Source organism: Burkholderia sp. RF2-non_BP3 (genome assembly GCF_001522185.1).
Lineage (GTDB): Bacteria > Pseudomonadota > Gammaproteobacteria > Burkholderiales > Burkholderiaceae > Burkholderia > Burkholderia diffusa.
On sequence record NZ_LOSU01000028.1, the window covers coordinates 739,258 to 796,928 of the forward strand.

At 67.2% G+C, this 57,671-nt stretch carries 48 protein-coding genes and 1 pseudogene (1 of these 49 running past the window's edge); 21 read left to right on the top strand and 28 right to left on the bottom strand.

Annotated features, from left to right (window positions below; genetic code table 11):
• Positions 1–121: 121 nt before the first annotated feature.
• Together WS45_RS13745 and WS45_RS13750 are read left to right on the top strand one after the other, a co-directional pair.
• The gene (locus tag WS45_RS13745) at positions 122–2,089 is read left to right on the top strand and encodes a hybrid sensor histidine kinase/response regulator (RefSeq protein WP_059700356.1); all 1,968 of its coding nucleotides are present in this window, start codon (positions 122–124) and stop codon (positions 2,087–2,089) included.
• Positions 2,090–2,189: 100 nt separating this feature from the next.
• A complete protein-coding gene (locus WS45_RS13750; protein ID WP_059700595.1) occupies positions 2,190–2,819 on the top strand; it encodes a DUF4142 domain-containing protein in 630 nt (209 codons plus the stop codon).
• Between the two features lie 7 nt (positions 2,820–2,826).
• On the opposite strand, the gene WS45_RS13755 is transcribed toward WS45_RS13750, so the two are convergent.
• The 3 genes from WS45_RS13755 to WS45_RS13765 all read right to left on the bottom strand — a co-directional run bounded on the left by WS45_RS13755 (position 2,827) and on the right by WS45_RS13765 (position 4,414).
• A complete protein-coding gene (locus WS45_RS13755; RefSeq protein ID WP_059525415.1) occupies positions 2,827–3,327 on the bottom strand; it encodes a PRC-barrel domain-containing protein in 501 nt (166 codons plus the stop codon).
• 66 nt (positions 3,328–3,393) lie between these two features.
• Entirely contained in the window at positions 3,394–3,825 is a 432-nt protein-coding gene (locus WS45_RS13760; RefSeq protein WP_059525418.1) for a CBS domain-containing protein, read from the bottom strand.
• Positions 3,826–4,165: 340 nt separating this feature from the next.
• Positions 4,166–4,414 carry a hypothetical protein gene (locus WS45_RS13765; RefSeq protein ID WP_059700358.1) on the bottom strand — a complete coding sequence of 83 codons (249 nt, stop codon included), beginning with the start codon at positions 4,412–4,414 and terminating at the stop codon, positions 4,166–4,168.
• 141 nt (positions 4,415–4,555) lie between these two features.
• Between WS45_RS13765 and WS45_RS13770 the strand changes: the two genes are divergently transcribed.
• From WS45_RS13770 to WS45_RS13790, 5 genes are all read left to right on the top strand, one after another.
• A complete protein-coding gene (locus WS45_RS13770) occupies positions 4,556–4,855 on the top strand; it encodes a hypothetical protein (protein WP_059525422.1) in 300 nt (99 codons plus the stop codon).
• Between the two features lie 300 nt (positions 4,856–5,155).
• On the top strand, positions 5,156–5,467 hold the full coding sequence (locus WS45_RS13775) for a hypothetical protein (RefSeq protein ID WP_044843100.1): 312 nt from the start codon (positions 5,156–5,158) through the stop codon (positions 5,465–5,467).
• Between the two features lie 206 nt (positions 5,468–5,673).
• Positions 5,674–6,552 (top strand): MipA/OmpV family protein, encoded by an 879-nt coding sequence (locus WS45_RS13780; protein WP_059690225.1) that lies wholly within the window; start codon positions 5,674–5,676, stop codon positions 6,550–6,552.
• A 100-nt stretch (positions 6,553–6,652) separates the two neighbouring features.
• Positions 6,653–8,347, top strand: coding sequence for a VRR-NUC domain-containing protein (locus WS45_RS13785; RefSeq protein WP_059700362.1), 1,695 nt, complete (start codon positions 6,653–6,655; stop codon positions 8,345–8,347).
• Complete coding sequence (locus tag WS45_RS13790; protein WP_059700364.1) at positions 8,344–10,644, top strand: ATP-dependent DNA helicase; 2,301 nt, start codon at positions 8,344–8,346, stop codon at positions 10,642–10,644. The genes WS45_RS13785 and WS45_RS13790 overlap by 4 nt, the downstream gene beginning before the upstream one ends.
• A gap of 39 nt (positions 10,645–10,683) precedes the next feature.
• Here WS45_RS13790 and WS45_RS13795 read toward each other — a convergent pair whose 3' ends face one another.
• The 3 genes from WS45_RS13795 to shiA form a co-directional block, all read right to left on the bottom strand.
• Entirely contained in the window at positions 10,684–11,454 is a 771-nt protein-coding gene (locus WS45_RS13795) for an IclR family transcriptional regulator domain-containing protein (protein ID WP_059525428.1), read from the bottom strand.
• Between the two features lie 248 nt (positions 11,455–11,702).
• A complete protein-coding gene (locus tag WS45_RS13800) occupies positions 11,703–13,004 on the bottom strand; it encodes a UDP-N-acetylglucosamine 1-carboxyvinyltransferase (RefSeq protein WP_059525430.1) in 1,302 nt (433 codons plus the stop codon).
• Positions 13,005–13,214: 210 nt separating this feature from the next.
• Entirely contained in the window at positions 13,215–14,522 is a 1,308-nt protein-coding gene (gene shiA / locus WS45_RS13805; RefSeq protein ID WP_059700366.1) for a shikimate transporter, read from the bottom strand.
• A 357-nt stretch (positions 14,523–14,879) separates the two neighbouring features.
• Here shiA and WS45_RS13810 point away from each other — a divergent pair, with 357 nt between their 5' ends.
• Positions 14,880–16,007 (top strand): 4-hydroxyphenylpyruvate dioxygenase family protein, encoded by a 1,128-nt coding sequence (locus WS45_RS13810; protein WP_059525434.1) that lies wholly within the window; start codon positions 14,880–14,882, stop codon positions 16,005–16,007.
• Positions 16,008–16,053: 46 nt separating this feature from the next.
• On the opposite strand, the gene WS45_RS13815 is transcribed toward WS45_RS13810, so the two are convergent.
• The 5 genes from WS45_RS13815 to WS45_RS13835 form a co-directional block, all read right to left on the bottom strand.
• Entirely contained in the window at positions 16,054–17,289 is a 1,236-nt protein-coding gene (locus WS45_RS13815; RefSeq protein WP_059700368.1) for an NADH:flavin oxidoreductase, read from the bottom strand.
• Between the two features lie 104 nt (positions 17,290–17,393).
• On the bottom strand, positions 17,394–18,728 hold the full coding sequence (locus WS45_RS13820) for a type II toxin-antitoxin system HipA family toxin (protein WP_059700370.1): 1,335 nt from the start codon (positions 18,726–18,728) through the stop codon (positions 17,394–17,396).
• Positions 18,729–18,730: 2 nt separating this feature from the next.
• On the bottom strand, positions 18,731–19,153 hold the full coding sequence (locus WS45_RS13825; RefSeq protein WP_059700372.1) for a helix-turn-helix domain-containing protein: 423 nt from the start codon (positions 19,151–19,153) through the stop codon (positions 18,731–18,733).
• 165 nt (positions 19,154–19,318) lie between these two features.
• Positions 19,319–20,443, bottom strand: coding sequence for a bifunctional 3,4-dihydroxy-2-butanone-4-phosphate synthase/GTP cyclohydrolase II (gene ribBA / locus WS45_RS13830; RefSeq protein WP_059700374.1), 1,125 nt, complete (start codon positions 20,441–20,443; stop codon positions 19,319–19,321).
• A complete protein-coding gene (locus tag WS45_RS13835; protein ID WP_059700376.1) occupies positions 20,440–21,378 on the bottom strand; it encodes an alpha/beta hydrolase in 939 nt (312 codons plus the stop codon). Before WS45_RS13835 ends, ribBA begins: the two co-directional genes overlap by 4 nt.
• 281 nt (positions 21,379–21,659) lie before the next feature.
• Between WS45_RS13835 and WS45_RS13840 the strand changes: the two genes are divergently transcribed.
• Positions 21,660–22,850, top strand: coding sequence for a helix-turn-helix transcriptional regulator (locus tag WS45_RS13840; protein ID WP_059525725.1), 1,191 nt, complete (start codon positions 21,660–21,662; stop codon positions 22,848–22,850).
• A gap of 35 nt (positions 22,851–22,885) precedes the next feature.
• Here the strand turns inward: WS45_RS13840 and WS45_RS34950 are convergent.
• From WS45_RS34950 to WS45_RS33450, 8 genes and pseudogenes are all read right to left on the bottom strand, one after another.
• Positions 22,886–23,025 (bottom strand): annotated as a pseudogene (locus WS45_RS34950) (cation transporter); the annotation flags it as partial.
• A gap of 26 nt (positions 23,026–23,051) precedes the next feature.
• The gene (locus WS45_RS13845; protein ID WP_059525443.1) at positions 23,052–23,921 is read right to left on the bottom strand and encodes a 4Fe-4S dicluster domain-containing protein; all 870 of its coding nucleotides are present in this window, start codon (positions 23,919–23,921) and stop codon (positions 23,052–23,054) included.
• Positions 23,922–23,931: 10 nt separating this feature from the next.
• Positions 23,932–26,910, bottom strand: a complete 2,979-nt coding sequence (locus WS45_RS13850) for a molybdopterin-dependent oxidoreductase (RefSeq protein WP_059700378.1) — start codon at positions 26,908–26,910, stop codon at positions 23,932–23,934.
• A gap of 54 nt (positions 26,911–26,964) precedes the next feature.
• Entirely contained in the window at positions 26,965–27,702 is a 738-nt protein-coding gene (locus WS45_RS13855; RefSeq protein WP_059700596.1) for an OmpW/AlkL family protein, read from the bottom strand.
• 115 nt (positions 27,703–27,817) lie between these two features.
• Positions 27,818–29,812 (bottom strand): acyl-CoA synthetase, encoded by a 1,995-nt coding sequence (locus tag WS45_RS13860; protein WP_059700380.1) that lies wholly within the window; start codon positions 29,810–29,812, stop codon positions 27,818–27,820.
• Entirely contained in the window at positions 29,809–30,765 is a 957-nt protein-coding gene (locus tag WS45_RS13865; RefSeq protein ID WP_059700382.1) for a fumarylacetoacetate hydrolase family protein, read from the bottom strand. The genes WS45_RS13860 and WS45_RS13865 overlap by 4 nt, the downstream gene beginning before the upstream one ends.
• A gap of 36 nt (positions 30,766–30,801) precedes the next feature.
• Positions 30,802–31,872: a VOC family protein gene (locus WS45_RS13870; protein WP_059700384.1), complete on the bottom strand. Its 1,071-nt coding sequence runs from the start codon at positions 31,870–31,872 to the stop codon at positions 30,802–30,804.
• Positions 31,873–31,884: 12 nt separating this feature from the next.
• The gene (locus WS45_RS33450; protein ID WP_257140396.1) at positions 31,885–32,271 is read right to left on the bottom strand and encodes a hypothetical protein; all 387 of its coding nucleotides are present in this window, start codon (positions 32,269–32,271) and stop codon (positions 31,885–31,887) included.
• Positions 32,272–32,407: 136 nt separating this feature from the next.
• Between WS45_RS33450 and WS45_RS13880 the strand changes: the two genes are divergently transcribed.
• Positions 32,408–33,157, top strand: coding sequence for a TetR/AcrR family transcriptional regulator (locus WS45_RS13880; protein ID WP_059525455.1), 750 nt, complete (start codon positions 32,408–32,410; stop codon positions 33,155–33,157).
• A gap of 144 nt (positions 33,158–33,301) precedes the next feature.
• Here the strand turns inward: WS45_RS13880 and WS45_RS13885 are convergent, their stop codons facing one another.
• From WS45_RS13885 to WS45_RS13915, 7 genes are all read right to left on the bottom strand, one after another.
• Positions 33,302–33,820, bottom strand: a complete 519-nt coding sequence (locus WS45_RS13885; RefSeq protein WP_059700388.1) for a TetR/AcrR family transcriptional regulator — start codon at positions 33,818–33,820, stop codon at positions 33,302–33,304.
• A 34-nt stretch (positions 33,821–33,854) separates the two neighbouring features.
• Positions 33,855–34,460 carry a PqiC family protein gene (locus WS45_RS13890; RefSeq protein WP_257140397.1) on the bottom strand — a complete coding sequence of 202 codons (606 nt, stop codon included), beginning with the start codon at positions 34,458–34,460 and terminating at the stop codon, positions 33,855–33,857.
• Between the two features lie 26 nt (positions 34,461–34,486).
• Positions 34,487–36,082 (bottom strand): PqiB family protein, encoded by a 1,596-nt coding sequence (locus tag WS45_RS13895; RefSeq protein WP_059700390.1) that lies wholly within the window; start codon positions 36,080–36,082, stop codon positions 34,487–34,489.
• Positions 36,083–36,127: 45 nt separating this feature from the next.
• Entirely contained in the window at positions 36,128–37,456 is a 1,329-nt protein-coding gene (locus WS45_RS13900) for a paraquat-inducible protein A (protein WP_059700391.1), read from the bottom strand.
• A 127-nt stretch (positions 37,457–37,583) separates the two neighbouring features.
• Positions 37,584–39,050 (bottom strand): efflux transporter outer membrane subunit, encoded by a 1,467-nt coding sequence (locus tag WS45_RS13905; RefSeq protein WP_059700597.1) that lies wholly within the window; start codon positions 39,048–39,050, stop codon positions 37,584–37,586.
• On the bottom strand, positions 39,050–42,214 hold the full coding sequence (locus tag WS45_RS13910) for an efflux RND transporter permease subunit (protein ID WP_059700394.1): 3,165 nt from the start codon (positions 42,212–42,214) through the stop codon (positions 39,050–39,052). The genes WS45_RS13905 and WS45_RS13910 overlap by 1 nt, the downstream gene beginning before the upstream one ends.
• Positions 42,211–43,377, bottom strand: a complete 1,167-nt coding sequence (locus WS45_RS13915; RefSeq protein ID WP_059700396.1) for an efflux RND transporter periplasmic adaptor subunit — start codon at positions 43,375–43,377, stop codon at positions 42,211–42,213. The genes WS45_RS13910 and WS45_RS13915 overlap by 4 nt, the downstream gene beginning before the upstream one ends.
• Before the next feature lie 370 nt (positions 43,378–43,747).
• Between WS45_RS13915 and WS45_RS13920 the strand changes: the two genes are divergently transcribed.
• The 9 genes from WS45_RS13920 to WS45_RS13960 all read left to right on the top strand — a co-directional run bounded on the left by WS45_RS13920 (position 43,748) and on the right by WS45_RS13960 (position 54,066).
• A complete protein-coding gene (locus tag WS45_RS13920) occupies positions 43,748–44,518 on the top strand; it encodes a TetR/AcrR family transcriptional regulator (RefSeq protein ID WP_257140411.1) in 771 nt (256 codons plus the stop codon).
• A 380-nt stretch (positions 44,519–44,898) separates the two neighbouring features.
• Entirely contained in the window at positions 44,899–45,909 is a 1,011-nt protein-coding gene (locus tag WS45_RS13925; RefSeq protein WP_059700397.1) for a DNA-binding protein, read from the top strand.
• Between the two features lie 123 nt (positions 45,910–46,032).
• Positions 46,033–46,653, top strand: a complete 621-nt coding sequence (locus WS45_RS13930; RefSeq protein WP_059525468.1) for a TetR/AcrR family transcriptional regulator — start codon at positions 46,033–46,035, stop codon at positions 46,651–46,653.
• 203 nt (positions 46,654–46,856) lie between these two features.
• Entirely contained in the window at positions 46,857–47,915 is a 1,059-nt protein-coding gene (locus WS45_RS13935; protein ID WP_059700399.1) for an NADP-dependent oxidoreductase, read from the top strand.
• Positions 47,916–48,008: 93 nt separating this feature from the next.
• Complete coding sequence (locus tag WS45_RS13940) at positions 48,009–48,308, top strand: putative quinol monooxygenase (RefSeq protein WP_059700401.1); 300 nt, start codon at positions 48,009–48,011, stop codon at positions 48,306–48,308.
• Positions 48,309–48,444: 136 nt separating this feature from the next.
• Positions 48,445–48,900 carry a (2Fe-2S)-binding protein gene (locus WS45_RS13945; protein ID WP_059700403.1) on the top strand — a complete coding sequence of 152 codons (456 nt, stop codon included), beginning with the start codon at positions 48,445–48,447 and terminating at the stop codon, positions 48,898–48,900.
• Position 48,901: 1 nt separating this feature from the next.
• Positions 48,902–51,124, top strand: a complete 2,223-nt coding sequence (locus WS45_RS13950) for a xanthine dehydrogenase family protein molybdopterin-binding subunit (RefSeq protein WP_059700404.1) — start codon at positions 48,902–48,904, stop codon at positions 51,122–51,124.
• A gap of 15 nt (positions 51,125–51,139) precedes the next feature.
• Complete coding sequence (locus WS45_RS13955; RefSeq protein ID WP_059700406.1) at positions 51,140–52,459, top strand: c-type cytochrome; 1,320 nt, start codon at positions 51,140–51,142, stop codon at positions 52,457–52,459.
• Between the two features lie 161 nt (positions 52,460–52,620).
• Positions 52,621–54,066 carry an NAD-dependent succinate-semialdehyde dehydrogenase gene (locus tag WS45_RS13960; RefSeq protein ID WP_059690083.1) on the top strand — a complete coding sequence of 482 codons (1,446 nt, stop codon included), beginning with the start codon at positions 52,621–52,623 and terminating at the stop codon, positions 54,064–54,066.
• A 169-nt stretch (positions 54,067–54,235) separates the two neighbouring features.
• On the opposite strand, the gene tagH is transcribed toward WS45_RS13960, so the two are convergent.
• Both tagH and WS45_RS13970 read right to left on the bottom strand, forming a co-directional pair.
• Positions 54,236–55,648 carry a type VI secretion system-associated FHA domain protein TagH gene (gene tagH, locus WS45_RS13965; RefSeq protein WP_059700408.1) on the bottom strand — a complete coding sequence of 471 codons (1,413 nt, stop codon included), beginning with the start codon at positions 55,646–55,648 and terminating at the stop codon, positions 54,236–54,238.
• A gap of 47 nt (positions 55,649–55,695) precedes the next feature.
• Positions 55,696–56,082, bottom strand: a complete 387-nt coding sequence (locus tag WS45_RS13970; protein ID WP_059525484.1) for a TssQ family T6SS-associated lipoprotein — start codon at positions 56,080–56,082, stop codon at positions 55,696–55,698.
• A 631-nt stretch (positions 56,083–56,713) separates the two neighbouring features.
• On the opposite strand from WS45_RS13970, the gene tssJ reads away from it, so the two are divergent.
• Positions 56,714–57,229: a type VI secretion system lipoprotein TssJ gene (tssJ, locus tag WS45_RS13975; RefSeq protein WP_059525486.1), complete on the top strand. Its 516-nt coding sequence runs from the start codon at positions 56,714–56,716 to the stop codon at positions 57,227–57,229.
• Positions 57,226–57,671: the start of a type VI secretion system baseplate subunit TssK gene (gene tssK / locus WS45_RS13980; RefSeq protein WP_059525489.1), read on the top strand. It continues 937 nt past the right edge of the window; 446 of the gene's 1,383 nt are visible here — the first part of the coding sequence; its start codon is at positions 57,226–57,228; its stop codon lies off the right edge, out of view. The genes tssJ and tssK overlap by 4 nt, the downstream gene beginning before the upstream one ends.

The following is a 57,671-nucleotide window of genomic DNA, read 5'->3' on the forward strand; positions in this document are numbered from 1 at the left end:
ACCTTGCCGCGAAGTCGCCGGGCGCGATGCGGCAGGTACGCGCATTGCGGCGTTCATAGGCTCGCCCGGTCCGCTCGGCGGCATGCCTTCGAGCGACGGTCGCAGGCGATGCAGGGAAACGATGAGAACTTTTACCCGCGAGCTGTTTCGGCAAGGCGCATGGGTCGCGCTGGCCGTCGGGCTGGCGTCCGCGCTGCAGGCGTGGGCGATTCACGTCGTCGGCATGCGCGAACCGTTTGCACCGCTGCCTTTGTACGTCGGTGTCGCGGCTGCGGCCTGGCTGACTTCGTTCGGCGGCGGTCTGGCGGCGACCGCCGCGAGCGCGGTCGTGATCGGCGCGTTGTGGTGGCGCGACATGTCGCTGCCTGCGCTGCTCATGCGGGCCGGCGTCTTCGCCGCGATCGGCTTCGTCGAGTGCATGCTCGTGCTGGCCGTCAAGCCGTTGCTCGCGAGCGACCGGCTGCGCGGGGCCGACGATGCCGAAGGAGATGATGCACGCACGCCGAGCCGCGAACCGGCGCCCGCGCCGCGCGCACTCGACGACATCCTGCTGCGCCGCGTGGTCGAAGCATCGCCCGACGCGATCGTCGGCGTCGACGCCGCACGGCGGATCACGAGCTGGAACCCGGCGGCGCGGCGCCTCTTCGGCATGGAGGTCGCGGCGGTGATCGGACGCGACGTCACGACGCTGATCGCGCCGCGCTGGCTGCGGCTGCATCCCGTTCCCGCATCGTTCGCGAACGCGCGCGCGCCCGCCGGCCCGCTCGACGTTCTGTGCGTGCGGCACGACGGCGGCCGGTTTCGCGCGACTTTCGCGGCAGCGCCGATCGTCGACGCGCAAGGCAACTGCACCGGCCTGTCCATGACGCTGCGCGAGGCGCGCGAACGCCGCCGCGACGAGCGGCGCTATCTGCGCTCGCTGCGCGGTGCGCGCGACGCGCGCGTGCAGGCCGACGAATCGAACCGGTTGAAGGACGAACTGCTGGCCACCGTGTCGCATGAATTGCGCACGCCGCTCAATGTGATCTACGGCTGGGTCGAGGTGCTGCGCAACGCCGAGGGCCAGAGCTTCGCGCACCAGGCGATCGACGCGATCGATCGTAGCGCGCGGTCGCTGTCGCGGATGGTCGGCGACCTGCTCGACGCGTCGTCGCTCGCGACGGGCCGGATGCGGCTCGAACGCACGCCCGTCGACCTGGTGCGCGTCGTGAACGAGGCGGTGCGCGAGCTCGGCGCGACCGCGGAGGCGAACGGGCTCGAACTGTCGACCGCGTGCGCGATGTCCAACTGCGTGATCTACGCGGACGGCGAGCGCATCCGTCAGGTGCTGTCGAACCTGCTGTCGAACGCGATCAAGTTCACGCCGCCGGGCGGCCACATCAAGGTGTCGCTGACCCGGGCCGGCGCGCGCGTGCGGCTGTCGGTCGCCGATTCGGGGCAGGGCATTTCCGCGGAACGCCTGCCGCATCTGTTCGATACGTTCAACCGGCCGGAAGGCGCGTCCGCGTCGCCGAAGCGCGGCCTCGGGCTCGGCCTGTCGATCGTGCGCAACATCGCGCGGCTGCATGGCGGCGAGGTTGCGGCCACGAGCGAAGGCGCCGGGCGCGGCACGACCGTGACGGTCATGCTGCCGGTGGAATGGGGCGCGGACAATCTGACCGGCCAGCCGTTGCGGCCGAGCGGCGCGTCGACGGCGGTTGCGCTCGACGGCCAGCGCGTGCTGGTGGTCGACGACGACGCGACGTCGCGCGCGAGTCTCGCGGCGGCGCTCGAAACGCTCGGCGCCCAGGTGTCGACCGCACAATCGGGTCGCGACGCGCTCGACGTGGTGGCGCGGCAGCCCCCGAGCGTCGTGCTGTCCGATCTCGCGATGCCGGACGGCGACGGCTTCTGGCTGCTCGACCACATCCGCCATTTGCAGAACGGCAGCGGGCGTCTGCCCGTCGTCGCGGTGACCGCGCACGCGGGCACGGCGGACCGGAACCGCGTGATGGCTGCCGGCTTCGACGCGTATCTGTGCAAGCCGGTCGACATGCCGACGCTGGCCAGCGTGATCGTCGACGTGGCGGGCGCCGGACGGCGCCGCTGACGCACGGCGGCCTCCGCAACACCCACCGGGAGGCACGATGAAGCGATCGAACAACACGCGGCGCGACGACGCCGGCGGCAAGCCGGCGCGCGCCGGGCGCATGCCGTTGAGCGTGCGGATCTCGTTTGCCGGCAACGCTTGCTTGCTGGTATCGGGCGTGCTCGCGGCGTTCTGCGGGTCGGCATGCACGCCGGCGCATGCGCAGGCGCCGCCTGCATCGTCCGTTCGTGTCGCGCCGGGCGTCGTCCGTCCCGGCGAGACCGCCGACGAGGCGGACATGACGCGGCGGCCCAACGGCATCGACGCGGAATTCGTCGACAAGGCGGGCATCGTCGGCAAGACGGAACTGCAGGCGAGCCAGCTCGCGCTCGATCGGTCGTCGAATCCGGACGTGAAGGCCTTCGCGCGCCGGATGATCGACGATCACGGTCGCGTCGCCGCGGATTTGCGCCGGCTCGGCGCGCAAAAAGGTTTGCCCGTGCAGACGCGCATGCTGGTCGATCCGGCGCTGACGGCCCTGCGAACCATGAATGGCGACGCATTCGACAAGGGGTACATCGCGCTGGCGGGATCGAACGCGCACGAGGCGGCGCTCAGGCTCTACGAAGCCGAAGCGCGCAACGGCCACGACCCGCAGCTTCGCGCATTCGCGGCCGACACGCTGCCGACGCTGAAGGCACATCTGGGCGCCGCGCGCGCGCTCGAGCGTTCGATCGCGGCCGCGCACTGATCCGCGATCAGTGCCGCCGCGTGTCGTTCTCGGGGCCGCCCGGCGACGCCTCGTACGGCGGCGAGTCGAGCGCCGTCTCGCCTTCCTCGATCAGCCAGTACGGCGATGCGCCGTAGTGCGCGTGCAGCGCCTCCGCCCACGCGGGATCGGCCATCGTCGGCCAGCGGTCCTTCTCGAAGCCCGGGGCGTCGCGCACCTGCTCGGTCGGCACGGGCAGCACGAAGCAGCGGCGCTCGACGTCGAGCGTCAGCACGCTCCACGGCACCGCGAGCAGCTTGTCGCCGATCCCGGCAAATCCGCCCGACGACACGACCGCGTACGCGATCCGGCCCGAGCGGATGTCGAGCATGATGTTCGTGACCTTGCCGATGTCATCGCCGTCGATCGTCAGCACGCGATCGTTTTCCAGCGTGCCGGCGGCCATTACGTCCGGCCCCGGCCCGCCGGCCGAACGGCCGCGGTCGCCGACAATGCGCGCCTGCGTGCGCGACGGTCTGTCCGTTGTCATCGCTTTTCTCCTGATCGAAGCGGCGCGGCGCATACGGCGCGCGGGCAGCGCGGTTGGGGTGGCCGCTCAGCGGCGGCGCGGCAGGGACACATCCTCGAGCGTATTCGCCAGCTCGTCGCGTGCCGGGCCGCCCGCGCGCGTCGCGATGTCGCCGAGCGACACCATCCCGACGATCTGGTGGTTGGCGTCGAGCACCGGCATCCGGTGCAGCTGTATGTCGGCCATCCGCTGCTGCACGTCGCCGACGCCGTCATCCTCGACGCACCACTGCACCGGTGCCGATGCGACCACTTTCACGGGGGTATCGGGTGGATGCCCGTGCGACAGCGCGCGTATCGCGAGGTCGCGGTCCGTCACGATCGCGACGAGCCCGCTGCCGTCGCACACCGGCAGCACGCCGATGTCGAAGCGCTGCATCAATTCGGCTGCATGGCGAATCGTGTCGGTGGGCGCGACGCACACTACGTCGCGCGACATGATTTCATTGACGCGATACATGAACGCCTCCTTCGTGAGGGAGACGATGCGGAAGCAGGACGCGTGCCGCGTTCAATCGACAGGCGCGAGACCTGCGCGGCCGTGCCACGGAGAAATTTGCCAGCCGGGTTGTACATCTTCCACGGCGGCAGCCGTGGCCGGGCCGCGTGCCGCGCTCAGTGGCCGACCCCCGTCATCACGACGATGGCGAGGACCAGCGCACTCTCGATCGCGGCCAGCGCTGCGACGCCCGCGGCGCCGCTGACTTCGTGCCATGCACGTTCAATGCGTTTCATCAGTTCACTCCGGTTGTGCCGGCCCGTCGCCACGCTGCCGCGCATCGCGGGCCGGGGTGCCGCCGTCAGCCGTGATCGCGGGGCGGTGGCGGGGCGTCGGGCGCGCGACGGTCGCGTTCGCCGGACGGCTTGCCGGGGTCGATGCGGGTCGCGCCGCCGACGGCGGGCGGATCGCTGGCCGGGAATGTCTCCTCGAGCCCTTCGTCGATGCGTTTCTCCGTCTTGTCTTCGGACGGCTTGCGCGACGCGGCCAGAGAGAGCGGGCCGGCGGCCGGTGACACGGCGCTGCGGCTGCCGGGGGCGGATGCGGTCATGATCGAACCTCCTTACGGGTACGACGGCCGCAAGCGCCGTGCCCGCGTGGCAGGGGCGGCATGACGCTTGCAGTCGTCGGGGCGGCCGGACGGGCGCAGATGCGGGCGGCCCGCCGCCGGTGTGGACGAGAGGACATCGTGATGATTGAACCCAGGAAAAGGATACGTTACGACGCGAACGTGTGCGGCGGCGATTTCCGCGATGTGCGCGAACGGTTCGACACGTGGAAGCGTGAATCGCGGATCCATCGGCCCGAGCGGCGCGTGTTCGACGGGAAGGACGAAGTCCGCGAGCTGAACCATACCGTCTACGCGGGGCCGGAAAGCGCGCAGCGGGCGCTGGTCGCGCGCTGCGCGCCGTCCGATCCGTTCGCGCTCGCGGTGCGGCTCGCCGCCGAAGGGCGCACCTTGTGGCTGGTGATGGCGGCATACGACGCATGACGGCGTGCGCGGTTGCGCCGCCGGGCAGGCACACCGGTTGCGTGCGCTCGCCGCGCCAATCGACACGCGCGAGCCGCCGCGCAGGAGTGACATGAGCATGCGATCCATGCTGCACCGACCCGAGCCGACGCCCGACGTCGATCCCGACCCGGCGCTGCCCGAGCACGACGATCCGTTCGATCCGCCTGTGCCCCCGGGGCTGCCGCAAGGCGATCCGCCGTCGCAGCCGCCGCCGATGCGAATGCCGGGCGGGCGCAGCCAACCACGGCCGGCCGCGCGATCACTGAAAGGAGGACCATCATGGACATTCACGTGCAATCGCCCGACAAGCGCGCGATCGCCCAGGTGCTGGGCCGCTATTTCGAGTCGCGTTCGCTGCGCTATCACATCGAGGAGCTGCCGGGCGGCGTGCTGCATATCGGTTTTCGCGCGAGCGGGCGCCCGGTCGCCGTCACCGTGTCGTTCGACGACACCGCCTACGACACCTACACGCACTGGGACGCGAGCCAGAAGCAGCTTGCGCTCGGGCGTCTCGCCGACGGCTTCTCGCGCATGATGGCGAAGCGCAGTCCGGCCGCGCTGGCCGGCGACTATCACGTCGAGCGTTTCTGATTCCGCAATCCTGCGCCCGTTCGTACCGGAAACCGGCAAAGTGCCCGTGCTCAACGGGCGCTTTGCGGCTACGCGCGCGTCGCGTAGGATGTTCACAATTCAGCGCACGCTACGTTCGCGCCGTCGGCTGCCTGCCGTTGCAGCCGATCGGGATGCGACGCGCTTTCCCTCTGGTTCGTTTCATGCAACCGACGGAGACCGCCTTGATGACCGTTGCCCGCCCGTTGTTGTCGCCCGGCGCTCGCCGGTTCGTGTCCGGCCTGTCGGCCTTCGCCGCGCTCGCAGCGGCGGGTGCGCGCGACGCGTCGGCGCAGACGCCTTCGCCGCTCGGCGAATGGCAATACTCGGCGGGCGTTCCGCTGCAGAAACTGTTCAGTCCGACGGTCCCGACGTGGCAGGTCAGCGTCGGCGCGGCGATGACGCTCCAGCCGCGCTACGCGGGCTCCGACCGCTACCGCGTGATGGGCGGCCCGAATGTGGACGTGCGCTATCGCGACCTGTTCTTCCTGTCGACGGGCGAGGGGCTCGGCGCGAACGTGCTGCGCGGGCCCAACTGGCGCGTGAGCCTGTCGGTCGGCTATGACCTCGGGCGCCGCTCGGCCGACGACCTCGACCACCTGAACGGGCTCGACAACATCAATGCGGCGCCGGTGATGAAGCTCGCGGCCGATTACGTGATCTCGAAGGAATTTCCGCTCGTGCTGCGCGCGGATGTCCGGCGCAGCATCGGCGGCTCGAACGGCTGGGTCGGCGATTTCTCCGCGTACATGCCGATGCCGGGCAGCAACGAACACTTCTTCTGGTTCGCCGGGCCGACGGTGTCGTTCGCCGATTCGCGCTACATGAACAGCTGGTTCGGCGTGAACGCGGGGGCGTCCGCCCGTTCGGGGCTGCCGACCTATTCGTCGGGCGCGGGGATGAAGTCGTTCGGTGCGGGCGTGACGATGGTCTGGTTCATCGACAAGCACTGGTTCGTGACGATGGACGGCGCGATCGAACAGCTCGTCGGCCGTGCAAGGCGCAGCCCGGTCACGCAGCAGTCGACGAACGGCGTGTTCGACATGTCGGTGAATTACCAGTTCTGAACCGGACCGGCGGGGGCAGCCGTGCGCGGCGCGGCATGCGGCATTTTTCGTCACATTTGATATGATTCCGACCTGTACAAACGTACAGTGATCGATCCCCGTGACGCCTGCATCGCCGACGCCCCCGGCGTTTTACTACCTGACCAATTTCGAACGCGCGCTGGCGTGGCTCGGCGAGCGTTACGACGACCTGCTCGATGCGCGCGAACACGCGTTCCTTCGGGATTTCGCGCAGCTGCCGAAAGCGTCGCGCGCGTTGCTCGTGCGGATGCTGATGCGCAGCGGGTCCGACTTCCGCGCGAGCAAGCTCGTGTACGACGAGATCGGTAGCACGCTCGACGCGGCCGCGCCGCTCGTCGAGCTCGGCTGGGTCGATCCGGCGCCCGCGCTTACGCTCGACGAACTGTTCGCGCTGTCGACCAAGGCCGATCTCCTGAAGGTGTTCCCGTCGCTCGCCGCGCACGCGGGCGAGCGCAAACCCGACTGGCTCGAGCGGCTGCGGCCCGCGCATGACGTGGCGCAGCCGCTCGACGCTTGGTGCGCGCAGGCCGACGATCGCGTGCTGCGCGTGACGGTCGGCGCGCTGTGCGACCGGTTGCGATTGATGTTCTTCGGCAATCTTCATCAGGACTGGAGCGAATTCGTGCTCGCCGATCTCGGCGTGTTCCAGTACGAAAGCGTGCCGTTCGCGCCGTCGTCGCGCGCGTTCCAGCAGCGCGACGACATCGAGACGTATCTTGCGCTGCAGACCTGCCGCGAAGCACTCGATGCGTGGCCCGACGACCTGCCGTTCGACGCGCTGCTGCAGGCGATCGACGCGGTCGGCTGCGTACAGCCGTGGCTCGCGACGCGCCGCGCGAAGCTGCTGTTCGCGCTCGGGCAGACCTGCGAGCGCCGCGCCGACTGGACCGCCGCGCTCGACGCGTATGCGCGCAGCGCGTGGCCGGGCAGCCGGCACCGGCGCATTCGCGTGCTCGAACGCTGCGGACGCGACGACGATGCGCTCGCGCTGGCGCTCGACGCGCGCAACGCCTTCGAAAGCGACGAGGAGCGTCAGCGCGTCGAGCGGATGCTGCCGCGCCTGCAGCGCCGTCTCGGGCAGCGGGTCGAACGCGCGGGCAGCGCGCCGGACGTGCCGCGCGAGACGCTCGTGCTCGCGCGCCCCGACGCATTCGTCAGCGTCGAATACGCGGTGCGCGACCACCTTGCACGGCCCGACGCGCCGGTTCACTACGTCGAGAACACGCTGATCAATTCGTTGTTCGGGTTGCTGTGCTGGGAGCCCGTGTTCGCGGCCGTGCCCGGCGCGTTCTTTCACCCGTTTCAGCGCGGCCCGGCCGACCTGCACGCGCCCGATTTCGCGGTACGCCGCACCGACGCATTCGCCGCGTGTTTCGCGCAACTCGATTCGGGTGCGTACCGCGACACGATCCGCCGGCACTACGCGACGAAGACGGGGCTGCAATCGCCGTTCGTGTTCTGGGGCGTGCTGACCGACGAACTGCTCGACGAGGCGCTGGCATGCCTGCCGGCCGAGCACCTGCGGCTGTGGTTCACGCGCCTGCTCGCCGATATCCGCGGCAATCGCTCGGGGCTGCCCGACCTCGTCCGTTTCTGGCCCGGCGAGCGGCGCTATGAACTGATCGAGGTGAAGGGCCCCGGCGACCGGCTGCAGGACAACCAGACGCGCTGGCTCGCGTACTGCATCGCGCACGGCATGCCGGTGCGCGTCGTCGATGTCGAATGGGCGGGCGCGGGCGTCCGCCAGGACGAGGCGGCGGGGTTGTCCGCATGAGCTATGTCGTCGCGGTGCGGGCGATGTGCGAGTTCACCGCGCGGCGCGGCGATCTCGACTTGCGCTTCACGCCCGCGCCGACCGCGCTCGAAGGCATCGCGGGTCATGGCGCCGTCACGTCGAAGCGCGGCGCACGCTACGAAACCGAGATCGCGCTGACCGGCACGTGGGGCACGCTCACCGTGCGCGGGCGCGCGGACGGCTACGATCCCGTCGCGAACCGGCTCGAGGAGATCAAGACCTATCGCGGCAGCCTCGACGCGATGCCGGCCAATCATCGCGCGCTGCACTGGGCGCAGGCGAAGGTCTATGCGCACCTGATGTGCGACGCGCGCGGCCTCGCGGAAATCGACGTCGCGCTCGTGTATTTCGACGTCGTGTCGGAGCGCGAGACCGTGCTGACGGAGACGCTCGGCGCAAGCGCGCTCGCCGCGTTCTTCGCCGAGCAGTGCGAGTGCTTCGTCGGCTGGGCCGAGCGCGAGACCGCGCATCGCGCGGCGCGCGATACGGCGCTGCGCGCGTTGACGTTTCCGCACGGGCAATTTCGCAGCGGTCAGCGCGAGCTGGCCGTGTCCGTCTACCGGGCGGCGCGCGACGAACGCTGCCTGATGGCGCAGGCGCCGACCGGCATCGGCAAGACGCTCGGCACGGTGTTCCCGCTGCTGAAGGCGTGCGGCGAGGGCGAGCTCGATCACGTGTTCTTCCTGACCGCGAAGACGCCCGGCCGGGCGCTCGCGCTCGAAGCGGCGACCACGCTCGGCGCCGGCACGCCGGCGCTGCCGCTGCGCGTGCTGGAGCTCGTCGCGCGCGACAAGGCGTGCGAGCATCCGGATCGCGCGTGTCACGGCGAATCGTGCCCGCTCGCGCAAGGCTTCTACGATCGGTTGCCGGCGGCGCGCGACGCGGCGATCGACGCCGGGCTGCTCGATCGCGACACCGTGCGCGAGGCGGCCCTCGCGCATGACGTCTGTCCGTACTACCTCGCGCAGGAGCTTGCGCGCTGGTCGGACATGATGATCGGCGACTACAACTACTACTACGACGGCAGCGCGATGCTGCATACGCTCGCGCAGCAGAACCAGTGGCGTGTCGGCGTGCTCGTCGACGAGGCGCACAACCTGCTCGATCGCGCCCGCAAGATGTACAGCGCATCGCTCGACCCGTTCGCGTTCGCGGCCGCGCGCGAGGCCGCGCCCACGGCACTGCGCAAGGCGTTCGACCGGCTCGCGCGCGCGTGGGGCACGCTCAATCGCGCACAGGCCGAGCGCTACGCGGCGTATCCGGAGATTCCGGGGCCGATCGTGACGGCCGTGCAGAACCTCGTCGCGGCGATCGGCGAACACCTGACCGATGCGCCGCGTGCGAACGGCGATGCGCTGTTGCGCTTTCATTTCGAGGCGATCCAGTTCGGTGTGCTCGCCGACGCGTTCGACAGCGCGTCGATCTTCGACGCGACGCTGCACGGCGAGCCGCTGCCGCGCCAGTCCGGGCTCGACGGCGTCGCGCCGGCCGCGCGGCGGCGCCGTATCCAGTCGACGCTGTGCGTGCGCAACGTGATTCCGGCCGGCTTTCTCGCGTCGCGCTACGAAGCCGCACGCGCGACCGTGCTGTTTTCCGGCACGCTGAGCCCGTTTCATTTCTATCGCGACACGCTCGGACTGCCGGCCGACACGGGCTGGCTCGACGTCGACGGACCGTTCCGTGCCGAGCAACTGACCGTGCGCGTCGCGAGCCACGTGTCGACGCGCTGGCGCGACCGCGATCGTTCGCTCGAACCGATCGTGGACCTGATCGCCGCGCAATATGCGACGCGGCCCGGCAACTACCTCGGTTTTCTCAGCAGCTTCGACTATCTCGGGCGCGTCGTCGCGCTGATGCAGACGCGCCACCCGGACGTGCCCGTATGGGCCCAGGCGCCCGGCATGGCCGAAAGCGAGCGCGACGCGTTTCTCGCGCGCTTCGACGCGGGCGGGCGCGGGGTCGGCTTCGCGGTGCTGGGCGGCGCGTTCTCGGAGGGCGTGGATCTCGTCGGCGAGCGGCTGATCGGCGCGTTCATCGCGACGCTCGGGCTGCCGCAGGTCAACGACGTCAACGAACAGATGCGGCGCGCGATGGATGCGCGTTTCGGCAACGGATACGACTACATGTATCTGTACCCGGGCTTGCAGAAGGTCGTGCAGGCGGCCGGGCGCGTCATCCGCACCGAACACGACGAGGGCGTCGTGCATCTGATCGACGATCGTTACCGGCGGCGCGAGGTGCGCGATCTGTTGCCGAGGTGGTGGCGGATCGGGTGACCTGCCGGACGGGTGTCGTGCGCCCGCTTGCGCGAATTCCTAAAGCACGTTCAGCATCGCGAGCGCGGCTTCCTGCAGATGCGGCAGCACGCGCCGCACGGCCGCGTCGGTCGACTCCGCACCGATCGGCATGTTCGTGCTCAGCGCGGCGACGACTTCGCCGTGACGGTTCTTCAGCGGCACCGCGATGCCGCGCACGCCGACCTGCAGTTGCTGCTCGATCACCGCGAAGCCCGCGTCGCGCGCGTGGTCGACCTGTTCGAGCAGGCGTGCCTTGTTGGTGATGGTGTGCGGCGTGAACGGCGCGAGTTCGGTGGCGTCGAGCCACGCGCGGACGGCCTCGCGATCCGGATGATGCGCGAGCAGCACGACGCCCGGCGACGTCAGCGGGGCGGGCACGCGCGCGCCGAGCACGAAGCCGGTCGTCATCACGCGCGACACGCCGTTGCGGGCGATGAACACGAGTTCCCAGCCATCGAGCACGCTCACGTACGCCGATTCGTTCAGCGACGCGCTCAGCTGCTGCAGATAGGGCTGGACCGTGCGCGGCAGGCGCGCCGAGTCGAAGTACGACCAGCCGACCCGCAGCACGCGCGGCGTGAGGCCGTACAGCTTGCCGTCGGTGTACACGTAGCCCAGCGATTCGAGCGTCAGCAGGTAGCGTCGCGCGGCCGTGCGCGTGAGACCGGTGCGGGCAGCCGCCTGGGTGGGCGTCATCCGCGCGTGCTGGCTGTCGAATGCTTCGAGGATCATCAGGCCCTTTTCGAGGCCGGCAATCCAGTCGCGTCGGTCGAGGTCGGGCTTTTTCATCGTCGGTGGCGCACGGGTGGGCGCGCGGTGTTCGCGCGGGAATGCGCGATTATCGCGCAGTCCAACAGCGTGCGAAAGCGATCGACGGACGTGCGATGGGCGACGAAGAGGGGGAATGTGCCGGGCGGCGACGGTACGGCCGGTCAGAACCGGTGGCCGCTGTCCTTGTTCGCCAGGGGGCGTCCGGTGAATGCGGGGGAGGCAGGATACGCGGCGCGGACATCGTCCACGCCGCATCCGGATCGACGTTACTCGCTGCTCGTCCACTCGACGTTCGCCCCGACCGAACGCAGGTTTTCGACGAAGTGCGGGTGCGCGCGGCGGATCGGCAGCGCGTTCATGATTTCGGAGCGCCCTTCGATGCTGGCGGCCACCATCAGCAGCGCGATCGCGACGCGGATGATGTACGGGCTCTCGACGCGCGCCGGCGTCAGTTGCAGCCCGCCGAACGTGATCAGCCGGTGCGGGTCGGACAGCAGCACGTGCGCGCCGAACTTCGACAGTTCGCCGGACCAGCCGAGCGCGCCGTCGTAGACCTTGTTCCAGAACATCGCGCTGCCTTCCGCGCGCACGCCGAGCGCGATGAAGATCGGCAGCAGGTCGACCGGCAGGTACGGCCACGGCGCGGCTTCGACCTTGGTCAGGATGTTCTGCGTGAACGGCCGCCGCACGCGCAGCGGGCCGTCGCGTTCCGCGCGCGACCAGCCGTCGCGGTGCGTGACGGTCACGCCGAACTTCGCGAATGTGCGGTCGATCAGCGGGAAATGCTCCGGCGACGAGTTGCGCACGGTGATGTCGCCGCCCGTGATCGCGCCGAGCGCGAGGAACGTCGCGATTTCGTGGAAATCCTCCGCGAAGCGGAATTCGCCGCCGCCGAGCTTGCCGCCGCCCGTCACGCACAGGCGCGACGTGCCGATGCCTTCGATCGCGACGCCGATCATCGCGAGGAACTGGCAGAACTCCTGCACGTGCGGCTCGGACGCCGCATTCATCAGCGTGGACGTGCCACCTGCCGCCGTCGCACACAGCGCGAAGTTTTCGGTGGTGGTCACCGATGCGTAGTCGAGCCAGTGATCGTTGGCGGTCAGCGGGCCGTCGGCACGGACGATCAGCGAATCGGGCGTGCGCTGGATGTGCGCGCCGAAGCGCTCGAACACTTCGACGTGCGGATCGATTTCGCGCACGCCGAGCGTGCAGCCCTTCACGTCGTTCTCGAGGCGCGCGACGCCGAAGCGCGCGAGCAGCGGCGGAATCAGCATGATCGACGAGCGCATCGCCTCGGGCAGGCGGTGCACGGCCGGGTCGAACGTCGTGTTGCGATGGTGGAGATCGAGAATGCCTGTCGCGAAGTCGACCGACACGTCGCTGCCGAGCGTGCGGAAGATGTCGAGGATCTTGCGCACGTCGGTGATGTCAGGCACGCCGACGAGGCGCAGCGGCTGATCGGTCAACAGGGTGGCGCACAGAATCGGCAGGACGGCGTTCTTGTTCGCGGAAGGCTTGATGTCCCCGCGCAGCGGAGTGCCGCCGTGGACGATGAGATTCGACATGATATGGGGGCGTATCTGTGACTGACGTAGGCCCATATGATGCCATTGGTCGGCGGGTGGCGTGGAATGTTCAGAGGGGAAAAAGGGCTTCTGCCCGCGGGATTGACCGTGTTTGACGTTGGGCGGGGCGCGATCCCCTTGCTCGGCCGGGGACGGCAGCCGGTGCGGAAATGGCCGGCGCGCATCGCGGCCGGCCATCCGGTCATGGCCTCACTGCGCCGCCCGCATCCGCGCGGCGACCACCAGCGAGATCAGGCAGCCCACCGCGAGATAGCCGGCGACGAGGTGCCACGATCCGCCGGCCATGCTGACCAGCGCCACCGCGATGAACGGCGTGAACCCGCCGCCGACGACGCTCGCGAACTGATAGCCGACGCCCGCGCCGCTGTAGCGGTATTCCGCGCCGAACAGCTCGGTGAAGAGCGGCTGCTGGACGCTCACGACCATGTCGTGCGCGGCGTTCGCCAGCAGGATCGAGAAGACCACGATCCACGCGATCGAGCGCGATTCCAGCGCGACGAAGAACGGCACCGCCGACGCGAGACCGATCAGCGCGCCGATCAGGTAGATGCGGCGCAGGCCGAAGCGGTCGGCGAGCCACGCGAAGCACGGGATCGTCACGCAGCTCACCGCGCCGACCAGCAGGCCGATGTTCAGGAACAGGTCGCGTGACATCCCGAGGTTCGACGTCGAATAGCTGAGCGCGAACGCAGTGACGATATACATCGTGAACAGCTCGGCGAGCCGCAGCGCGACGATCAGCAGGAACGCCTTCGGATGGCGCGTCAGCGCTTCCAGCACCGGCAGGCGGAGCTTGCGGTTGCCGTGCTCGACCTTCTCGACGAACTCCTGCGACTCGTCCATGCTCTTGCGGACCCACAGCCCGATCAGCACCAGCACGATGCTGAACACGAACGGCAGGCGCCAGCCCCACGACTTGAACGCGGCCTCGCCGAGCGTATGGCTCAGGATCGACACGATCCCCGTCGCCAGCACGAGGCCGACGCCGTAGCCGACCTGCACGCCGCTGCTGTAGAACGCCTTCTTCTGCTTCGGCGCGCTCTCGACGGCCATCAGCGCCGCGCCGCCCCATTCGCCGCCGACGGCGAAGCCCTGGATCGCACGCATCAGCACCAGCAACACGGGCGCCCACCAGCCGATCGTCGCGAAGCTCGGCAGCAGGCCGATCGCGACGGTCGACAGCCCCATCAGCATGACGGTCAGCACGAGCATCCGCTTGCGGCCGAGCCGGTCGCCGTAATGGCCGAACACGACGCCGCCGAGCGGGCGGAACAGGAAGCCGACGCCGAAGGTCGCGAACGCCGCGAGCGTGCCCATGGTCGGGCTGACTTTCGGAAAGAATTCGGAATTGAAGACGAGTGCGGCGACGATCCCGTACAGCAGGAAGTCGTACCAGTCGACGACGGCGCCGACGAAGCTGCCGATCGCGGCCTTGCGCGCCTGGCTGCGCGCGCGGGTGCCGACGGCGGCGTCGAGGGTGTCGAAGGTTGGGGTCATGGCGATGTCTCCTGGCACGGCGCATCGTGGAATCGTGGCGGCGCCGCGTCCGATGCTGCATTGAAGTCGATGAGTGAACGGAGAATAGGGCGCACGCCGCACGGCGGCAATTGGCCGATCGGCCAAAATGCGCGATTATCGTTCAGTCGTGTGCGATTATCGAACGCTTTCCGGGTTTGCACTAGGCGCGACACCCATATCCCGTTCAGCCAGGGTGTGCCGCCGTGAACGATCTGGTTAAAATCGGGACCATCAAAACCTCGTCCGAATCGGGCGGATGTCCGGCCGTCACATCGGCCGGGCGTGCCGCGCGAGCCGGGCGTCATCCCCATCGACCGCATGCCTCCGGAGACTGGAATGCCCGGCAATTCCCACCCCCTGTCCAGCGATACGCCGCCCGTTGCCGATCCGGCCGCCAATCCGCTCGGGATGGCCGGACTCGAATTCGTCGAGTTCGCGGCGCCGGTGCCGGACGCGCTCGCGCAACGTTTCGAGCAGCTCGGGTTCAAGGCGATCGCGCGCCATGTGAGCAAGAACGTCACGCTGTACCGGCAGGGACAGATGCAGTTCCTGATCAATGCCGAACCCGATTCGTTCGCCGCGCGCTATGCGGAGGAATACGGGATGGGCGTCTGCGCGATCGGGCTGCGCGTGGCGAGCGCGCGCCGCGCGTTCGAGCGTGCGATCGAGCTCGGCGCGTGGGCGTTCGAGGGCGAGCGGATCGGGGTCGGCGAGCTGAAGATTCCCGCGATCCAGGGGATCGGCGATTCGCACCTTTATTTCGTCGACCGCTGGCGCGGGCGGGACGGCCAGCGCGGCGGCGTCGGCGACATCTCGATCTTCGACATCGATTTCCGGCCGATCGACATCGCGACCGCGCATACCGATGTCGAGTGCGTCGGCACGGGCCTGCAGCAGGTCGATCACTTCACGCAGACGGTCGGCGCGGGGCGCATGCGCGAGTGGCTGGACTTCTATCACGACCTGCTGCACTTCCGCGAAATCCATGAAATCGACGCGCACTGGCATGTGTCGGAAGAATCGCGCGTGATGGTGTCGCCGTGCGGCGCGGTGCGGATTCCGGTCTACGAGGAAGGCACGCGGCGCACCGAGCTGATGCACGCGTATCTGCCCGACCACCCGGGCGAAGGCGTCCAGCACGTTGCGCTCGCGACCGACGACATCCTGGCGAGCGTCGATGCGCTGCGTGCGAACGGTGTCGAATTCATCGAACCGCCTGCGCGCTATTACGACGAAGTCGATGCGCGGCTGCCGGGGCACGGCGTCGATCTCGACGCGCTGCGCCGCCGTGCGGTGCTGGTCGACGGCGAGATCGGCAGCGACGGCGTGCCGCGCCTGTTCTTCCAGACCTTCGTGAAGCGCCGGCCCGGCGAGATCTTCTTCGAGATCGTGCAGCGGCAGGGGCACCACGGATTCGGGGAAGGGAACCTCGCGGCGCTGGCCCGCGCCCGCGACGCCGGCTGAGCGGCAGGCGCAGGATCGTGACCGCGGAATCAGCCGCCGCGTAACCTCAAGCGCCCACGGCCGGCACGCGGTTCGGCGCCGGGTCGTTCGGCGCCTTGAGCACGCACGCGGTGCCGCCCGGCGTGTACATCGACACGACGCAGCGGTTGCATGACGTGCAGCCCGACTGCGCGAGCCGGCCGTCGTGCAGGCCGTTCACGAAATCCGGCTCGAACACGAGCGCGCGGGCAAGCGCCACCGCGTCGAATCCTTGGCGCATCGCCAGCGCGACGTTCTCGCGGGAACGCACCCCGCCGAGATATGCGAGCGGCATCCGGACGGCCGCGCGCACCTGCTTCGAATGTTCGAGGAAATACATCTCCCGAAACGCGCCCATCTTCGGCTCGGTGAGCTTCTGCAGCGCCATCGCGGCGCGCACGATCGCGTTGTCGGCGTTCGCGCGCGCATCGCCGGGCAGCGGGCTGCCGAACAGTTGCCACACCGACTCGACGTTCATCCCGCCGCTCAGCACGAGCAGATGCGCGCCCTCGGCCTCGAGCCGCCGCGCGATTTCGCACGCGTCGTCGGCGGTTCCGCCGCCGCGCACGCCTTCGGTCACGCCGATCTTGCAGACCACGGCAAGATCGCGGCCGACCGCGTCGAGCACGCGGCCCAGCACCTCGACGGGAAACGCCGCGCGGCGCGCCGCATCGCCGCCGTACGCGTCGCGACGACAGTTGTACAGCGGCGACAGGAACTGGCTCAGCAGATAACCATGCCCCATGTGGATCTCGACCGCGTCGAAGCCCGCGTCGCGCGCATGTCGCGCCGCCCGGGCGAATTCGTCGGCGATCGCGGTCATCTGGTCGCGCGTCATCGCCTGCTTCAGGAAACGGCCGCTCATCACGCCGACCTTGTTGAAGCCGCCCGATGCGCTCAACGGCCGTTTCGTCGACAGCGACGGCAGGAACGTGAAGGAGCCGCCATGCGTGATCTGCGCGGACGCCGCCGCGCCGTGACGATGGACCGCGTCGGTCAGCGCGCGGAATTGCCGGACCGTCGGCGCATCGAGCCGCGCCTGGTCGACGAACGTGCGGCCGTCGTCGCTGACCGCACAGTACGCGACGGTCGTCAGCGCGGCGCCGCCTGCGGCGATGCGCTCGTGAAACCCGACGAGCGCGCGCGACGGCACGCCGTTCGGCGTCATCCCTTCGTTGGTCGCGGATTTGATCAGGCGGTTGCGCAGCGTCAGCGGGCCGATCTGCAGCGGGCTGAATGCGGTATCGAGCGTGACGGGTTCCATGTCGGGCGGGCGTCGGGAATGGGCACGGCGACCATTGTGCTGAGTCGGCGCGGGGCTGCATCGTCCACGTGGACGACCCGCCGCCGCGGCCGTGCCCGCACCGCCTACTCGGCCGTGCCCAGCTTGCGCGCCTGACGACGCATCCCGTCGAAGATCGCATCGGCCACGTCCGCCGGGAAATCCGCCGGAATCCGCGACGCGACGGCGGCGATCGCCGGTTCGGTGCGCGCGGCCACGTCGGCCATGGCCGCGCGCACGTCGTGTTCGGTCAGACCGACGCGCGCGCCTTGCGCGATCCAGTGACGCGGCTGGATGTCGCCGATCACGTAATGGCGATTCTTCCCGCACACGGCCATCGCGAGCCGTGCGCGTCGCGGCGGCAGCTGGTTGCGTCGCGTGCCGATGATCGGATGCGCGGACAGCACGTCGTACAGCGGCGTGCTGCGATACGTATTGCCCGGCAGGTGCGCGATGCTGAAATTCTTCGCGTGGCCGTCGATGGCCGCGAGCACCCAGAACACGAGCTGCGTGACGAAGAAATTCCTCCGGTCCTGCGCGGCATCGGCGGAATTCGCAAGGATGCCCATGATTGTCGCGATGCCCGGGCCGCCGTCGGATTCGTATTTGGCGCCCGACGGCGTGCCGGTCGCCTGGCACATGTCCTCCTGCGGCAGCCGCAGGATCCACGTGCCGTCGCGGGACGGGCGGCGGTCGAAGCGCTCGACGATCAGCGCCTTCTGGTCGTCGAACCGGCCGATGTCGCACGCGGCGACGGGCAGGCCGTACGCGGCGACGATCTTCGAGCACAGCCATTCGTTCTCGACCGACGTGCGCATGTCGGCCTGCATGTTTCCGACACGCCCCAGCGGCAGCTTGAAGATATGCGTGGTCGGCGTGCTGCCCGCCGGCAGCAGCCAGCGCTTGCCGTCGCGCAGCAGCGCGGTCTTTTCCTGCGCGCCGGCGATCGAGAGGCGCAGCTCGCCGTCCGGCTCCGCGTGGCCGGGCAGCGGCGCGGCGGTCGCGTGGCGCAGCACGTCGGCCACGGCCGCGTCGTCGAGCGCGGTGCCGTCGATCGATTCGAGGTCGACCGGGGTTTCGTCGGGTGGCAGCAACTGCAGCGCCCCGACGCAATCGCGGCCGATCGACGCGAGCAGTTCGAACGGCGCCGTCGACCCGAGCCGGTAGCGCTGCGCGATGCGGCGGCGGATCGGCTGGCTGTCCGGCAGCAGGTTGTCGAAGTAATCGGCGACGATCGCGCCCTGATGCGGCTGGTTGCCCGGCGTGAACGGCAATGACAGCGACAGCGGACGGCCTTGCGGATCGTCGACCCACGCCGGCAGATAGATGAGGCGCTCGACGCCGCGCCGGACTTCCCAGTATCCGACCGGGATGCCGTTCATCCAGAGGTCGAGGCGGTCATGGCGGGGGCGGCGGGCCATCGTCACCAGTCCTCCCGCGTGGGGTTCCGGGACTTGCCCGGTGTCGCCGCGGCAGGCCGTTTCCGCGCGGCGGCGGATGGAGCCTTCGCGGCGGCCGGCGGGCGGGCCGGCACATCCGACGAACCAGACGAGCCGGATGACCGGCCGCGCGCGGCCGGTGCGCGCTTGAGCGCAGGCTTGGTGTCCTCGGGCGCCGCTGTGTCGTCCGGGGTGCCCGGCACGAGCGTCAGGCGAACGCCGAGCACGTTCAGCACCTTGAAAAGCCGTTCGATGCTGACCGCGGACGGATTGGCTTCGAGCTGCGCGTACGACTGTTGCGTCACGCCGAGGCGGGCGGCGAGCTGCGCCTGCGTGAGCCCCGCCGACTTCCGGAAGCCGACGAGGATCGGGCGCAACTGGCTCAAGGTCTGGACTGGGAATGCCATGGGCTCTCCGCGAAATGACAGGCGATCGCTTGTAATCGAAAAATACAGTCTATGGTATGTATCGTCAAAATACAAACTTTAGACTGTAATTCACAAAAACAAACGATAGCCTGTCAGGCGGAAACCCGCGGTCGATGAAAGGGCAGCGCGCTCGTCCGCTCGGTATCACGCCGCTCGCAGCGGGCTGGCGTGGGCGGCGCGCGCGCTTTCCGGATCGTCGTCGCCGAGCGGGATGAACGCCATGATTTCCAGGTCGTGCCCCGACAGCGCCGGCAGCCGGAACGGGCTCGACAGCACGTTCAACCGCCGTACGCCGAGGTCGCGCAGGATCTGCGATCCGATCCCCGTCACGCGGCCGTCGCGGCGGGCGTGGCCGGCGGGCGTTCGCATCGCGTCGCCGCGCATGTCGCAGTCGAGCAGCACCGCGACGCCGCAGCCGGCCGCATCGATCCGCTGCAGCGCCGCGTGCAGCGGCCAGGAATGCGCGGACGGCTCCGCGTCGAGCAGGTCGAGCAACGAGTGGCATTCGTGCACGCGCGTCAGCACGGGCGTCGACGGATCGGGCTCGCCTCGCACCAGCGCGAGATGCGGCGCGCCGTGCACGGTGTCGCGATATTCGATCGCGCGGAATCGGCCCCACGGCGTATGCAGCGGCCGTTCGCCGACACGTTCGACGAGCGACTCGTGCTCGCGGCGGTAATGGATCAGGTCCGCGATCGTGCCGATCTTCAGCCCGTGATGCGCGGCGAACGTCTTCAGTTCGGGCAGCCGCGCCATCGTGCCATCGTCGTTCATCACCTCGCAGATTACCGACGCGGGCGTGAGCCCGGCAAGCGCCGCGAGATCGCAGCCGGCCTCGGTGTGCCCCGCGCGCACCAGCACGCCGCCCGGGCGCGCGGCGATCGGAAACACGTGGCCGGGCTGCACGAGATCGTCGGGGCGCGCGCCTGCGCGGACCGCCGCGCGGATCGTCCGCGCGCGATCGGCTGCGGAAATCCCGGTCGTCACGCCTTCGGCCGCCTCGATGCTGACGGTGAACGCAGTGCCGAACGGCGTGCCGTTGCGATCGGCCATCGGCGGCAGGCGCAATTGCTCGCAACGCTCGCCGGTCAGCGTCAGGCAGATCAGCCCGCGCCCGAAGCGCGCCATGAAGTTGATCGCGTCGGGCGTCACGTGATCGGCCGCGATCACGAGGTCGCCTTCGTTTTCGCGATCCTCTTCGTCGACGAGCAGGACCATCCGTCCCGCGCGCAGCTCGTCGACGATTTCCAACGTGCTGGCGAGCGTCATTGCACCTCCGTCGCGTCGAATGCGCGGCGCAGCGCATCGGCGCCGAAGGTCAGCGCGCGATCGGCCGCGTCGACCGCGCCGAGCATGCTCGCGAAGCCGTGCAACTGGCCCGGCCAGCGCACGAGCGAGACCGGCGTGCCGGCCTGCGCGAGACGCAATGCGTACGCTTCGGCCTCGTCGCGCAACGGATCGAATTCCGCGCTCACGATCGTGGCCGGCGCCGCGCCCGACAGATCCGCCACGACGAGCGGGCTCGCGAGCGGCGATGCGCGGTCGGCGTCGTCGTCGAAATACTGGCGCTTGAACCAGCGCATCGCGTCCGCCGTCAGGAAATAGCCTTCGCCGAGCGATTCGTATGACGGATGCTCGGTCGCGCAATCGACGACCGGATACAGCAGCAACTGGTGCGCGATCGCGATGCCCGAGCCGCGCAACTGCAATGCGGCGACCGCGGCCAGGTTGCCGCCGGCGCTATCGCCGGCCACAGCGATCGCACCGGCGCGCGCACCGAGATCGCGCGCACTGGCGGCGGCCCAGCGCACGGCATCGCATGCGTCCTGCGCGGCCGCCGGGAAGCGCGCTTCGGGCGCGAGCCGGTAATCGACCGACAGCACGAGCGTGCGCGCCCGTGCGGCAAGACTGCGGCACAGGTTCGCGTGCGAGTCGATACCGCACGCGACGAAGCCGCCGCCGTGGAAAAACACGGTCAGCGGCAACGGCCCGTCGGCATCGGGCCGATACAGCCGAGCGGACAACTGACGACCCGGTGCCGGGATCTGCCAGTCCTCCTCGGCGGCAATCGCGTCGCCGGGCGCGAACGCGCTGCCGCCGGCGAGGCTCGCGCGGTACGCGGGCACGGTCAGTTGATCGAAATCGATCGCGGGCGCTTGGGCGAGCGCGGCGAGCAGCGCCTGCGCCTGAGGGTCGAGCGGCATTGGAACTCCTGTCTGAATCGGATCCGGTCTGAATCAGGTAAACCCGCATCGCGGTTTTCCCTGAGCCCGCGCCGGACGCTTGTCGGCACGGCCTGACGGGCATTCCAGCGCAGCGGGCAGGGCGCCACATCATCCGATCGGACGATGGTTCGCGCGTCCGATTGGCCAAAGCTCACCATTCAGTGAATGTCCCGATGACGCCGGAATTAAGACGCGTCTTAATCATGGCGGCGCGGATGAATCGCACCGACCACAAGTTGCATGGAGGATGGAGCGTGCTGATGGAGACGAGATGGGCTCCGCAAGAGAGCCAGTCAACAAGCGAGGAGGCCGACATCGGCGTCGCGGATTTCAGCGAGCTGATGGCGCGCATCTACCAGGGACCGTTGGAAACGCCGCCGTGGGCGGGGGCGCTCGAGCTGGTTCGCCGGTTGCTGCAGGCCAACTACGTGACGCTGATCTTGCGCGCGGCCGCGAGCGACCGCCGCGCGCCGCTGTCCGTGCACGCGTCGGAGTACGGCCCGGTCGTGCCGGGTGACGGCGAGGCGTCGTACAACAACTACTACTATTCGCTCGATCCGTTCGTCGGCCTGCCGGCCGATCGCGTGGTCACGGTCGACGACGTGTTCGGCGACACGGGCTGGCTGTCGAGCGAGTTGTACAAGCAGTTCCTGAAGCCGCAGGACGTGCGCTACATCCTCGGCGCGGACCTGCGCACGCCGTCGGGCGTCGAGTGCCGGTTCCGCGTGTGCCGCAACCATGCGTCGAAGCAGTTCTCCGCGCGCGACAAGGCGATCTGCGCGCTGCTGCTGCCGCATCTGAAGCGCGCGGTCGAGCTCCATTCGCGGCTCGACACGGCCGAGGTCGAGCGGTCGATCTACGCGAACGCCATCAACCGGATGCAGATCGGCACGATCACGCTCGACGAGAACGGCACGATCATCGACATGAACAGCGTCGCCGACGAGATCCTGAAGCAGAACAACGGTCTGACGATTGCGCGCGGCACGATCGAGGCGACCGATGCGCAGGAGAACCGCACGCTCAAGCGGCTGATCCGCCACGCGGTGATGGGACATCACGGCACGGCGGCAGCGACCGTCGAGGCGATGCCGATCACGCGCAGTTTCGACAAGCCGCGTCTCGGGCTGCTGGTGCGCACCGTGCTGCTGTCCGACTGGTCGGAGGACAACAAGCGCCGGCCGGCCGTCACGCTGTTCCTGCGCGACCCCGACCGCAAGCCGCAGGGCGCGCAGGAAATCATCCGCAAGCTGTTCGACCTGACGCCGGCCGAGACGTCGCTCGCGCTACTGCTGACGAACGGGCTGACGCTCGAGGAGGCGGCGGAGGAGTCGGGGATCAGCAAGAACACGGCACGCACGCACCTGCGCGCGATCTTCTCGAAGACGGGCGTGACGCGCCAGGCGACGCTCGTGCGGATTCTGCTCGGGAGCGTGGTGCCGCTCGGTTGATCGGGGCGGCATGTCGTCCACGCCGGCAATGCCGGTCATTGCACGCAACCGCGCCGGATGCATCCGACGCCCGTCCGGATCACGATCGCACCGATCGCGAGCGCGGCCAGCCGCGCGCATGCCAGCCGCGCGCTTCGAGCCGTGTCGAGCCGGTTTCGCGCGCCATGTGCAGCACGATGACGGCGGCCAGCCTTGGTCGGCTCATGAGCACTCGACCGCCACCGCGTTTGTCGATTGACTGAGCCTGATCTCGCCCAGGTAGGCGCTTTCGCCCAATTCGCACTCGCGCCAAGCGATGCCGAGGGCATGTCGGATCTTGACTCGGTAGAGGCCGCTACCCTTGGCGAGGCCGTCGAACCGGAAATCGCCGAAGGCGTCCGAGACGGTTTCGGCCACCTGCCGTTTGCCTCCATATAAGGCGACGACCGCACCCGCGACACACTCGACCACGTCCCCTGCCTGGGCGCTGACACTTCCGCCGACGAAGCACGTTTCCCAGCGCTCAAGGCCGCTGTACCACACGCGGGGCTTTGTGCTCAGGTTGGGCCGCAATACCTTGAGTCCCTCGCGCCGGGCCTTTTGGGCCATCGCCGCGTCATCGAGCTTGACCGTCTCGAAAACATCGGTGGGGCACGACTGCTGGCAACGCGGACGGGACCACCCCTGGTCGAGCAAATGCGCATCGAAGATCCAGATCTGAGGCAGTTGCAGTTCTTCGTTCCAGACGATCGCCTTGTAGGGGCACGCCTTCACGATGTCTTTTCGGCCTCGTGCCTTGTCCGGATCGATGATGACGATGCCATCGGCGCGCTTGCGAATGGCGCTACCGCCCACACGCATGCAGGGCGCGTCGTCGCAGTGGTTGCACATGACCGGCAGATAAGTGGTCTCGATCATGTGCGAGGCACCCTGTACACGCCGCAGGATGCGGATCGGGCTCTCGGCGCTGGCCGCAGCGGGTGCGGCGTAACCGGGGAAGTCATTGCCGACGTGCTCGTCCCGCGCGGCGATCACGCAGTTCTGGCAGTTCTCGCAACGGCCGACATTGATAATCAGGTTCCACTTGCTCATTTGAAATTCCTCACGCTGCGCGACCGAGCATGAAAGCCTCGGCACCGCGCCATTTCTCGACCTGCACCAGGCAGGAATTCGGGCTCATGCTGCTGGTGCCGGAGGTCTGCGGCCGGTCGGGGGTAAGCATGTTCATGCAACCGCCGATCTCGACTTGCTCGCCATCGATTTCGATCAACTGAAATTCAGCGCTCGCCTCGTACGATTTCACCACTCCGGCGTTCACCAAGGGCGAGACATCGGCCGCACAGATCACAGCGCCGCGGTCGTTGTGTACTTTGACGAGATCGCGATGGGCAATGCGTCGAACAGCGGCGTCAGCCGGATTGAGTCTCAGGAGCCAGAATCGGTGTCCCGCGATCAGCGCGCGATGATCCTCGATGCCATTAACGGCGGAATTCTTTCCGTCACAATAGGTATGAAAGCTGTAGCGGCTGTGGGTGGCGATCAATTGAAGCGGGTAACGCCGGGCCAGGTCCGAGCGTGGCCCCTCCCAGGAGGGGATATATCGGTTGAGCGGTGGTCGCTCCGGATTGTCCGCGGTGTGTCGCTTCAGCAACTCGGGCACGAACTCCAGTTTGCCGCTCGGCGTCTGCAGGCCCTTGCCGAACTGTTTCGAGAACTGCGACGGCAGCGGATGAGGTTCCGGCAGGTCCTTCTTCCTGCCTTCCGCATACCAACGCATGTCGACGGGATGGCGCAGCTCGGGCTTTTCGGGCGGCACGACGAAGTAGCCCTTGCGGCAAAATGCGCGCCACGAAATGTGATCGGGCAGATCCGACGAATCGAAGACGCGCTTGACCCAGTCGAGATCGCCACACCCTTCGGTGAAAATGCCACCCAGGCCCAGCCGGGTCAGGATCGCGGTGAAAATGTCGTAGTCGGAGCGGGACTCGCCCAAGGGCTCGATGCATTTGTGCTGCAGCGTCAGCATGCGATGGTTGACCGTCCCATAACCGTGGAGGGCGTAGCCACCCGAATTCGCCCATTCCCCGATGTCCCAGCGCTCAAGCGACGTGCACGCGGGCAGGATGATGTCCGCGAACTGGGCTTCGCCTTCCATCCAGATGGACTGATTGACGACGAACTCGATGCTCGAGTGCCGGTAGGCCTCCGTCCAGCGTCCGGCATTCGTCACGGTACTGAACGCGGATCCGCCGTAGCGATAGATCATGTGTATCGGCGAATAACCGGGCATCGGGTAGGTGAATGGCGCGAACTGGGCTTCCTGGGACATGCCGTCCCAGAGATAACCGGTGGCGTGACCGTTGAGAATCGCATCGGGCATCTGCTGTCGCGGCACCATCTGCTTGACGGGATTCATGGTCAGGATGTGTGGCATGCGCTGGTAGTTGTCCACCGCATTGGCGGTCCACGCCAGATCGCCTGAAATTCCGCCGTCCGCGTAGCCGGGGAAGTAGAACTGGAGGTCGTGCGGAACACCGATTTCCAGGCAGCCGAAATTCACTCCCGGCTTGCCCCAGCCCTGCATGGACATCATCATGATCATGCAGCGCGCCCATTGCGCCCCGGTCGCCCCGCGGCCCGCGCCACCGAATCCCGCGCCGGTCATCCCGACGGCGAGATGCACCTTCTTCCTGCCCCACAGGCGCGCAAGCGCACGAACGTCCTTGGCCGGCACGCCGGTCTCGCTCTCCTGCCACTCGGGAGTCTTCGGGGTACCGTCGGTCTCGCCCAGAAGATAGGCTTTCCAATCGTCGAAGCCGGTCGTGCGCGTCGCGACGTAATCCTTGTCGTACAGGCCCTCCACGGTCCAGACGTACATGATGGCGGTAGCCAGGGCGGCATCGGTTTGCGGCCGGATCGGGATCCAGCGGCCGCCCAGCAGCTGGGCGGTCGGATTGCAGTGCGGGTCGATGTGAACGAACTCGATGCCGAGCTCCTTGGCCCACAGGCGGCGCGGCGTTCCTTCGAATCCGGCATAGGCCCCGTTGGTACTTTCGGGGTCGCAGGACCAGAAGACGATCATTTCGGCCTCCTTGAGGCCATCCTCGAGGCCGCCATAGCCGGCGGGCACGCCGACGCGCATCGAGTTGCCGAAATGATGCATGGCGCCCCAGTACCAGCCTTCCCAACTGTCCGGATTCGCGGCGACCCGGGTGAAGCCGATCAGGTTGGCGAAGCGCGTCAGCGCGCTGAGGTAGTAGCCGACGTTACCCCACTGATGGTGGGACGACATCGGGAACGTGATGGAACCGGGACCGTGAACACGTTTCTGCCGGTTGATTTCCTTGGCGACGATGTCCAGGGCCTCGTCCCAGCTGATACGCACATAGCCGGACTTGCCGCGGTTCTGCGGATTGCGCTCGCCGTCAGGGTCGAAGTCGACGCGTTTCATCGGGTGAAGGATGCGCTTGTCCGAGTAGACGAGCGACTTGAGGGTCAACGCGTGGGGTGCGACCAAACCACGCCGTGGCGGGCTGAAGCGGCGTCCACGTGCCTCGATTACCCAGCTTGATGCGTCGGTGTCGTCCAGCTCGATGGGGGTCACGCGGACGATGCGGCCATCCTTGACATAGACGAACAGCGGCCCGCCATTGGTACAGGTGGTGTAGCGCCGCGTGCCGTCGCGCATGGGCGTGCCCATCGTCAGGCCGACGGTGCGCATCATGCTCAGGGTTTGCATGAGCCACACCAGCAGTTCGTCCTCGCCCTCGGTGACCACCTTGAAATTCTTGGCGGCGTGGACGATCTCGCCCTGGTCCGGGTTCGGGGAAAGGAACTTCAGGGCGGTGGCGACGTCCTTGAAGGCCATGCGTACATCGGGCCGCGCATGCTTGCCGGCGCGCGACCGAATGCGGCCATTCCTGAACTCGATGGCGCGACCGATGCTTTGATCCATGAGCCCGATCCACGCGACGAGATTGCGCTCCTTGAGGCGATCGCGATAGGCGGGGAAGCGGCGCGCCGTCAGGTCCAGGACCTTGGGCAATGCAAAAAGAATGGTCTTGAGAGCCTGTCGTTTCATCGTTCGATCCAAAGTGTTGCTTCCATGCAAGGGGCTGGCATCGGGTCGCACGCGCTAGAACGTATAAGCGACGTTCAGGAACACGTTGACGGGATTGAGTCGGAGCGTCGATGTGGAAACGATCTGCGTCCCGGTCGCGGTCTGTCCGTATAACGTGAGGTGGGTCTTCACCGGCATGTAGCCGACGGAAGCACCGACCGACCAGTGTTTGGTCATCGCGTAACTCGCCCCGAGCTCGAACACCGGGTTCCACGATGAACTGAGTGTCGCGCGCGCTGAGCCGCCCGGCCCGAAGCTGTCGGAGACGAACTGGCGATTGGTCGCCCGAACCTGGGTGAACCACGTGTAGTTGACACCAAGTCCTACGTACGGACGGAATTTCGATTCAGCTGAAAACAGGTGATATCGAAGTTCGATGGCGGGCGGCATCGGCCTTGTCGTGCCGAGGGTTCCGTACTTCTGCAACGTCCCGTCACCGACCAGATTGACTGTCAGTGGCAGTCCAAACAGCATGGCGACACCAATGTTGTCGGTGACGTAGTACTCGGTGGTGATTCCCATCGTATCCGTCGAGCTGGCATGCGCCCCGGTGCCCGCCATTTGCTGATTCACCGTTACGCCACCGACACTTTCCACGGTCAGCGGGGTTGCGTTGCCCTGTGGCGATATGTGTAGCCATCCAACCGATGTGGTGATGCTTCCGGCCGTCTGTGCATCCACATTGTCGACAAGTGCAGTTGTGCAGACAAAAACCGCCACGCCTGCGAAATTCGTCATTCGCCTGAAATTCATCATGTGTCTCCTCTGTCTCGATCCGATTCATGAATAAAAACTAATTTGGATAACTGATTGATCATGACAAGCCGCTTTATGAATTCGTGTTGTCGCGGCTAGTGGCGCTCCTGAGTCACCGCAGATCTGTCGCTGTCGATCCAGCCGACCGTATCGGCCTCGCGGTGATCGAAATCGAGAACGCAAACGGAAATCGGCCCAGTACAAAGCGTGCCGGGGCCTCGTGCGCCGGATCGTTCAGCTCGACCGAGACCGACATTCCGCCGGACTCGTTGGTCGTGACGTCGACCGATGCGCCTGGGGCTCCGCCTTGGTCCAATGCGGCGCGTATCGCGTCACCCGTCTCGCGGCGCTTGAGTTCCGGCTTGAATATCTTGCCAACGCCTGTGAGCGGGATCGATTCGACGATTCGGACATGCTTGGGCAGGGCGGCGCGTTCAGCGATCTCCCGCTGCATGAACACCTCCAGATCGTGCTCGGTAGCGGTCATGCCCGGCTTGAGTTGAACGTAGGCGACCGGCAATTCACCGGCATACGCATCGGGGCGCCCGATTGCCGCGGCGATCTGGACCGCCGGGTGCCGATGCAGCGGTTCCTCGATCGTCGCCGGGTCGATATTGTGTCCGCCGCGGATGATCAAATCCTTCTTGCGGCCGGTCAGCCAAAAGTACCCGTCGACGTCGCAACGGCCGAGGTCGCCGGTGTTGAGCCAGCGCTTGCCATCGCCGAGATCGAGCCAGAGGGCCTTGTTCTGGTTGGGATGTGTGTAGCCGGTGAAGACGTTCGGCCCGGAGATGACCAGAAGCCCCTCTTCGTTGGCCGCGCAGTCGCGCAGATACCGTCCCGCGTCGTCCACGACGACAGCTTTCATCGCCTGGAAGGGAATGCGCAGCCCGATCGATCCCAGCCGGCGCTCGCCGGTCGTCGGGTTGACGCTGCTCACGCACGTTCCTTCGGTCAGGCCGTAACCTTCGAGAATCCGGATGCCCGTTTTTTCCTGGAAGGCCCTGAAGACGCCGACCGGCATCGGCGCGGCACCGCACAGGCCGTATTCGAGCGAGTCGACAACATGATCGTCGACAGGAATGTCGAGCAGCGAAGCATAAAGTGTCGGGACGCCACTGAAGAAATTGATGTGATGATGTTCGACGATTTCCCAGAAACGTCTGACGACGCCGTCGCCCCGGTAACCCTGCGGTGTGCCGAGCACGACATGGGCGCCGCGCGAGAAAGGCAGCAGGCCGGTCACCATCGCAGCATTGACGTGAAAGAGCGGCAAGCCGCAGAAAGTCGTTTTGCCGGGGCCGATACTGTCGCCGAAGAACCGCGCGGCGCTCCATGCGTTCGCCACTTCGTTGCCGTGACTGCGCATCGCGATTTTCGGCAACCCGGTGGTTCCACCGGTACAGAAGTAAGAGGACATGTCGCCAGGTTGAATGCGGCGCGCATTGTCGAGCGCTGCGCCGGGTTCCCGCGCGATTGCCGTACCGAAGTCGTGGATCCGGATGTGTGCAGGCACGGCGCTGCGCAAACCGCCATCGCCGTAAAGCTGCATACACGCGTCATGCTGGAGCGTGCGTACCGCCGACTGCGCCGTGCCCCGCACGCGATCGGCCAGATTGACCAGCACGAGATGCCGCAGCGGTTCGACATCCTGAAGAATATCCGCGACTTTTTTCCAGAGATCGATCCCGGGAAACGGCGCGAGCGTGACGAGCACGCTGGCACCGGCCGCTTTGAGCAGATTGGCGATCGCTTCGCGTTCAAGCAGCGGATTGATCGCGCATACGATGCCGGTCGCCTGTCCGCCCCAGATCACGAAATGCGTTTCGGGCAGATTGGGCAACAAATAGGCGATCACCGACTGCGAATTCACGCCGATGCGCGCGAACATGTTGGCCGTGCGCGTGATGTCACGCACCAGCTCGCGATAGGTCCAGCACTCCGCGTCGCGGTGCGCGTCGGCGGTCATGAAAAAGGAGAGGGCAGGGGCGGACGGATCGATGGCCGCACCGGCGCAGATCATCTCGTACGTGCTGGTCGGAAGGTCGCGCGGAAGGCCCTGCGCTTCGATCGCCAGTACGTCGTCTCGGGTCGCGATGCCGTTCATGCTGCTTCGTCCACGATTTCGTTACGTTGTACGCCCAGATCGATCGTTCCGTCGCGGCTCGCGATCCGGGCTTCGACGATATCTCCGGCTTTCAGATACTGCGCGCGTCCTGCCTGCACCTTCATGAACATCTTCCATTTGACGGATTCGGGGAAAAGCGCGACAGCGCGCTGCTTGAGCGGCGATGGGATGCTGAGTGCGCAGCCAGCCGGCGTGCCGGTCGCGAGCAGATCGCCGGCGTGAAGATCGTGCACGCCCGACAACTCGGTCAACGTTTCCGCCGGGCCATAGACGAGGTTCGATGTCGAGTCCTGCTGACGCACCGCGCCGTTGACGGTCAGCGTCAGGTCGAGCGCCTTCAGCTTCGGGAAGTCACGCCGCTCGAGCAGGCACAGATAGGGGCCGACCGGGCCAAACGTCCGGAAGCTCTTGCCCTTGTAGAACTGCATTTGCGGGATCTGGACATCGCGCGCGGAATAGTCGTTGACGATCACGGTGCCGGCGACATAGTCGTGCAGATTCGCGTCCGTGATCTGCTGGTGAGATGTGATGTCGCGTTTGAGGATGAGGCCGAGCTCGATTTCGTAGTCGAGAAACCGGACGTGCCGCGGTTTCACGACCCGCGAATTGGCAGCGACGATGCAACTCGTCGCCTTCGTGAAGATCATGTTGAATTTTTTCGCGTCCGGATCCATGCCCGATTCGATCATGTGCCGACGATAGTTCGCGCCCTGGCAAACGAATTGCTGGTTGGCGGTCACCGGCGGCAGCCACTCCACGTCCGACTCGGGAATAGTCGATCCGTCGAGCGTGATGAGTCGCTCGACCGGATTCGCCGCGAGAAAGCTCGCGGTCGTTTCGAAGTCGCCGGGAATCGGCGTGACGGCGCCGTTGGCGACCACACCCCATTGGGCGCGGCCGTTATGCCGGAAGTGCAGGACAAGCAGTGACATGAATGTGTCTCTCGTGAGTCGAACAGGCGGATGGGGTCAGGCGAACAGCTTCGCCAGGGTCAGCAGCTTGCGGATCGTCAGATCGGGACTGCGGCGCAGGTTGCGAAACAGCGCCGCGAGGCTCGACGGCGTGAACCGGGGCTTCGTGAAGCTGCGCGGCATCGTCGGGCCCCACTGCGCCATCGCTTCGCGGCTGACCGCATGCACGCCCGTCGGCTCGTCGGCCGTGAAAAGGTCGCCGTCGCAATAGTGTTCGTGCTTGTCGCCCCATGGGTCTTGCCAATAGTCGAAGATCTGGCTGCCGAGAATGTGCCGGCCGATACCCCACGCGTGCGCCCACCCGTTGTCGCGAAGCACGCGCTGGCCCATGCCGACGGCATCGGCGTCGACCAGTTCGTACGCGCTATGGCTATAAGTCGGCGCGAACCCTTGGGCGAGCGCGAGCGTATGGTGATCGGCCGGCCTGTCGCCGAGGTCGAGCCGCATGAACGCAACGGCAGGGGAGCCGTCCGGCAGCACCTGGACGTCGCTGGGGATGAACCCGAAATGTCGCGTGTACCACGCGCAGGTTTCCTGGAAGTCGGCCAGCTCGAGTACGACGTGCCCAAGACAAATGATCTCGGGTGCGTTTGCGGGTGGCCGCTGCGTCTCGTTGATCCGGACGGGCGCGTCGACCGAGTTGAATGGGAGCGGAGCACGATGCGGCAACGTGTCGGCCCGTGTCTGGCCAGCAATCGCATCGACCCGAAACCCCGACGGATCGACGAGCCGCACCCGAAGGCCGCCGCCTGGCCAATCCGACGCCTCGATCTCCGATGCGCCAGGGACTTTGGCGAGCGCCTCCAGGTCGGCACGACTGTCGACCCGCAATCCGAAGCCTACGAAGCGGGCTTTCGGCGCGTGGCGAACGACATAACAGAAGTGTGCGTCGCCCGTTCCGCGCAGCAGCAATTGCGTGTCGTCCCGCAGAACAGTTCGGAGACCGAAGTCATTGAGAAAATGCTCTGCCTCGCCGAGATCGGGGCGATCGAAGATCAAATAGGCGAGCGCCGATGCCTTCGTTGTGGGATGAGGGTGGCGAGCCGGTTGTGTCGTGGTCAGTTTCATGGCGGATGACAATCAGGCAGATCGAATGACGCTCGCGAAGGCACACGCCGTCGCACCGAGGGGCTTGCCGCGCGACGGCAGGCATGCAACTGAATCGCGGCACGGCGTGACTGGCCGGCCCGTGAATATGGCGAAGTCGATCGTCGATTTCGCATGGAGGCGGGGCGCCTCGTCGCAGATGCCGGGAGTCCGCAGCGCTTCGTCGCCGCGTGCGATCGCGCGTGGGGCGACGATCGAGACGTCGACTTCGTGACGGGGCTGCCGATTGGCCACTGCGGCGCCGACTGCCTCGAATCCTGCGATCAGTATGTCGAGCGCCAACGGCAGCGCATGCTCCGTTGAGGCGCGCGAGTTGTTGTCAATGGACGCGCGGGCGCCCGTGTGCAGTTGTGTCTCCACCGTATCTCCATTCGTCGTTCGATCGGTTCGTGAGGGTTTGTCAGCCACCATTGGTGACATTAAAGTCATAGATGATAATTTTGTCAATGTAGACATTTGAATCTATACTTGGGCACGAACAAGCATCGGAAACGTCATGACGAATACACCGAGTCGCCGGACTTCAAAGCGCTCCGCTCCGGAAGCATCCAGTCCAGCGGTCGCCGAAGAGCGTGAGCCGCGTGGCGCGCGCCGCAAGCGGGAGACCCGCGCCCGCCTGTTGGACGCCGCGCTCAGACTGATGGCGGAGAAGGGCATGGAAGGCGTCGCCATCAATGAAATCACCGAGGCCGCCGACGTCGGCTTTGGCTCGTTCTACAACCACTTCGAATCGAAGGAGGCGATCTACGCGACCCTCGTGGAATCGGTATTCGAGGAGTTCGCGGATTCACTCGATCGCCTGGCCAGCGGCTTGTCCGACCCGGCGGAAATCATTTCCGTCTCGGTGCGACATACGCTGATACGTGCGCGGCGTGAGCCGGTATGGGGACACTTCCTGATACGCGAGGGCTTTTCGGCGCGCGTCCTGACGCTTGGCCTGGGTCAACGCCTGCTGCGGGACATGGAGCGCGGTATCGCCGAGAAGCGTTTCGTGGTCGCGGACCCATTCATCGGCTTCCTTTCGGTTGGCGGTACGGTGCTGACCGCGATTGCCGCCGAGCTTAATTTCGTCGCTCCGGGCGCGCCGGCGGCCGGTGTTCTCAAGGAACTCGGCTTCAGCGGAGAGCATTTTCCGGAGCGCACGGCTGCGATGCTCCTGCATACGCTGGGGCTCAAGCGTGCGGAAGCCGAGAAGATCGCAAGCCGGCCGCTGCCGGTCGTGGAAGCGGCCGAGACTGCAGAGTGACGCAACGGGGTGGCGCAGGCGGTGCCCACGCCACCCGGAGTGCTCATGCGGTACCCATCAGTTGATCGGGTCGATTAGCCAGTCGGGCAACGTCCAGCCGGCGCGTGTCGAAGACGGGCAGCAGGGCATGCACATCGCGGCGTACTACATCGGCTCGTCGCGCCGGGCGCCTGTACGCAACAGCGTGACGCCGAGCACCGCCGCCAGTTCGTCCGACGATGACATGCGGTCGGAGGGGCCCGCCGCGCCGCTTGCCGCGTTCGGTGGCGCGACCCGTTCGGCGTGCATGCTGTCCATGATCTGCCGGAATCCGGCATCGCGCAGGGCGTACAGATACACCTCGACCCACAGCGGGAAACATTCCCAACCGGCGGCGATATCCGCGGCGGCGGCGACGGTGCAGTAACCGTCGCCTTCCGGCGCCGCCAGCCGAAGCCTCTTGATCATTCGATCATGGTCACGGCGAAGGATCTCGATCAACGGTTCGCGCTTGTGTTCGAAGTGTGCATAGAACGCGCCGCGCGTGTAGCCGGCGCCCTCTGCGATATGTTCGACACTCGTATCGGCAAAGCCTTTCGCGATGAACAGCGCGCGAGCGGTGGCGATGAGCCGTTCGCGGGTGTCGAGCCTGCGTTGCTCGCGAGTGAGGCGCGTGCGTTTCATCCTGCGTTGTCCATGTTGACGGAAATTCGAGTGTTCACGTGCGGCACCCGGCAGGCGGCGCAACATGCGAGACTTCCGCCCGGATCCCCGCGGCGATCCGGAGCGCGAGCGAATCGAGCGCGCGGCGATACGCGTCGACGAGTGCATCGTAGCCCGCCGACGTATCGGCCCGAACGATGCTGCGGCACGTCAGCGCCGGCTGTCCGGCCGCGGAATTCACGCTCCAGGCGGCATCGAGCAACACGTGCGACGCCGGCCACGACTCGACATGCTGCATGTCAACCGCGACCCGGTAGACGGGCGTGCCGTCCGGGTGTGCGACTCGGTGAACATCGATCGTGCCGAGCACGGACGCGATGCGTGTCGACAGTCCGCCGCGCATCTCGTCGCCGAGCGGCGCGGCCCAGCGCTCCTGCTCCAGGATGTCGGCCCGCTGGGGGCCGCGCTGCACGACGAGCCGGTTGCCGTCCGCCGGCGCCGCGACGTGCACGGCCTGAATGTCGATCAGCCATGCGGGATGTGCGGCGATGGCCTCGACACCCGCATCGTCTGCCACAGCGAGGGTATGGAAATGCACCGGCGGCGAACCGCACGAACTCAGCGCCGCGAGTGCGACGCACGTCGCGATGCGCGCCGACATGCGAAGCCGATCAAAAGAACGCGCTTTCATTGGTGATCCCCCTTGTTACCGAACAGCAGCGATTCGGGATGACGCTCCAGATAGTCCGCGAGCGCGTTCAACGACTGCAGCGTATGCGTGAGCGACTGCATCGCCTCATGCACGTCCGACTGCATCGGCGAATCCTGCCGCAACGTCGACTCGGCCGCATTGAATGTGCGTTGCGCGGCGGCGAGCGTGTCACGCGCCTGCGGCACGACCTGCTCGTCGAGGTGGCCGAACAACTGGTTCGCATGCGCCAGCGCGCCGTTCAGATTGTTGCCGATCCGGTCGAACGGAACCTGATCGAGCTTGCGCGCGATGTCGGCGATCTGCACCTGCAGTTCGTCGAGCGTATTGGGCACGGTCGGTAGCTCGACCGGCGCACGGCGCGCGTCAACGGTCGCGCGCGGCGCCTTCGGGAACATGTCGAGCGCTACGTAGAGCTGACCGGTCAGCAGGCTGCCCGTGCGCAACTGCCCGCGCAGCCCCTGGACCACCAGGTGCTCGATCAGTTCGTGGCCGCCGGCCGTATCGGGCGCGGGAAGCGCCGTATCGCTGTGCCGGCTCAGTCGCGACGGATACAGCGCCATCGTGACCTTCATGCTGAAGTTGCGCGAGTGTTCGTTGTACTCGATGCCAATGTTCGTGACCTGACCGAGCACGATGCCCCGCAGATCGACCGGCGCGCCGACCGACAGCCCGCGCAGCGACTGGTCGAAGCGCATGACGACCATCAGCGGCGTGCCGTCTGGGTCGCGCATCGCGTCGGCTTCGTCGGGGGCGAGCCGGAACGGTGCATTGTCGGCGGCCTGCGGCGCGTCCGCTTGTCCAGGCGGAGACTGAAACGCGAGACCGCCGACGATCACCGTCGCCAGCGACTGCGTGTTGAGTTTCAGGCCGCTCGAATCGAGCCGCAGATCCACGCCGCTTGCGTGCCACCAGCGCGTATTGACGCCGACGTACTTGTCGTAGGGCGCCTTCACGAACGCCTGCACGTCGACGCCGGTACCGTCCTTGTCGAGCGAGAAGCCGACGACCTGACCGACCTGCAGATGCCGATAGAACACGGGCGAACCGATGTCGATCGAGCCCAGCGAGTCGCCGTGCAGCACATAGCGTCGGCCCTGCTGGTCCGCGGTGACGGCAGGTGGCGTTTCGAGGCCGGTGAACTCTGTCTGCTTCTGCGGCGAGCGGCCGAGATCCGCGCCGATGAATGCGCCGGACAGCAGCGTGCCGAGGCCGGAAATGCCGGTGGCACCGACGCGCGGTCGGACGACCCAGAAGCGCGTGTCGCGGTTCGCGAAGCGTGCGGCATCGCGCGTCAGTTGAATGCTGACGATCACGCGCTTGAAGTCGGGCGTGAGCGTAATGGTCTGGACGGAGCCGATATCGACGTCCTTGTAGCGGACCTTGGTCTTGCCGGCTTCGAGGCCTTCGGCGTTGGCGAACGTGACCGTGATCGTCGGGCCGGTCGCGGCAACGGTCCGGATCACGAGCGACAGCCCGATCAGCGCGCACACGAGCGGCACGATCCAGACGAGAGACGGAATCCAGCGGCTGCGCGGCCGGATCTCAGGGGGAGGAAAATCGAACGGAAACATCGTGTTGGAATTCGCGAGAAAGCGGGTGCTTGAGCCGGTTCAGGGTTAGGGGTGGGCGGCGGCCGCGCGCGGCGCACCGTCCCAGATGAGCCGCGGATCGAACTGCATCGACGCACACATGGTCAGCACGACCACGGCGCCGAACGCGAGCGCGCCGGGGCCGGGTGTGATGTCGGCGAACGAGCCGAAATGCACGAGTGCGATCGTGAGCGCGACGACGAATACGTCGAGCATCGACCAGCGGCCCACGCGCTCGACCAGGCGATGCAGCCGCGCTCGTTCGAGCGGCCGCCATTGCACGCCGCGATGGGCGGCGACCGCCTGAAATGCGAGGATCGCGAGCTTGAGCATCGGCACGAGCACACTCGCGATGAACACGATCGCGGCGAGCAGCCAGTCGCCGGACGTCCAGAAGTACGCGACGCCGCCGAGGATCGTGTCGTCCTCGGCTCGGCCGAGCGAGGTCGCGTGCATGACCGGCAACAGGTTCGCCGGGATGTAAAGCAGGGCGGCGGCGGCGACGAGCGCGCCGGTGCGGGCGGCGCTGCGCGGGCGGCGTGCGTGCAGCGGCGAACCGCAGCGCGTGCAGCGCTGGCCGCACGCGTGGACCGGCTGCACGCGCGCGCAGTGGTGACAGGCGATCAATCCCGCGGTGCGCGCCGTCATGCCCGCCGATCCGCTGCTTTCGGTTGTCCGGGGCGACGCATGTCGCGTCACGTCGGGGCGGGGTGGCTTCGTATGGTCGGTGTCGCCCGGCTGCAGAGCGTCGAGTTCGTCGCGTGCCTCCCACAGTCGGGCCGGTTCGATCGTCGACAGCACGCAGAGCATCACGGTAAGCCCGGCGAACGCGAATAGCGCAGGCCCGGCAAGTACGTGTGCGAGGCTCATCAGTTTGACGATCGTGATGAGCACGCCGAGCATCAGCACCTCGACCATGCTCCACGGCCGCAATCGGTGAATGGCGCGCAGCACCGGCGCGAACTGGCGCGGTACGCGGCCCGCACGCAACGGCACGAGCAGGTACAGCCATGCGGCCAGCTCGAGTATCGGAAACAGCATCGTCGTGCAGAACACGAGCGCAGCCACCAGCGGTTGATCGTTCGACCATAGCGCGCGAACCGCGTCGGCGAGCGTCGCGTGCGACGCAATGCCGGCAGCATCGAGCGCGACGATCGGGAAGGCCTGCGCGATGCAACACGTCGCTAGCGCGGCAACCGTCAACGCGCACATCCGGTCGAGGGCGCGGCGGCCGTGCGCCGCACCGCTCACGCGCGCGCGGCATCTCGGGCAGTGTGCCGTCAGTGCGCGCAGGCGTGGCGGACGCTGAAGCAGCAGGTCGCATTCGTGGCAGGCGACCAGGTTGTCGGATTTCATCGGGAATCAATCATGCGGGTAACGAAGGCCGGCACCGCGCGATGCACGGTGCGCCGGGCTTCGGGCTTCGGGATTGCGGACCGGTGCGGCCCGAAGGCGCGGGCCGGTCCGCGGATGCAATCAACGGCTACTGCCGGGCCGCGACCGTCGTGCCGGCGCCGGGCGGCAGTTCGCCCATTGCCTGCAGCAGCGCCGCCGTATCGGTCATCCGGCGGCTCGCGGCACGCACCGCATCGAGCTCCGCGTTCAAATAGGTCTGCTCGCTCGATCGTTGCGCGGACATCGGAACGGCACCCAGCGTGCGGCGTTGCGTCGTTTCCTGGAACGCCTCGCCTGCGGCGCGCGCCGCGAGTTCGTTCGCGGCCAGCGCTTGCGCGTCGTTGTCCAGCGCGGCGAGCGAATCCGCGACGTCACCGAATGCGGACAGCACCGCCGCCTTGTACTGCAGCACTGCGGCGTCGTACGCATCGCGCGACGCCCGCCGGTGCGCCAGCAATGCGCCGCCGTGGAAGATCGGTTGCGACAGCCCGGCGCCGACGGCCCACAGCCCGCCCGCACCCGACAACAGCGCCGGCCAGCTGAAGCCGCCGCGTCCCATCGTCGCGGTGAGCGACAGGCTTGGGAACAGCTGGGCGGTCGCCTCGCCGACGTCCGCCGATGCCGCCTTCACGGCTGCCGCGGCCGCGCGGATGTCCGGACGTGCCTTCAGCAGGTCGGAGGGCACCGCCACGGGCACATGTTCCGGCAGCGTCAGCCCGGTGAAGGACGGGACCGGTGGCGGCGCGTCGGGCGTGCGGCCCAGCAGGATCGCCAGCGCGTGAACCGCGCTCGCGCGTTGCTGGCGCAGCGGCGGCAGCGTCGCGGCAAGCGACGCCGCGCCCTGCGTCGACGCCAGCGCCTGCACGTGGGATACCGCACCGAACGCGTAACGCTGCTGGTCTTCGAGTGCGGATGCCTCGGCGACTGCGACGAGGCGCTCCGTCAGCAGGATCTGGCGGTCGAGCGTCGCGGCGCGGATGGCGGTGCCGACGATGTTGGCCGCCAGCGCACGCCTTGCCGCTTCGAGCTCGCAACCGCGCACGTCGACGCGTGCGGCGCTCGCTTCGTTCGCGTATCGCGTGGCGCCGAACAGGTCGAAGGTGTAATGCGCCTGCAGTTGTCCGACGAATACGTTGTAGCGCAGGCTTTGCGCGCCTGCGCCGGAGATGTCCGGCGTGCGCGTGCGGGCTACCTGCGCGTTCGCGTCGATCGACGGCAGGGTCGACGCGCCGATCTGTGCGCGCAGTTCCTCCTGCGCGGCGGCGAGCGTCTTTTCCGTCGCGGCCAGCGTCGGGTTCGCGCGCAGGCCTTCATCGACCAGCGCGTCGAGCACGCTGGAGCGATACAGGCGCCACCATTGCGGGACGGGCGCGGCGCCGACGTCGAATTGCTGCGCGACGCCGGCCGCCTCGGCGGTGCGCGGCGCCTGAGGCGTCGCACCGTAGTGCGCCGGCGACGGCATCGCGGGCGGCGTGCTGTCCGGGGCCATCGCACAGCCGCCCAGGCCAAGCGCCGTGCTGGCGGCCAGCACCGATGTGATACGAGAGAGTTTCATCAGCATGTCTCCGAGGACGCGACGTCCATTGCGCGCGACTCGCGTTCGTCGGCGCGCACCTTGAAGCAGGTCGCGTAGAGCGCCGGCAGGAAGAAGATGGTCAGCACCGTCGCGATCGTGATGCCGCCCATCAGCGCGGTGGCCATCGGGCCGAAGAAGCCGGAACGCAACAGCGGAATCAGCGCGAACACGGCGGCGGCGGCGGTCAGCATGATCGGCCGGAAGCGGCGCACGGTCGCACCTACGATCGCGGCGAAGCGTGGCTGCCCGGCTGCGATGTCCTGGTCGATCTGATCGATCAGGATCACTGAATTGCGCATGATGATCCCGAACATCGCGATCACGCCGAGCAGCGCGACGAAGCCGAACGGCTTGCCGAACAGCAGCAGTGCGGCCACGACGCCGATCAGGCCGAGCGGTGCCGTCAGCACGACGATGAAGGTGCGCGAGAAGCGCTTGAGCTGGATCATCAGCAGCGTCAGCACCGCGACGATCATGAGCGGCATCTGCGCATTGATCGACGTCTGGCCCTTCATGCTTTCCTCGGCCGCGCCGCCGACCTCGATCCGGTAACCGGCCGGCAGCGTCGCGCGCAGCGTCGCCAGCGCGGCGTCGAGGTCGCGCGTCACGCCGATGCTCGGCGCTTCGCCGCGCACGTCAGCTTGCACGGTGACCGTCGGCTGGCGGTCGCGTTCCCAGATCACGCCATATTCGAGCGTGTCGCGCACATGGCCGATCGTGCCGAGCGGCACCGGACCGTGCGGCGTCGGGATCGCCAGGCCGGCGAGCCTCGACGGATCGATGCGTTCGCTCCTTGGCGCGCGCAGATCGACGTCGATGAGCTTGTCGCGCTCGCGATACTGCGTGACGGTGTAGCCGGACAGCGTCATCGCAAGGAAACCCGACACGTCCTCTGACGTCACGCCGAGCTGGCGTGCCTTGAGTTGGTCGATCTCGAACGAGACCGACCGCTCGGCCGGTTCGTCCCAGTCGAATTGCACGTTGCGTGTGCGGGCGTCGGCGCGGACCTTGTCCGCCACTTTTTCGGCGATGCCGCGGACGGTGGCGATGTCGTCGCCGCTCACCCGGAACTTGATCGGGAAGCCGACGGGCGGCCCGTTCTCGAGCCGCGCGACGCGCGTGCGCACGGTCGGGAAGCGGCTTGCGAGCGTCGTTTCGAGCCAATGCGACAGCCGCTCGCGCGCCTCGACATCCTTGGCCGTGATCACGAATTGAGCGAAGTTCGGCTGCTGGAGCTGTTGATCGAGCGGCAGATAGAAGCGCGGTGCACCGGTGCCGACGAAGTCGACGACATGGCCGATTTCAGGCCGGCCGTCGAGCACCTTTTCGAGCCGCTTTGCTTCACGTAGCGTCGCATCGAACGACGCGCCTTCCGGCAAGCGCATGTCGACGAGCAGTTCGGGCCGCTCGGAATTCGGGAAGAATTGTTGCGGCACGCGCGAGAACGCGGCCATCGCGATCGCGAACAGCACGGCGGTGACGCCGAGCACCACCCAGCGGCGCTCGATGCAGACCGAGATCCAGCCGGACAGCCGGCGGTAGAAGCCCGTGTCGTACACCTCGTCGCCATGCGCGTGACCGTCGCGATGCGCGTGCTCGGGCAGCATGTGGTAGCCGAGCAGCGGCACCAGCACGACGGCCGCGAACCAGGACACGATCAGCGAGATCGCCGATACCTCGAAGATCGAGCGCGTGTATTCGCCGGTGCTCGATTTCGCGAGTGCGATCGGCAGGAAGCCCGACACGGTGACGAGCGTCCCCGTGAGCATCGGGAACGCCGTGCTCGTGTAAGCGAATGCCGCGGCGTGTGCACGGCTCCAGCCCTGCTCGAGTTTCACCGCCATCATCTCGACGGCGATGATCGCATCGTCCACGAGCAGCCCGAGCGCGAGGACCAGCGTGCCGAGCGACACCTTGTCGAGGCCGATGCCGAACGCGTGCATGCACAGCGCCGTCACGGCGAGCACGATCGGAATCGTGATGACGACGACCATGCCGGTGCGCAAGCCGAGCGACACGAGGCTGACGACGAGCACGATCGCGACGGCTTCGCCGACCGCTTCGACGAAGTCGTCCACCGAATGCTTGACCGCATGCGGCATGCTCGACACCGCGGTCAACTTCAGACCGGCCGGCAAGCCGGCCTGCAACTCGGCCGCCTTCGCATCGAGCGCCTTGCCGAGGTCGATCACGTCACCGCCTTTCTGCATCGTCACACCGATGCCGAGCACCGCGTGACCATTCGTACGCATCTGCGTGACCGGCGGGTCGTCGTAACCGCGCGTGACCTTTGCGACGTCGCCGAGCCGGAACGTCCGGCCGTTCACCGTGACGAGCATGTCGGCGAGCGCCTGCGTGTCCTTGAATGCACCGCTCGGTCGCACGAACACGCGATCGTCGGCCGTCGTGATCGTGCCGACCGGGGCGACGGCGTTTTGCGCGTCGATGGCCTGCGCGAGCTGCTGCGGTGTGATGGCGAGGCGTGTCAGCTGCGCATTCGAGATTTCGACGAACACGTGCTGGGCGGGATCGCCGAAGTAGTCGACCTTCGCGACGCCCGGCACGCGCAGCAGCACGGTGCGCAGCTTGTCCGCGTAGTCGTGCAGTTGCGCAGGCGAGTAGCCGTCGCCTTCGAGCGCATAGATGTTGGTGTAGACGTCACCGAATTCGTCGTTGAAGAACGGGCCGACGACGCCCTTGGGCAGCGTTGCACGGATGTCGCCGACTTTCTTGCGCACCTGGTACCAGGTTTCCGGCACCTGGTCGACCGGCGCCGAATCCTTCATCGCGAAGAAGATCATCGACTCGCCGGGCCGCGAATAACTCTTGATGTTGTCGACGTACGGCGCGGCCTGGAGCTGGCGACCGATCCGGTCGGTGACCTGTTCCTGCACCTCGCGCGCCGTGGCGCCGGGCCAGTAGGTCTGGATCACCATGGTGCGGAACGTGAACGGCGGGTCCTCCGATTGTGCGAGGCGCGTATAGCCGATCACGCCGAAGATCGTCGCGAGGCCGATGAGGAAGATCACCAGTTGCTGATGCTTCAGCGCCCATGCGGAGAGGTTGAAACGGCCGTCGTCGTGCGATGCCGCGCCGGTTCCGAGCGCGCCGTCGGTCGAGGGGCGATGTTCCGGAGCATTCATGACGCGAAGTCCTCCGCATGCAGCGGCGGCACGACGCGGACGTGCTGGCCGGTACTGACCGTATGAACGCCTTGCATCACGACACGTTCGTTGTCCGCGAGCCCCGACGTGACGGTGATCGTGCGTTCGTCGTAGCGTCCGACCGACACCGGGCGCAGCTCCAGCGTGTCGCTGCCCTTGCGGACGACCCAGACGGCCGGCGCGTCGCCGCGATGAAAGAGCGCGGTGGCCGGCAGCGTGATCGCGTGGTCCGCGGCGATGTCGGCGGCGCCGTCGAACGTGATGCTGGCTGTCATCCCGGAGCGCACGTCCGGCCCCGGTGCGAGCAGCGTCAGCTTCACGCGCCAGGTGCGGCTTTGCGGATCGGCGGCCGCCGCGACTTCGCGCACGCGTGCGTCCAGCACCTTGCCCGGCAATGCCGTCAGGCTGACGTGTGCGGTGCGGCCGACCGCGAGATCGCGCAGGTCGCGCTCAGAGACGTCACAGACGATGTCGAGGTCCCCGCTCCAGTCCAGATGAAACACCGCCTGGCCGGGTTCGACGTTCTGCCCGGTATCCGCGTCTTCCGACGTGATGACGCCGTCGTGATCCGCACTCAGCGTCGCGTAGCGCAGGTGATCGCCCGCGAGCGCCATTTGCGCAAGGGCGGAATCGCGTTGCGCGACCGCCGATGCATACGCGTCCTGCGTCGTCTCGAGTTGCGCGGGTGCGATCAGGTTGGCCTGAGCCTGGGCGCGGTCGCGATCCAGCTGCTGCTTCGCATAGGCAACGCGATGCTCGGCGGCATCGAGCTGGGCGCGTGCGTTCAGCAGCGTGTTGTGCAGATCCGCCGGATCGAGCATCGCAAGGGTCTGGCCGGCCTTGACGGTGTCGCCGATGCGCACGCGCCGCTCGACGAGCTTGCCGCCGACCCGAAACGACAGCGGCGTCGAATATCGCGCCTGAACCTGTGCGGGTAGCGCACGCTGCACCGCGCCGTCGTCCGCATGAACCGGCAGCGCGACGACCGGCTGCAGTTCGGGCGCGGGGGCCTCGTGCGAGTGGCAGGCCGTGAGGAGAATCGCACAGCACGCGAACGCGATTGGGGCTCGCCGAACCGGCGATGCGAAGCGTGTCAGAAACGGGCGCGTTGAAGTCCGCGCGTCAGGACCGGGTGATTTCACGATGTTTCCAAGACAAGTGAGGGTCAACTAAGAAGCGTTCGGCGACCACGACGGGCCGCCCTGGTTTATGCAGACGTACGCGAGCGTCTCCGCGGCGGTACGCCGGACGATCAATCAGGACTCCAATGTTCCGGGTGCAGACCATTCCATTTGCCAACATGACGCGGCGCCGCCTGGCGATAGACGCGCTTACGCCGACGTGGCCATACCCGTCGCCAACGCTCGCTAGCGAGGGTCGGACGGCGTCTGGGCCGGAACCGGTTCTGCGATTTCCGAGATTAGACTCATAACTGATAATATTGTCAAGTATGAGAGAAAAATCTAGAATTGCGCCATGCAAAAAAATCTTTCGAAAAAGGGAGGCGCGCTCATGGACGACGCACCGGTCCGGCACCGCTGCTCGAACGCATCAGCGGGCGAAGCGGAACATCGCCAGCCGCGCGGCGCCCGGCGCAAGCAGGCGACGCGCATGCGCTTGCTGCAGGCGGCGTTCAGCCTGATGGCGGAAAAGGGCAGGGACAATGTGGCGATCAGCGAGATCACCGAGGCGGCGGATGTGGGGTTCGGCTCGTTTTACTACCACTTCGAATCGAAGGACGGCATCTTCGCCGCGCTGACGGAGTGGGTGTTCGACGATTTCGCGGATGGACTCGAGCGTCTGACGAGCGGATTGTCGGATCCTGCCGAGGTCGTTTCCGTCTGCGTGCGTCACACGCTGATACGCGCGCGCCGCGAGCGGCTCTGGGCGCGGTTCCTGATGCGGGAAGGATTTTCGGCGCGCGCGCTTGGCCAGGGGCTGGGCCAGCGTTTGCGGCGGGACGGCGAGCGAGGAATCTCGGCACGCCGCTTTGTCGTCGGCGATCTGTTCATGAGCGTGCTTGCGACGATGGGAACGATCCTGGCGGTGATCGCGGCGGAGTCCTACGCGGCCGACGCGGCTGCGGGCGCGGCGCGAAAACCGATGGGGGACGAGGGCAGGTTCCCCGAGCGAGCCGCGGCGATGGTATTGCAGACGTTCGGCCTGACGTGCGCCGAGGCACTTGACGTGGCGAACCGACCATTGCCGCCCGGCGACTTCGCCCATCAGACAAGAGAATCCGCCTCGCCTGAAAGCTCAACCTTGCCGTCGCAGCAACGATAGATGTTTGTCGCGTTCCGCACGATACCGCTCGCTCATGCGTCATGGAGTGCGTGATGTCATCCGCCGTGTTCGCGGTAATGCGCTTCCATTTTGTAGTGATCTCACGACGCTTCTCCAAGATGGCAAGCCTGCCACCCAACCGGTACGTCGGTGAGCAGGTCGACCATTAGCTCCCCAGTCCCCGCCGTAATCAAAGCAGAGCATCCGCGGCTCAGGCTTGCCAGAAAATTGATGGGGCCATCCAGGCGACATTCGGAAATAACGAAGCGCGTCCGCAAAACATCAACATTATAGAAATAATGTCAAACCAAAAGAGGCGGATGATTGGATATTTGACGGTTTACGTTATATTATTCACGAAACAACTAACTCAACCCCCCATGCCCGACCTCACCGCCGACGACTCCCGCCTGATCGCCGAAATCGACCGCCTGAAGGGCGATTTCCCGAAAACCCGCGAGCTGTATCGCGAGGTCTGCGCATTGATGTTCTTCCGCTTCGGCATCACGCCCACCGCGAACCGCCTCTACCAGCTCGTGCGCAAAGGCAGCATGAGCACGCCGACGGCGGTTCTCGGCGAGTTCTGGGCGGAGTTGCGGGAGAAGAGCCGGGTGCGCATCGAGCATCCCGACCTGCCGGCCGACCTGCAGGCTGCGGCCGGCGAGCTCGTCGCCGCGTTGTGGAGCCGCTCGACGACCGATGCCGCCGCAGCGCTCGATGCACTGCGCGCCGAAGTCGAAGCTGAACGGGCGGCGGCGAAGGCGGAAGTCGCTGCATCGCAGGCTGACCTGTCCCGCACCGAAACCGCGCTGGAGCACCGCACGAACGCGTTGCTGGCGGCCCAGGTGCGCATCCAGGAGCTCGAGCAGGCAAGGGCGGCCGACGAAGCATCGCGCCGCGCGCTGCAGGCGGAAGTCGAACGGTTGAAGTCCGACAATGCGGACGCCGATCGTGCGCTGGCGCAGGCGCGCGCCGATTTCACGTCGCAGCTCGACCGGTTACGCGACGACGCGGGCCGGGCGGAGGAACGCTTGCGTGCATCGGAGAAGCGGGCGCTTCAGGAGATCGACCGCGAACGGCTCGCGGCCGCGCGCGTTCAAAAGGAGCTCGACGCGGCCGCGACGCGCGCTGAACAGCGCGATATGCAGCACCGCAAGGATCTCGCGGCGCTGCAGGCGCAATTGGCCGACGCACAGCACCGCTGCGGCGTGCTCGAAGGCCAGCTCGACGGCGCCCGCGCGGCCAATGTCGCGTATGTCGGCGAGCTCGACGCATTGCGTGCCGAACGCGCATCACGCCCGCCCGTGCGCAGGGTGCCCGGTCGTCCGGCGGGTGGCAGCCTGCGCGCGGCGAAACCGGTCGCCAGGAAGCGCATTCCCAAACCCGCGTGACATGGACGCCACGGTGCGGCAGCAACGCATCCGCGGCGCGGCGCGATTCGGGTAAAGTGCCGCTCAACTTGCCGGCTCGACGTTACTAGACGACCGGTCTAATCGTTGCTAAGATACGCCATCATGAATGCATCTTCAGGCGCGGAAGTCCGCCAGCACATCCTGAATATCGCGAAGCCGATCATGCTCCACAAGGGGTTCTCGGCGGTCGGTCTGAACGAGATTCTCGCCGCGGCGGGCATCCCGAAGGGCTCGTTCTACCATTACTTCGGCTCGAAAGAGGCGTTCGGCGAGGCGCTGCTCGAATCGTATTTCGAAGGCTATCTCGCGCATCTCGACAACCTGCTCGGCCATCAGGCCGGCACGGGCGCGCAGCGCCTGATGACGTACTGGGGCAACTGGCTGCACACGCAGTGCGCGGACGATCCGGAAGGCAAGTGCCTCGCGGTGAAGCTCGGCGCGGAAGTGTCCGATCTGTCGGAGGCGATGCGCGCGGTGCTACGGCGCGGCACCGGCCAGATCATCGAGCGGCTCGCGGGCGGGATCGAGGCCGGGCTGGCAGACGGTTCGCTGAGCGGCGTCGACGATCCGGCGCATACGGCCGCGATCCTTTACGAGCTGTGGCTGGGTGCGACGCTGCTGGAGAAGATTCACCGGAATCGCAAACCGCTCGAACGCGCGATGCTCGAAACACGGCGGATGCTGAACCTGCCGTCCTTCGAGCCAGATGGAGCGCAGTCGTAACGTGGGCGCGCGCAGGCGCGCCTTGTTTTTTGAACGAATGCTAGACGACTGGTCTACTTACGCTGTAATCCCGTTGCTTTACCCGCGAAGCTGCGGCGCCGCCGGCCGATTGGCCGGCACGGCCCGCGGCCTCACGCATCACGGTTGTCCAAGTTGATCCGATCGTGCCCGGTGCACGTCCCTTCCTGTTGACGGAGGTTCCCATGCCGCAAAGCAAGGCAGCAAACCGCAGAATCATCCTGAACGCGCGCCCGGTCGGCGCGCCCACCCCGAACGACTTCCGTACCGAGACCGGCGACGTGCCGGCGCCCGGCGCAGGCCAGGTGCTGTTGCGCACGGTCTGGCTGTCGCTCGACCCGTACATGCGCGGCCGGATGAGCGACGCGCCGTCGTACGCACCGCCGGTCGAACTCGGCGACGTGATGGTCGGCGGCACGATCAGCCGTGTCGTGGCGTCGAACCTGCCCGCGTATCGCGAAGGCGACCTGGTCGTTGCCGGCGGCGGCTGGCAGGACTATTCGCTGTCCGACGGCAGCGACCTCATTCCGCTCGGCCGCGACTTCCCGCATCCGTCGTATGCGCTCGGCGTGCTCGGCATGCCGGGGTTCACCGCATACACCGGACTGCTGACGATCGGCGAGCCGAAGGCCGGCGAAACCGTGGTCGTGGCCGCCGCGAGCGGGGCCGTCGGCGCGGTGGTCGGCCAGATCGCGAAGCTGAAGGGCTGCCGCGTGGTCGGCGTCGCGGGCGGCGCCGACAAGGTCGCGTACGTGAAGGGCACGCTCGGCTTCGACGAGTGCGTCGATCACCGCGATCCGCAATTTGCCGCCCGGCTGAAGGACGCTTGCCCGAACGGCATCGACGTCTATTTCGAGAACGTCGGCGGTGCCGTGTTCGACGCGGTGTGGCCGCTGCTCAACGAGCATGCGCGCGTGCCGGTGTGCGGAATCATCGCGCATTACAACGACGCGGCGTACGACGACACCGCGGTATCGAGCGGCCGCGACCGCGTGCCGGCGTTGATGGGCACGATCCTGCGCAAGCGCATCCGGATGCAGGGGTTCATCATTCTGGATCACTATGCGACCGGTTATGCGTCGTTCCTGAAGGAGATGACTGAGTGGGTCGCGCAGGGCAAGGTGAAGACGCTTGAGGATGTGGTCCCCGACCTGGCTGACGCACCGCAAGCACTGATCGGCTTGCTCGCCGGCAAGAATTTCGGCAAGGTCGTCGTGCGCGTGGGCCCGGACGAACTGGCCTGACGCCGGCGCAGGACGACACACAACGATTGCACGCTGGCGTCGCGAGACGCCGGCTTGTGGCATGCTCGATTCCGTTTCGAAAGGAGTGACAAGATGGCGCTTCACGTGATTGCTTCCCTGTTCCTGAAACCCGAACACGCGCAGGCCGCCGAGGCCGAATTGCGCAGCATGGTCGCCAAGACGCGCGTCGAGTCGGGCAACCGGCGCTACGACCTGTTCCGCGAGCAGGACGGTTCGCCGAACCTGCACCTGTACGAGATCTACGACGACCAGGCCGCGTTCGACGCGCACCTCGCCAGCCCGTATTTCGCCGAATTCCGCGTGAAGTCGGCCGACTGGTTCGCGGCGCCGCCCGTCATCAAGGTGCTGTCGGGCATCGACGTGGCCGAGTAACGACGCAGCACCGTCGTCGCGGTTTGCTCCCGCCCCGGCCGCGCGGCAGCCGTCACGCATGACGCGGCGGCAATGACAACGACAACGCGGTGCATCGTTCGCGCCGCTTCCCCAATACATCGGCCCCGGAGTCTGAATGGTCACCCTCAATATCAACGGCGAGAACCGCACGGTCGACGCCCCCGACGACATGCCCCTGCTGTGGGTCCTGCGTGACGTCGTGGGTCTGACCGGCACGAAATTCGGCTGCGGGATCGCGCAATGCGGCGCGTGCACCGTCCATCTCGACGGCGTCGCCGCGCGCTCGTGCGTGCTGCCGGTCGCGGCCGTCGCGGGCCGCAGGATCACGACGATCGAAGCCGTCGGTGCGACGCCGGCCGGCCAGAAGGTTCAGCAAGCGTGGCGCGAGCTCGACGTCGTCCAGTGCGGCTACTGCCAGTCCGGGCAGGTGATGGCGGCCACGGCGCTGATCGCGTCGAATCCGAACCCGAGCGACGCCGACATCGACGCGGCGATGGCCGGCAACATCTGCCGCTGCGGCACGTACAACCGGATTCGCGCGGCCGTCAAGCAAGCTGCGAAGGGGGCGTGACATGTCGCGAGGACTCATCGAAGCAGGGAAGGCCGTCAGCGCGGGCGTGTCGCGCCGTTCGTTTCTGAAGGCGGGCATGTCGCTCGGCGCGGCGGCGGGCGGCGGCTTGCTGCTTGGTTTCAGTCTGCCGGCGGCGGGCGATGACGCACGGCGCTCGGTGATCGGCGGCGATGCGGACGAAAGTGCGCGCGCCGGCGTATTCGCGCCGAACGCGTTCGTGCAGATCGACCGCAGCGGCAAGGTCACGCTGGTGATGCCGAAGGTCGAGATGGGGCAAGGCGTCTACACGGCGCTGCCGATGCTGATCGCCGAGGAACTCGAAGTGCCGCTGTCGAACGTCACGCTCGACCACGCGCCGCCCAACGAGAAGCTGTTCCTCGATCCGCTGCTCGGCGGCCAGTTGACGGGCGGCTCGACGTCGGTGCGCTACGCGTGGGAACCGCTGCGCCGCGCGGGCGCGACCGCGCGCACGCTGCTGGTTTCCGCGGCGGCGAAGCAATGGAACGTCGATCCGGCCACCTGCCGGGCGGAAAACGGCGAAGTGCGGCACACCCCGAGCGGCCGGCGCGCATCGTACGGCCAGCTCGCGGACGCCGCGTCGAAGCTGCCGGTGCCGAAGGACGTCGCGCTGAAGCAGCCGGCCGATTTCAAGCTGATCGGCAAGCCGGTGAAGCGGCTCGATTCGCCCGAGAAGGTCGACGGCACCGCGCAGTTCGGGCTCGACGTGCGTCTGCCCGGCATGCTGTACGCGGTGATCGTGAACAGCCCGGTGTTCGGCGGCACGGTCGCGAGCGTCGACGAGTCGGCCGCGCGGAAGATTCCGGGCGTACGCCAGATCGTGCGCGCGGACAACGCGGTCGCGGTGGTCGGCGATCACACGTGGGCCGCGAAGCGCGGCGCGTCGGCGCTCGTCGTGAAGTGGAACGAAGGTGCGGGCGCGAAGGTGTCGACCAGGGACATCGTCGCCGATCTCGCGCAGGCCGCCGCGAACGGAAAGGGCGCGGTCGCGCGCAAGGACGGCGACGTCGGCCACGCGTTCGCGAATGCGAAGACGCGCATCGACGCCGTCTACGAACAGCCGCTCCTTGCGCACGCAACGATGGAGCCGGTGAATTGCACGGTGCACGTGCGCGCCGACGGCTGCGAGATCTGGGTCGGCACGCAGGTGCCGACGCGCGCGCGCGACACGGTGCAGCAGCTCACGGGCTTTCCGCCGGAAAAGATCGTCGTGCACAACCATCTGCTCGGCGGCGGCTTCGGCCGGCGGCTCGAAACGGACATGATCGGCCAGGCCGTGAAGATCGCCAAGCAGGTCAATGCGCCGGTGAAGGTCGTGTGGACCCGCGAGGAAGACATCCAGCACGACATGTATCGGCCGTATTACTACGACCGGATTTCGGCCGGCCTCGACGCGAACGGCAAGCCGGTCGCGTGGCAGCACCGGATCGTCGGTTCGTCGATCCTCGCGCGCTTCGCGCCGCCCGCGTTCAAGGATGGCGTCGACCCCGACGCGGTCGAAGTCGCGACCGACCTGCCGTACGACCTGCCGAACCAGTTGATCGATTACGTGCGGCAGGAGCCGCGTCACGTGCCGACCGCGTTCTGGCGCGGCGTCGGCCCGACGCGCAGCACCTTCGTCGTCGAGAGCTTCATCGACGAACTGGCCGCGCAGACCAAGACCGATCCCGTGCAGTACCGCCGCGCGCTGCTCGGCAAGACGCCGCGCGCGCTGAACGTGCTCGACGTCGCGACGAAGGCCGCCGGATGGGGCTCGCCGCTGCCGAAGGGGCAAGGCCGCGGCGTGTCGGTGATGCACGCGTTCGGCAGCTTCTTCTCGATCGTCATCGACGTCGCGGTGGAGGGCGGCGAAGTGCAGGTCAAGCGTGCCGTGTGCGCGGTCGACTGCGGGATGGCCGTGAATCCGGGCACGATCGAGGCGCAGGTGCAGGGCGGCATCATCTTCGGGATCACGGGCGCGCTGTATGGCGAGATCACGATCGAGGACGGCCGCGTCGTGCAGAGCAACTTCACCGACTACCGGATGATGCGCATCAACGAGACGCCGCCGATCGATGTGCATCTCGTGAAGAGCGCCGAGGCGCCGGGCGGAATCGGCGAACCGGGCACCGCCGCGACCGCGGCGGCACTGTCGAACGCGATCTTCGCGGCGACCGGCACGCGGCTGCGCAAGCTCCCGGTCGGCAACCAGCTGAAGACGGCTTGAGGGGAGAGACACATCATGCGAAACCTCACCCCGAACAGTCTGAATCGCGCCGCTCGCACGCTCGGCGCATCGTTGATCGCGCTGTCCGCGTTGATGGCCGGCACGGCGGCGCATGCCGCGCAAACGGCGCCCGCCGACAGCGCGCTGGTCGCACGCGGCGCGTATCTCGCGAAGGCCGGCGATTGCGTGGCGTGCCACACCGCGCCGCGCGGCGCGCCGTTCGCCGGCGGCCTGAAGATGGTCACGCCGATGGGCGCGATCTACACGACCAACATCACGCCCGACCCGGACACGGGCATCGGCGGCTATACGGAGGCCGAGTTCGCGGGCGCGCTGCGCTCGGGTGTCGCGAAGGACGGCCATCACCTGTATCCGGCGATGCCGTATCCGTCGTACGCAAAGCTGCGCGACGACGACGTGAAGGCGCTTTACGCGTACTTCATGCACGGCGTCGAGCCGGTGAAGCAGGCGAACCGCGCGTCCGACATTCCGTGGCCGCTCAACATGCGCTGGCCGCTGGCGCTGTGGAACGCGGTGTTCCTCGACACGACGCCGTACACCGACAAGCCGGCGAAGGACGCGACGTGGAACCGCGGCGCGTACCTCGTGCAGGGGCTCGGGCATTGCGGATCGTGCCATACGCCGCGCGGCGTCGGCTTCCAGGAGAAGGCGCTGGACGAAAGCGGGGCGGCGTTCCTGTCGGGCGCGCCGATCGACAACTGGTTCGCGTCGAACCTGACCGGCGAGCACAATACGGGGCTCGGCCGCTGGAACGATGCGGATGTCGCGCAGTTCCTGAAGACCGGCGCGAACCAGCATGCGACCGCGTTCGGCTCGATGGTCAGCGTGATCAACCACAGCACGCAGGAGCTGACCGACGAGGATCTCGCGGCGATCTCGCGCTATTTGAAATCGCTGCCGGCGGCGGGCGGCACGGGCGCGCCGCCTTACCGTTACGACCCGAAACCGACGCAGGTCGCGTTGGGCCGGCCGGCGAACGATCCGGGCGCAAAGGTGTATAACGCTTTCTGCATGAATTGCCATGGCGCGGACGGTCGCGGCTACGCGCCGCTGCTCGCGCCGCTCGCGGGCAATCCGAACGTGCTCGAGGCCGATGCATCGTCGCTGATCAACGTGACGTTGAACGGCAGCGAGTCGCTTGTGATCGGCGGCGTGCCGTCCGCGTATCCGATGCCGGCGTTCGCGAACCAGCTGAACGACCAGCAGATCGCCGACGTGCTGACGTTCATGCGCGCCGGCTGGAACAACGGCGCGCCGGCCGTGCAGGCGGCGGACGTCGCGAAACTCCGCAAGGCGACGGCGGCCGCGCGCTGAGCGCGGCCGAACGTGGCGGATGACGACGGGCATGCGTGCCGCGTGCGCGTCGTCGAAGGTTGCCGGGGGCAGGGCGCCCGGCAACATGGTGCTTTCTGTCAACCGGCGTGCGGCCGTACGCGGCAGCGCGCGTTTTATCGACGCAAAACTGGGGTGTCTGGATGGCTAACGTGACTTATACGGATACACAACTGCTGATCGACGGCGAGTGGGTCGACGCCGCGAGCGGCAAGACGATCGACGTCGTGAACCCGGCGACCGGCAAGACGATCGGCAAGGTGGCCCACGCGGGCATCGCCGATCTCGACCGCGCGCTGGCCGCGGCGCAGCGCGGTTTCGAAGCATGGCGCAAGGTGCCCGCGCACGAGCGCGCGGCGACGATGCGCAAGGCGGCCGCGCTGGTGCGCGAGCGCGCCGACACGATCGCGCAGCTGATGACGCAGGAGCAGGGCAAGCCGCTGACGGAAGCGCGTGTCGAGGTGCTGTCGGCAGCCGACATCATCGAATGGTTCGCGGACGAAGGCCGCCGCGTGTACGGCCGGATCGTCCCGCCGCGCAATCTCGGCGCGCAGCAGACCGTCGTGAAGGAGCCGGTCGGTCCGGTCGCGGCGTTCACGCCGTGGAATTTCCCGGTCAACCAGGTCGTGCGCAAACTGAGCGCCGCGCTCACGACCGGCTGCTCGTTCCTCGTGAAGGCGCCGGAAGAAACCCCGGCGTCGCCGGCCGCGCTGCTGCGCGCGTTCGTCGACGCGGGTGTGCCGGCCGGTGTGATCGGTCTCGTGTACGGCGATCCGGCGGAAATCTCGTCGTACCTGATTCCGCACCCGGTGATCCGCAAGGTGACGTTCACGGGTTCGACGCCGGTCGGCAAGCAGCTCGCGGCGCTCGCGGGCCAGCACATGAAGCGCGCGACGATGGAACTGGGCGGCCACGCGCCGGTGATCGTCGCCGAGGACGCGGACGTCGCGCTGGCGGTGAAGGCCGCCGGTGGCGCGAAGTTCCGCAACGCCGGCCAGGTGTGCATTTCGCCGACGCGTTTCCTCGTGCACAACAGCATTCGCGACGAATTCACGCGCGCGCTGGTCCAGCATGCGCAGGGGCTGAAGATCGGCAACGGCCTCGAGGAAGGCACGACGCTCGGCGCGCTGGCGAATCCTCGCCGGCTGACTGCGATGGCGTCGGTCGTCGAGAACGCGCGCAAGGTCGGCGCGAGCATCGAGACCGGCGGCGAACGGATCGGCTCGGAAGGCAACTTCTTCGCGCCGACCGTGATCGCGAACGTGCCGCTCGAAGCGGACGTGTTCAACAACGAGCCGTTCGGCCCGGTCGCGGCGATCCGCGGTTTCGACAAGCTCGAGGACGCGATCGCCGAAGCGAACCGTCTGCCGTTCGGGCTGGCCGGCTATGCGTTCACGCGCTCGTTCGCGAACGTGCACCTGCTGACGCAGCGTCTCGAAGTCGGGATGCTGTGGATCAACCAGCCCGCGACGCCGTGGCCGGAAATGCCGTTCGGCGGCGTGAAGGATTCGGGTTACGGATCGGAAGGCGGGCCGGAAGCGCTGGAGCCGTATCTCGTCACGAAGTCGGTGACGGTGATGGCGGTCTGACGACCGTTCGACCACGCGCGTGCCGCCCGTTGTGCGGTGCGCACGCGGGGTAGCGTTGCCGAAGGCCGGGCGTTCTGCCCGGCCTTGTTGTTTCTGCGTCGCTGGCGGTCGGCTTCGGCCGGGAATGGCGGTCGTTCCCGCCGACCACTGGGCATACGACGCCCGCCGCTCAATGCCGGCTGCTGCCGCGATAGCTTTCCACCTCCGCGTCGTACGCGGCGAGAAACGCCTTGCCGAACACCGACGCGAAATCGTCTTCGATCGCGAACACCGTGTCGCGATGCGTCGCCGCGTAGCGGTCCCACATCCTCGCCTTGTACAGCGCGGGCACGCGCTTCTCGTACCAGCGCATCGCATCGTCGCGCTCACGCAGCCGTTGCGGCGAAAAGCGCGTCAGCAGGTCCATCAGCGCGGCGCGCATGCCGGCGACCATGCCGATCTGGTGCGCGTGCAGATCCTGGAACGCGTCGCTGACCGCGCTCTGCGGCGACATGAAGCCGGGCAGCGGCAGCCCGAACATCTGGCGCAGCACGGCGCCGCCGTCCGGCAGCAGCTTCAGCGGATTGTTCTCGCGATCGAGCAGCATCGTCATGTGCGCCTTCACCTCCCGCTTCAGGATGCTGCGCGACGACAGCAGCTCGACCGTGCCGTTCGCGAACAGCGCCAGCAACTGCCCCGCGATGTACAGCTGTTCGGCCGACCATTGATGCGACTCGGCGGCGGTATCGAGTCCGGCGCCTTCGAAGAATGCGTTCAGCAATTCGTCGGGCGTCGGCACGCGGTTCGCCTGCGGTGCAGGCTCGTCGACGGGACGTGGCTCGGCATGCGCCGTCGCCGGTTGCACACGTACGTGCTGCGTCCACTCGGGCGCATGATCGGCTTGTGTCGCGGACGACGACGCGCCGCGATCCGCCTCGCCGCGTTCGGACGGAGACGCCGAACCCGATCCACCGATATCGGGCGACGACTGTACAAACAAGTCGAGCGGGTCGGTCGACAACTGATTCAGGTCGCGTGGCGACGGCGCGGCCGGCGCGGCGCGGCTCGCGGGCTGCGCCGCCTCCCTGCGCGCCGCCGTGCCGGATCGCGTTCCGGCGTCCGCTGCCTTGCCGCGCGGAGCGAGGCGATCCTGCAGCAGGCCCCACAACCGGTTGCCGGTCGTCTTCGCGTCGACGTGCGCGTGTGCGGCGGTTCCCGACGTGCCTCGCGGGTCGGCGCTCGCGCTGGAGGCGGTCGGCATGTCGACGACCGGCGCGTCATGTCCGTCGTCACGCTCGGCACGCAGCACGTACGGCCCGATGCGGATGATGTCGCCGGTATTGAGCGGGCGCTCCTGTGCATAGCCGACGGGCTCGCGGTTCACCTCGATCGTCGACACGCTGCTCAGGTTCTTCAGCAGGCACGCATCGTCACCGACCTGCAGCAGGGCCTGCAGCCGGGAAATCTGCCGGGTGTCGTCGCGCAGCACGAGATGGTTGTCGGTTGCCCGGCCGATGGTGCCGCCGGGCGGGTGGAACACGACGGCGTCGTAGGTGTCGCTTTCGACCGGCTCGCCGGCATGTTCGATCACGATCAGTTGCATGTCATACGTCGCTCGGTAAGGAAACGCTGGCGGGGATTCCGGTTCGGTCAAGATGACGACGCATGCCTGCGACGCGCGAACTCGAACGCGGGCCCCCAGATCGGATGTCCCTTCTCGGCGGGGGACAAGTCGAAGCGCGGGTTGAGGTCGAGAATCTTCGAGAACTCGGCGCGGCACTGCGCGATGCGGTTCGTCACGCAATAGCTGAACGCGAGCAGCTTGTGCGCGGTGACCTGCGTGTCGGTATCGGCCCCGTCGATCTCCTTCGCTCGGCTCAGGACCGCGATCGTGCGTCCGTAGTCGCCGGCGCCGTACGCCGCGCGCGCGCTGTCGACCGCGGCGCGCGCCGCCGATTGCGTGGGGGACGTGCTGCACCCGCCGATTCCCAGCAGCAAGGCGCCGAGGAAAATCACGATCGATGAGCGGCCTTTCATTCTGAAATGAAATATTTGCGTTATTGGAGGGTGGTGCACAAGCGCTGTTGGATTCTAGTGCCAATCAGGGCGGGCGATGTCGCCGTTACGTTTTGTTTCATTTTGGAAATTGCGCCCGAGTTTCCACTCAAATCGATTCCGGGTTTTCGACTTGTTAATCCATAAAATCGATTCTATAGTTCGCTGTGCTTTTTGGGATTCGTCAGTTGTTTGCCCGGCACCGGTCAATGATCGGAAAAGCCGGCCCTCCGTTCGGGCAACGCAAACAGCGTGACACGACCCGCAGGGCGTAGCCACCGACCGCCGACGGCCGTCAGGCTTGGGTTCAACGTCCATACCGCAAGTGAACCTGCAATAGAACCGGGCCGCCGTGGCGAACCGGTCGGATTAACGCGCCTTTTCAAAATGACAGAAATCAATCCAATTCATTGCCATTTCCCCAATTTCGATCTCGTTCAGCAATTGGCGATTTGACCCGTCTTTTTGCAAGAATAAATTGCCGAGTGAAATTTAAGCGGAAGGATATGCAAGTCACATAATTACCGGTCAATTAATTGTCCCCTTTTAATTAGAGGTGTCGGTTTCGCGTACGGAAATCGACGGGGGAATTATTGCGCTGCGAGGATGAAATATGCGCCGGCGGTCGAGCGGGTTCATCGTATTGGGATGTGCATTGCTGTTGCCCGGATGCGGCGCCACCGAGCGTGCCGCCGCGGTGCCGTATGCGATCACCGTCGACGTGGCGCCCGACGTCAATCCGGACCTCAACCGCAAGCCTTCGCCGATCGTGCTGAAGGTGTTCCAGCTGCGCGCGGCATCGGCGTTCGACGGCGCCGACTTCTTCTCGCTGCAGGACAAGCCCGAGAACATCCTCGGCGCGGACCTGCTCGGCACCGATCGCGTGATCCTGCGCCCGGGCGAGTCGCGCACGCTGCATTACCGCGGCAACGTCGAGGCCGGCGCGGTCGGCGTGATCGCCGAATACCGGATGCTCGACAAGAACCGCTGGCGCCTCACGGTGCCGCTACCGCGCGCGAAGCAGCTCAACGTATACAAGTTCTGGCAGACGTCGCCCGGCGAGCTGAAGCTGTCGATCGCGGTGAGGAACGGCGGTCTCGCGCTGAACGACACGCGGGGGCGCCCATGACCGAACCGACGATGTCCGCGACGCCGGTCGCCGCACTGCGCCAGCGCGTGGTGTGGACCGAAGGGATGTTCCTTCGGCCGCAGCATTTCCAGCAGCTCGAACGGCACTGGGAGCGCTACGTCGCGCTGCGCTGCCTGCCGCTGCAGGGCTTCTACTGGGGCTTCGACACGCTCGAGATCGACCGGGAGCAGCTCGCGCTCGGCAAGGTCGCGCTACGCGCGGCGGCGGGCGTGATGCGCGACGGCACGCCGTTCGACCTGTCGCATCCCGACGATCTGCCCGAGCCGCTCGACGTGCCACCGGATGCGAAGGACCAGCTCGTCGTGCTCGCGCTGCCGTTGTGGCGCGGCGGCGGCGAGGAGGTGTCGTTCGGCGGGAACGCAAGCGGCAACGGCGGCGCGGACGTCGCGCGCTACGTCGTTCGCGAATACGAAGTGGCCGA

Bases quoted from the DNA above. Each gene is read 5' to 3' on its own strand.
- WS45_RS13920 (WP_257140411.1), top strand. From the start codon at position 43,748: ATGGACGACGCACCGGTCCGGCACCGCTGCTCGAACGCATCAGCGGGC.
- WS45_RS13895 (WP_059700390.1), bottom strand. From the start codon at position 36,082: ATGTTTCCGTTCGATTTTCCTCCCCCTGAGATCCGGCCGCGCAGCCGC.
- WS45_RS13865 (WP_059700382.1), bottom strand. From the start codon at position 30,765: ATGTCACTGCTTGTCCTGCACTTCCGGCATAACGGCCGCGCCCAATGG.
- WS45_RS13910 (WP_059700394.1), bottom strand. From the start codon at position 42,214: ATGAATGCTCCGGAACATCGCCCCTCGACCGACGGCGCGCTCGGAACC.
- WS45_RS13880 (WP_059525455.1), top strand. From the start codon at position 32,408: ATGACGAATACACCGAGTCGCCGGACTTCAAAGCGCTCCGCTCCGGAA.
- WS45_RS13950 (WP_059700404.1), top strand. From the start codon at position 48,902: ATGTCGCGAGGACTCATCGAAGCAGGGAAGGCCGTCAGCGCGGGCGTG.
- WS45_RS13935 (WP_059700399.1), top strand. From the start codon at position 46,857: ATGCCGCAAAGCAAGGCAGCAAACCGCAGAATCATCCTGAACGCGCGC.
- WS45_RS13925 (WP_059700397.1), top strand. From the start codon at position 44,899: ATGCCCGACCTCACCGCCGACGACTCCCGCCTGATCGCCGAAATCGAC.
- WS45_RS13825 (WP_059700372.1), bottom strand. From the start codon at position 19,153: ATGGCATTCCCAGTCCAGACCTTGAGCCAGTTGCGCCCGATCCTCGTC.
- WS45_RS13960 (WP_059690083.1), top strand. From the start codon at position 52,621: ATGGCTAACGTGACTTATACGGATACACAACTGCTGATCGACGGCGAG.
- shiA (WP_059700366.1), bottom strand. From the start codon at position 14,522: ATGACCCCAACCTTCGACACCCTCGACGCCGCCGTCGGCACCCGCGCG.
- WS45_RS13940 (WP_059700401.1), top strand. From the start codon at position 48,009: ATGGCGCTTCACGTGATTGCTTCCCTGTTCCTGAAACCCGAACACGCG.
- WS45_RS13850 (WP_059700378.1), bottom strand. From the start codon at position 26,910: ATGAAACGACAGGCTCTCAAGACCATTCTTTTTGCATTGCCCAAGGTC.
- WS45_RS13760 (WP_059525418.1), bottom strand. From the start codon at position 3,825: ATGTATCGCGTCAATGAAATCATGTCGCGCGACGTAGTGTGCGTCGCG.
- WS45_RS13810 (WP_059525434.1), top strand. From the start codon at position 14,880: ATGCCCGGCAATTCCCACCCCCTGTCCAGCGATACGCCGCCCGTTGCC.
- WS45_RS13970 (WP_059525484.1), bottom strand. From the start codon at position 56,082: ATGAAAGGCCGCTCATCGATCGTGATTTTCCTCGGCGCCTTGCTGCTG.
- tssJ (WP_059525486.1), top strand. From the start codon at position 56,714: ATGCGCCGGCGGTCGAGCGGGTTCATCGTATTGGGATGTGCATTGCTG.
- WS45_RS13885 (WP_059700388.1), bottom strand. From the start codon at position 33,820: ATGAAACGCACGCGCCTCACTCGCGAGCAACGCAGGCTCGACACCCGC.
- WS45_RS13815 (WP_059700368.1), bottom strand. From the start codon at position 17,289: ATGGAACCCGTCACGCTCGATACCGCATTCAGCCCGCTGCAGATCGGC.
- WS45_RS13955 (WP_059700406.1), top strand. From the start codon at position 51,140: ATGCGAAACCTCACCCCGAACAGTCTGAATCGCGCCGCTCGCACGCTC.
- WS45_RS13780 (WP_059690225.1), top strand. From the start codon at position 5,674: ATGACCGTTGCCCGCCCGTTGTTGTCGCCCGGCGCTCGCCGGTTCGTG.
- WS45_RS13905 (WP_059700597.1), bottom strand. From the start codon at position 39,050: ATGAAACTCTCTCGTATCACATCGGTGCTGGCCGCCAGCACGGCGCTT.
- WS45_RS13890 (WP_257140397.1), bottom strand. From the start codon at position 34,460: ATGTCGGCGCGCATCGCGACGTGCGTCGCACTCGCGGCGCTGAGTTCG.
- WS45_RS13945 (WP_059700403.1), top strand. From the start codon at position 48,445: ATGGTCACCCTCAATATCAACGGCGAGAACCGCACGGTCGACGCCCCC.
- WS45_RS13795 (WP_059525428.1), bottom strand. From the start codon at position 11,454: ATGAAAAAGCCCGACCTCGACCGACGCGACTGGATTGCCGGCCTCGAA.
- WS45_RS13900 (WP_059700391.1), bottom strand. From the start codon at position 37,456: ATGAAATCCGACAACCTGGTCGCCTGCCACGAATGCGACCTGCTGCTT.
- WS45_RS13855 (WP_059700596.1), bottom strand. From the start codon at position 27,702: ATGAATTTCAGGCGAATGACGAATTTCGCAGGCGTGGCGGTTTTTGTC.
- WS45_RS13745 (WP_059700356.1), top strand. From the start codon at position 122: ATGAGAACTTTTACCCGCGAGCTGTTTCGGCAAGGCGCATGGGTCGCG.
- WS45_RS13790 (WP_059700364.1), top strand. From the start codon at position 8,344: ATGAGCTATGTCGTCGCGGTGCGGGCGATGTGCGAGTTCACCGCGCGG.
- WS45_RS13775 (WP_044843100.1), top strand. From the start codon at position 5,156: ATGGACATTCACGTGCAATCGCCCGACAAGCGCGCGATCGCCCAGGTG.
- ribBA (WP_059700374.1), bottom strand. From the start codon at position 20,443: ATGACGCTCGCCAGCACGTTGGAAATCGTCGACGAGCTGCGCGCGGGA.
- WS45_RS13930 (WP_059525468.1), top strand. From the start codon at position 46,033: ATGAATGCATCTTCAGGCGCGGAAGTCCGCCAGCACATCCTGAATATC.
- WS45_RS13845 (WP_059525443.1), bottom strand. From the start codon at position 23,921: ATGAGCAAGTGGAACCTGATTATCAATGTCGGCCGTTGCGAGAACTGC.
- WS45_RS13755 (WP_059525415.1), bottom strand. From the start codon at position 3,327: ATGACAACGGACAGACCGTCGCGCACGCAGGCGCGCATTGTCGGCGAC.
- WS45_RS13840 (WP_059525725.1), top strand. From the start codon at position 21,660: ATGGAGACGAGATGGGCTCCGCAAGAGAGCCAGTCAACAAGCGAGGAG.
- WS45_RS13765 (WP_059700358.1), bottom strand. From the start codon at position 4,414: ATGACCGCATCCGCCCCCGGCAGCCGCAGCGCCGTGTCACCGGCCGCC.
- WS45_RS13835 (WP_059700376.1), bottom strand. From the start codon at position 21,378: ATGCCGCTCGACCCTCAGGCGCAGGCGCTGCTCGCCGCGCTCGCCCAA.
- tagH (WP_059700408.1), bottom strand. From the start codon at position 55,648: ATGCAACTGATCGTGATCGAACATGCCGGCGAGCCGGTCGAAAGCGAC.
- WS45_RS13800 (WP_059525430.1), bottom strand. From the start codon at position 13,004: ATGTCGAATCTCATCGTCCACGGCGGCACTCCGCTGCGCGGGGACATC.
- WS45_RS13820 (WP_059700370.1), bottom strand. From the start codon at position 18,728: ATGGCCCGCCGCCCCCGCCATGACCGCCTCGACCTCTGGATGAACGGC.
- WS45_RS13870 (WP_059700384.1), bottom strand. From the start codon at position 31,872: ATGAAACTGACCACGACACAACCGGCTCGCCACCCTCATCCCACAACG.
- WS45_RS13750 (WP_059700595.1), top strand. From the start codon at position 2,190: ATGCCGTTGAGCGTGCGGATCTCGTTTGCCGGCAACGCTTGCTTGCTG.
- WS45_RS13860 (WP_059700380.1), bottom strand. From the start codon at position 29,812: ATGAACGGCATCGCGACCCGAGACGACGTACTGGCGATCGAAGCGCAG.
- WS45_RS13770 (WP_059525422.1), top strand. From the start codon at position 4,556: ATGATTGAACCCAGGAAAAGGATACGTTACGACGCGAACGTGTGCGGC.